This is a genomic window from Corynebacterium sp. 32222D000AT (genome assembly GCF_053546955.1).
Map to the genome: position 1 here is coordinate 112,448 of NZ_JBPPVW010000005.1, position 54,722 is coordinate 167,169.

The window sequence follows — 54,722 nt, forward strand, 5'->3', positions numbered from 1 at the left end:
CGGGCGCTGGTGGCTGTTGGCCGTCATCGCGGGCTACCTCGCGGCCTATGTCTTTTTGTCCCTGGCCCTGCTGGAGGGAATGGCCCTAGGCGTGGCCTACGGGATCTGGTCCGCGGTAGGCGTGGCGTTGACGGCGGTGCTGTCCTTCCTCTTTTTCAAAGAGCCTTTCACCTGGCTGAAATCCCTGGGCGTGGCGCTGATTATCGGCGGGGTGCTGCTCGTGGAGATGGGTTCTTAAGCAACCCTGTATTTCCCGCCGGCCGCGTATTAATATCAGGGCATGCGCTATTCCGTCCCCTGCGCTGCGGTGATTATCGCAGCGATCGCCAGCCCCGCCGTCGCCCACGCCGCGCCGTCTTTGACAGGTGTGCCGGAGCGCACCCAGGTCACGGTCCGGCACGCCAGCGGCTGGAGCATCGCCACGCCGAACGCCAACGAGTCCCGGCCGGCGCTGTCGCTGGCCAAGCTGTACCTGGGCTACTGGGTGCTCAAGCACGGCGCCGCGGCGGACAAGGCGCAGGTGGAAGAGATGATCCGGGTCAGCCACGACGGCATCGCCACGGACCTAGACGCCCGCTACCCGCAGGCCATCGACGGCGTGGCCCGCCAGTTCCGCCTGCATGCCACGCACCGCAACGGCTACTGGGGCAACTCCGTGACGTCGACGGAAAACATGGCCAGGTTCATCGACGCCATCCACGGCGACCCGGCGGCGGCGCCGCTGTTTCGGGGCATGAACACTGCTGCGCCGGTGGCGGCCGACGGCTACCGCCAGGACTTCGGCACCGCCACGTTGCCGGGCATGGAAGGCACGAAATTCGGCTGGTCCGACAGCCGACACATCCACGCTAGCGTTTCCCACGGGCACGGTTTCACCGTCGCAGCGCACACCTTCGGCACGGCCGGCGAGCACACCGCCGACGTGCGCCGCGTGGAACCGGCCGCGCAGGCGTGCGGGGCCGTCAACCGGGCGGTAGCGCAGATGGGGTCGTCGCGAGTCTGCTAACTCGCCTAAGCTGGGTGGGTATGAAAGACCTTTACCAGTTTGTCAATGGACCTTGGCTCGACGCACACGTCATCCCGGACGATCGCGGCGTGGACGGTACGTTCCACGGCCTGCGCGATGAGGCCGAGGAGATGGTGCACGAGATCGTGCAAAGCGATGACTCCCGCCCGGGCGCGCTTTACGCCTCCTTCATGGACGTCGACGGCGTCAACGGCGCCGGCCTCGCCCCGTTGGATAAGGACCTAGACCGCCTGGCCGTCGAGGACATGGACGCCCTGGCGGAAGTCCTGGGCCAGCTCGAGCGCGAGGGCGTGGGCGCCCCGGTGACCTTCTGGGTGGAAAAGGATTCCGGCTCCGAGGACGCCGTCCCTTACCTCATCCAGTCGGGCCTGGGCCTGCCGGACGAGGCCTACTACCGCGAGGAGGCGCACGCGGACACCCTGCGCGCCTACACCGAGCACGTGGCGCAGATGCTGGGCTTTTTGGATCCGGCCCGCCTCTTCGGTCTGGGCGCGGAGGTCGCCGCGCAGCGCGTGGTGCAGTTGGAGACCGACATCGCCGCCGGCCACTGGGACGTGGTCGCCACCCGCAACGCGGTGGAGACCTACAACCCGGTTGAGCTAAAGGACGTGCCCCGCGTGGCGCAGACCATCGTGCGCGCCGGGGGAATCAAGGACGGCCGCGTGGTCTCCATGATGCCGTCCTACTTCGACCACCTGGCCGGCCTGTTTACCGAGGACCGGATCGCCGACTGGCAGCTGTGGGCCACCTGGCACATCCTGCTCTCCCGCGCCGCCCTGCTGCCGGAGAAGGTGGGGGCGAAGAACTTCGAGTTCTACGGCACCCGCCTGTCCGGGGCCACCCAGCAGCGCGACCGCTGGAAGCGCGCGGTGGGCCTGGCGGAGAGCTTCGTGGGGCAGGAGATCGGCCGCGCCTTCGTGGACAAGCACTTCCCGGCCTCCTCCAAGCGGGAGATGGACGAGCTGGTGGACTACCTGATTGCCGCCTACCGCGAGCGGATTAGCACCCTGGAGTGGATGACCCCGGCCACCCGCGAGCGGGCGCTGGAGAAGCTGGGCCAGTTCAAGGCGAAGATCGGCTACCCGGATACCTGGCGCGACTACGGGGACTTAAGCTTTAGCCCCGCGGGCGCCGACCTGGTGGACAACGCGCGGCGCGGCGCGGCCTTCTCCCACGACTACGAGCTGTCCAAGGTGGGCAAGCCGGCCGACCGCGACGAGTGGGTCACCACCCCGCAGACCGTGAACGCTTTCTACAACCCGGTGGTCAACGACATCACCTTCCCGGCGGCCATCCTGCGCCCGCCGTTCTACAACCCGGAGGCGGACGCCGCGGAGAACTTCGGCGCTATCGGCGCGGTCATCGGCCACGAGATCGGCCACGGCTTCGACGACCAGGGCTCGCAGTACGACGGCCTGGGCAACCTGAACTCCTGGTGGACGGATGAGGACCGCGCCGCGTTTGAGAAGCTCACCGCCCAGCTGGTGGAGCAGTTCGACGGCCAGGTGCCCACGGTGCTCAAGGACAACGGGATCGAGTCCTCCGGCGTCAACGGCAAGTTCACCCTGGGGGAGAACATCGGCGACCTGGGCGGCCTGGGCATCGCCGTGGTGGCCTACCAAAACTACTGCCGCGACAAGGGCATCGATCCGCACGAGAAACTCGCCCCCTTCGAGGTCGATGGCGCCGAGCCGGAGCTCTACGAGCAGAACTACTCCGGCCTGCAGCGCCTGTTCCTGGCCTGGGCGCGAGTCTGGCGTACCGCCATCCGCCCGGAGATGGCCACCCAGTACCTGGCCATTGATCCGCACTCCCCGGCGGAGTTCCGCTGTAACCTGATCGCCGCCAACGTCGCGGAGCTCTACGAAGCCTTCGACGTGCCGGCCGATTCCCTGATGTACGTCGCCCCCGAGCAGCGCGTGACCATCTGGTAGTTATGAGCACTCCGGATAACGCGCGCCCCCTGGACGAGGGCCAAGAATGGTTCATCGGCGGCCAGGACCGGCAGCTGGACGACGACGCCCAGCTCGAACAGCTGGCCTCCTATATCGACGCCCACTACGAGCTGCCGGACTTCACCCCGCCGTGGAAGGGCGGGGCGGGGGATCCGGCCCCGGCGGACAACTACTGCGCTCAGCTGCCCGACCGCGTCACCCACGCGGCCATGATGGTCCTGGGCACCGGGGTGGACCACAGCCTGCCGGGCGTGGCTTTTACCCGCGACGTGGAGCAGACCGACCTGCCCGAGCTCCCCGCCTGCCAGTTCTCCTCCACCCAGGAGACCGCGCATTCGGGCACCTGGGTGGTCAGCCTGCACTCGGGCGGCTGGTGGCGCGGTTCCGGTAGCGCCCTGGACATGCAGTGGCGCCCGGAGGTCGCCGCCGCGGTCGGGCTGAGCGGGGCTCACGCGGTGGACCTGGACTACCCGCTGGTGCCGCAACACTCGGTCGGGCAGATGCTCGAGGCGGTAGCCAAGGCGGTCGAGTACTGCCGCGACCAGGGCGCGGACAAGGTCGTGGTCTGGGGTTATTCCTCCGGCGCCGCACTGGCCGCACTCGCCGCCCCGCTTGCCGATGCCCTCGTGCTCACCTTCCCGGACTTCGGCGCCCTGGCGGCCCTGCCGGACGAGCTGCGCGCAGGGCACGAGCTCCCCGACCCGGAGAGCTGGCCGTCAACCTTCCTCCAGCTCGCCCGCCAGGACGAGGTCGCCGCCCACCCGGACGTTAAAGGCAGCCACATCACCACCCGGGACTACGCCGGGCGGCACCGCTTCCAGACCCCGACTGTCATGCGTCAGCGCATCCGTGACGTTGCGGAGTTTCTCCGCGGGGTGAGCTAACGCAATTAGCTTTCCTGGGTAGCAGGTGCGACATCCATGGTCCGACCATAGAGTTTCACCTGCTTCGCGTTGTTCGGGATGACGAAGGCCCCGTAGATGCGGGACTTCTCGCCCCCGTGCCGGATGACGAACCAATCTTCCGCGCCGTCCGTGGCCATCTGGCAGTCGACGGCGAAGTCGGCTTCCTGGGTGAAGCCCTCGTCGTCGATGATTTCCGGCCCCTTGAGCATCGCGCCATTAGCGCTCATGGGGTTGTCCAGCTTCTGGACGTCGAATTCTCCCCACACCTGCAGGTATTGCTTGCCCGAGGCGAGATCGTCCTGCTCGGGAACCCCGTAGGTGCCGTAGTGGCACTCCTCGCCCACGGTGGCGTCGGTGATGGTGAGATAGGCCTCGTTGTCGGGCAGCGAGGAGGTCTCGAAGGGAGTGCCAAACTCGATTGTCTGGGACTCGTTGGCCGGGGCATTTGTGGTACTGGGCGCTGCGGCGGAGATCGTCTCCCCAGCGTTGTCTGTTTGCTCCTCGCTCGAGCAGGCAGCAGCGCTAAGGGCCGTGGCGGACAGTAGAACAAGGGTGAAGACTCTCTTCATGGGTCCTCCCTAGATGAGACAGTAAAGATGAAAAGAGTGTAGAAAAAGCGCTGGACACCCGGGCGTTTTACTTCGAAATAGTTTTCGATAGCAAATTCATGCCTCTGCTACGCTGGCCCTTGTTCATTGACTAAGCCACAGCAGGAGGACAGCACATGACCCCATATTTCAACGCCTTACTCGCCTTCATGCTGGTCTTTTCCATCGGTGGGGTTACCTTCGATGGGTTTGCTTCCGTGGAGCGCTCGGTGGTGCTCGTGGCGGTATCCTACGCTGCGGCCATGGGGGTTTATGTCCTGACTAAGCGTTTCCAGAAATAACCCGCCTCAGCCGGTTTTTAGCTGAGGCGGGTGCGGAGGTCTATTCTTCGCCCTCGGGGCGGACGTTCATCTCGGAGTTCTTCCACCAGCCGGAGCGGGTGATGTCTTCCAGATTGATATCGGCCTTGTCCGGGGCGATGCCCTCGGAGTTGGTGCGCAACTCGTATTTGTAGATGGAGCCCCAGTCGCGGTCCCAATCATTGTTGAGGTAGCTGGGGATTTCGTAGGAGTAGTTCACGGCCTCCGAGGTGGACATGGCGCCGCCGCCGCTGAAGGACTGGAAGTCGGTCAGGGAGGTCTGCGCCGGAGCGTCCGGCAGGATGCGGAATTCCGGAATCTCGGTCACGCCGGCGTAGTGGTCGAAGGTGCGCTGGCAGGGGAACTGCAAGGCGGTGGACCAGTCCAGCAGGGCCGGGCGGGAGCTGTCGAAGCGCGAGGTCATGCTGGTCAGCTCCGGCACGCGGGGCGGGGTCACGGCGACCCAGTCGTCCTCGTTAGTGGAGTCGTCCACGGCGACGATGCGCACGACGTTGGCCTCGTCCGGGATGTCGGCCAGCGGGTAGCGCAGGTTGCGCCACTTCGGGGTGGCGCCGACGTCCATCATCTCAACCTCGCCGGTGTTGGAGACGCGCCCGGTCTCGTCCGCGGTGCCGTATTCGAGGGTGACGTCCATGCCCTCCTGCTCCACGCCGTTGACGTCGTGGTGGTGGATCTTGCCGGCCACGCCGACGGTGATCAGCGGGGAGTTTTCCTTCTCCTCGGGCAGGTTAAACCACTTGGTGGTCAGTTTCGCGGTCGAGTTCTGGCCTTCGTTGTAGGAGCCTAAGACCGGTACCTGGTGGTAGTCGAAGTTGAACGGCAGGTGCTTGACCGAGCCGTTGACGCCCGTGGTGTCGCGGGAACCGCCCTCGGAGGCGCCGGATTCCTCGGCCGCCTTGCTGGCGGAGTCCTTGTGGCTGGAGTCCTCGGAGTCGTCGGAACCGGTAGCGTCCGAGTCGGAGACGTCCCCGCCGGCGGAACGGTTGCCGCCGGAGGCGGCGGAACCGGCCGAGCCGGAGTCACCGATAGCGCCGACCGACGCGGAGTTCTGCGCCTCCGGCTCGATATCCTCCGGGATGCCGTTGGGGTCGAAACCGTAGTTGTCCTTGTCCGGATCGGTTAAGGAGTCACCCAAGTCGCCGTCTATCGGGGCCAGGAAGGCGTCGTTGGTATTGGTCTCGATCATGGCTTCATCCGACAGCGAGCAGGTCTTGCCCGCCAGGGCCTGGGTGTTGCCCTTGCCCACGCTGTAGGCCGGGTACTGGTCGACATAGGCCTTGGCGAAGGAGGCCACGGAGATACCCACGATGAACGCGCAGGCCAGCGCGATAGGCGCCGACATGACCCCGGCCCAGCGGGACACCCGGGCGGCCTCTTGGCGTGCGAATTCGTCGGTGGCGCCGGCGGCCTCGGCCTTCGCCTTGCGCGAGTTGTGGCGGAAGGACTGCCAGATGCCTATGCCTACGAGGATCAGCCCGATGGCCAGCAGCACGGTGTTGGCCTCGATGGCCCGGAACTGGATGGTGCGGTCCCACCACGGCACGCCGAAGGAGGAGACATACCACCAGGCATTCCAGCCGGCGGTGGAGAAGGCCAGCAGGATAACCACAGCGGCCAGGGAGAAGGTCCTCGCCCGCGGCGACTTCAGCGCGATCTGAGACAAGACCACCGCACCGAGCGCGGCGATGACGCCGGCCACCCCGGCGTAGATGCCGAAGTGGTGGGTCCACTTGGTCGGGGTGAACAGCAGGAAGAACATGGACATGGCCACGATGAGCAACAGGCGCCGGGTGATGTCCTGCGGCGCGCCCGCCACGCGGTGGTCCTTGATGTAGGCGTAGATGATGAGCACCAGGCAGAACAGCATGGTGAACATGGCGAAGCGGCGGGTCATGGAGCCGTCCACGGACTGCTGGAACAGCGTGGAGTAGCGCACGTACTCGGAGTACCACGGCAGCGCCGGGCCGACCTCGGAGCGCACGCGGATGGACTCCATCACCGCGGCCAGGGTCTGGTCGCCGAAGACGGCCACGAAGATTGCCGTGCCGGAGGCCAGGAAGGGAGCGATCATGCTCAGCCAGCCGGTGGCCCCGCCGCCCAGCAGCGGCAGGCGCTCGCGCATGATCTTGAACAGCTGCGGCAGGCAGACCAGGAAAACGCCGACGGCGAACAGGCCGGTCGGGCCCGCGCCCAGGGTCAGCGTGGCGGCGATGGTGCCCACGGCCGCGGGCAGCAGACGGCGCGTGGCGATGGCGCGCTCAAAGGAGGCCCAGGTGAAAATCACGCCGAGCGCGATGACCGGTTCCGGGCGGACACCGTTGTTGTACGGCAGCCAGAAAGCCAGGAACATCAACGCCGCGGTCCAGTGGGCCACGCGGCGCGAGTCAATCAGCTCGCCGAAGCGGGGGAGCAGTTCGCGCGAGAGGATGAACCAGATGAGAAACGCGGAGACCAGCGCGGGCAGGCGCATGAAGACCGAGGTCGCGGAAATCTGGGACAGGAAGGCCACCAGGTCGTAGTACGGGGAACCGAACGGTGACTCCGGCACGCCGTACCAGCGGTAGTAGTTGGCCATGTAGTCCGCGTTCTCCGAGACCCGCCCCATGGTCAGGATGAAGCCGTCGTCGGAGGTGTTGGCGCCGAAGATATGCCAGAAGACCAGCACCGCGGCGACCACGCCGTCCAGCGGGCGGATCTTCTTCCAGGACTCCGGCACGAAGCCCGGGCGCTTGCCGTCCAAGCGGTCGATGCGCCACAGCGTGAACAGGCTGACCAGCACCATCGCGAGGCCGCCCCACATGGCCAGCGACTTGATCAGGGTGGGCGAAGAGGTAAACCGCGAGTTGATCTCGACCTGGACGTCGAGCCCGTCCGCGCGCAGCTGGGCGAGGTTTTCCGGGGTGTCTTCGATCTCCGAGTAGGCGCCGGTGACCTGCGGGCGCAGGTCGTCGTCATCGATCGACTGGGAGAACGGGCCCACCTTGACGGTGGTCTCGTCCTCGGTCGAGGAGATGTGGATGACGTCCTTGTCGTCCAGGCGCTCCATCTGATCCGGGGTCAGGGAGAGCACGACCTCGTTCAGGGAGCTGACCGACAGGCCGAAGTCGCCCGCGTTGACGAAGAGGCCGCGGTCGGTGGCCTCCTTGGAGGAGGCCGGCAGCGTGCCGAAGAGCTGGGTCTGCCCCTCGCGCAGTTGGTCGATAGCGGAGACCGGGATATCGGCCTCCAGCTGTTCCGGCGCCAAGGAAATGAGCGGCGCGTTGACCGAGTTCAGCGAGTCGTCGCTGGGCCAGCTGAACGAGGACTGGACCTGGTTGACCGGCAGCAGCGGCGTGGCGATAAACAGCACGAAGCCCACCAGGCCCGCCACGATGGCGCTAAGACGGAGCCACCCGGGGGCGGGGGAGCCGTGGCTGGTGGGTTCGGCTGGCGTATACGGAGTTGCGAGGCTATCTGACACGGCGAATAGTTTACGGCACCGCGGCTAAAACTCCATGTCGCGGCATACCTTCCGCCGGCTAATCCGTGCGGACGGCGACCACGAAGGGGCCGACCTGTTCCATCGCCCAGTGCGCCTCGTCGAAGACCTCGGAGTCGAAGAAGACGGCCCGGTAGCGCACGTTCGGCTGGTTCGGGTAGATGTCCTCGGCCAGGTGGGTCTTGAAGCCGTCGGCGGAGTCTTCCAGGCTGCCGCGGAAGAGCATGGCGTCCGGCCCGCGCCAGGGGGCCGAGTCCAGGGCGTCGAGGAACTCCTCCGGGGTCTGGTCCCAGGAGTCGTTGGCCCAGGTCTCGATCTGCTCGTTGCGGGCGTCGAACTGGCCCAGCGGGTTGGCGTAGTGCGAGGTGAAGGCGTTAAAGCCCCAGTAGGGGTGGTAGGCCATGAACAGCTTTTCGTCGGTGAGCATCACGGATTCGTTGGGCACTACCCCGTGGTCTTCCAGGAAGCGCTGGATCTCCTGGTAGTGGCCGGAGGAGTCGCTGGTGTAGCGGTCGGCGCGCTCGCCGTAGCCGTCGGTGTCCGTGTAGGCGTGATCGATGGCGGACTCGTTTTCCTCGGGAATGCGCTGGGCGTAAAAGACCCCGCCCAGCACTAACACGGCCATGAACGCGGCGGTGATGCGGCGGTTGGTGGCGGGGCTAAAGCCCTGCGGCCAGAGCTTGTCGATGCCGTGCATGCGCACCTCGGCCAGCGCCAGGACGCCGGCGGTGGCCATGATGAGGACCACGAGGATTTCCAGGCGGAAGCCGAGCAGCGTGCTGCCCAGCAGGGTCAGCACCATCGATGCCGCGATCCACAGGTAGGCGCCGCCGAGCGCCCAGCCCAGGGTCCGGATGTCGCGGTTGTTCTGGCGCAGGAACAGGTACACCAGGCCGATGAGGCAGAGCAGCCCGATGATGGTCGGGGCCAGGAAGGGCACCGGGATCTGCGTGCCCTCTTCCGGCAGGTAGTGCTGCGCGGTGGAGTTGATGGGGACATCGGAGCGCAGCACGCCGAGGACGTACGGGCCCCAGCAGATGGCGGCCAGGGCCAGCGAGCCGACTCCGATGCAGATCAGGCGCACGATGGGCTCCCAGCGCCGCTCCAGCACCGCGGTAATGATGGCCACGAAGCTGACGACGGTCAGGGAGATCGCGCCGGTGAACAGGGTGTAGAAGGAGGCCGAAGCGCCCAGGAAGAGCGCCAGGCCTAGCGTGGACAGCCAGGAGCCGTGGAAGGCCCGGGAGCACAGGAAGGCCGCCGCCGGCACGCCCATCGCGATGACGGCGGAATAGGGCTCTTCGGCGGCAATGGTCAGCGTCACGGCCGTGGTGGTCAGCGCGATAGCGGTGGCTACGGGCAGGGAGCCGACCAGGCGCTGCCACAGAGGCACCAGGAGGCACCCGCACATGGCCAGGGAGATTAGCGCCCAGGGCTGGAAGACCTCCCAGCCGGGAATGCCCAGCACGTTGGCCAGGCGCCCGCCCAACCAGAACCAGCCCATCGGGTAGAAGGTGGGCAGATCCAGGTAGTTCATGTCCGCGTGCGTGGCGGTATCCGCCATCCGCGTCAGGAACTGCGTGCGGAAGACCTGGTCGACCTGGATGCCGGCCAGCCACAGGCGGCTGGCCGACAGCGGCAAGCCGATGGAGGACAGCACCAGCAGCGCCGGGGAAAGGTAGGACACGACGGTGGTCAGCCAGGCGCGCCAGCGCGGGCGCGGGCCGGCCGAGTGCTCGTCCCGGATCCAGAAAAACAGCAGGACGCCTACCACCACCAGCGTGGCGACAATACCTACCGTGGCCAACGCGCGCGTGACCATCGAGGTCGAAAACGCCGGCAGGGACACCGAGCGGAAGACTGCCCAGCCGGCCAGGGTGACCAGCCCGCCGCCCAGCGCGGCGAGCAGGATGGCCAGCAGCGCCGGCCCACGGCCGAGCTCATCGCGGTGATCGCCGAACTGGGACAGCGGCCGGGCGGAGGCAGGTGCGGAAGGAGTTGTCACGGTGGACTCAGTGGACATGCTCTCTAGTTTCTCATATAGCGCGGCTCGTTCCTCATAGCGCACGCTGCGAACGGGGATACTGGACGAGGCTGCGTACGTCGCTATACAGCACCAGGGATCTTAGGTACGGTGATACGCGGTTACCGTGATCAGAACTAGAGAGAAACTATGAAGCGAGGATACGCAGTCGCAGCGGCGGGCGCGGTCGCGGCGGTGGCTATCGCCGTCCCCGTGGTCGGCCAGTCCTTTGGCGAAGATGAGTCGGAGTCGGTGCCCGCCCAGAAGGTGGGAGTGACCGTCGAATGCGCGGTGGAAGGCCCGGGAGCGGCCGGTGACACGCGCGTTGTGGGCACGGTGATTGGCAACGGCCAGACAGAAAAAGAGGCCCAGCGCGATGCGGGCCTCTACGTCAGCCGTTTCGGCGATGCCGAGGAACAGGAATGTCGCCAGCTGCCCCGGAACGAAAGCTCCGGGGCCTATGACTCAACCGGCGAACCGATTTAGAACGGCAGCTTCCGGAAAACCGGCTGCGGGATGAACTTGAAGGCCAAGCTCACGTACTTGAACAGCGGGTGGACGAAGATGGACTGCTTGCCGTCGAGGACCGCCTGCACGGTGTCCTTCGCGACGTCGGAGACGTTGACGGTCAGCGGGGCATCGCCAGCTTCGGCGGACATGCGGGTGCGGACCTGGCCGGGGCGGACCACCAGCACGTTGACGCCGTCGCCGCGCAGGGCCTCGCCCAGGTTGACGTAGAAGCCGTCCAGGCCGGCCTTGGAGGCGCCGTAGACGAAGTTGGAGCGGCGCACGCGCATGCCGGCCACCGAGGACAGCGCCACGATGGTGCCGTGGCCCTGCGCCTTGAACCGCTCGCCCAGCAGCACGCCGACGGAGACCGGCGCGGTGTAGTTGACCTGGGCAGAAGCCACGGCCTTGGCCTGGTCCTGCCACAGCTGTTCCTGATCGCCCAGGGTGCCGAAGGAAACGATGGCGACGTCGACGTCGCCGCGGGCGAAGGCGGCATCGATAACCGCCGGGTGGGAGTCGAAGTCGGTGGCGTCGAATTCGATGACCTCCACGTCCGCGCCCTTGTGGGCCAGCTCCGCGCGGGCGGCCTCCAAGTGCTGGGAGCCCGGGCGGGCCGCCAGGGTGACCTTGGCCGGGCCGCGGTCCAGGAATTCTTCGACGATGCCCAGGCCGATTTCGCTGGTGCCGCCGAGCAGGAGAATGTGTTGTGCTTGGCCTACTGCGTTAAGCATGAGTGTCCTTTCTTAGTGCAGCTCGAGGCGCCGCGACATATCGGAGGCAAAGACGCCGGTCGGGTCGATTTCGTTGCGGGTTTTCAGCCAGCCCTCCAGGCCGGGGTACATGCGGTGGAAGTTCTCCGCCGAGGTACGCGACTCCTTGGCCAGGTAGAGGCGGCCGCCGAATTCCATAACGCGGCGGTCCAGGTCGTCCAGGAAGGAGCCCAGGCCCTCGCGGATGGGGAAGTCCACGCAGACGTTCCAGCCCGGCATCGGGTAGGACAGCGGCGCGCGGTTGCCTTCGCCGAAGAGCTTGAAGACGTTCAGCGCGGAGTAGTGGCCGGAACGCTGCATGTCCCGGATGATCTCCTTGAACGGCTCGACCGCGTCCATGGGGACCACGAACTGGTACTGCAAAAAGCCCTTGGAGCCGTAGCCGCGGTTCCATTCGCCGATGAGATCCAGCGGCTGGTAGAACTGCGTGAGGTTCTTGACCTGGTTCCGGGCGGGAGCGCCCATCAGGTAGTAGGCCTCACCGATGGCGGACAGCGTCAGCTTGTTCATGGTCCAGGACGGGAAGATGTCCGGCACGGTCATCAGCTGCGGCGCGTTGAACTTCAGCGGATCCTGCGCCAGCTTCGGCGCGAATTCCTTGAGCTGGTCCAGCGTGGCCAGGCTGCCGCGGGAGATGGTGGAGCGGCCCAGCTTCGGCTCCGGGGAGATGACGTCGAACCAGGCGGAGGAGTAGGTGTAGTTCTTCTCCGAGCCGTCCGAGTGGAAGGCGATGGTCTCTTCCAGGTTCTCGGTGCGGTCCGTGTCCGCGATGAAGTAGGCGGTCTCCGTCTTGGTCATGCGGATCTGCGCGCGCAGGATGATGCCGGTCAGGCCCATGCCGCCGACGGTGGCCCAGAACAGGGTGCCGTCCGGGTCATCGGAGCTGCCCTCCGGCTCCAGGTGGAGCACGCGGCCGTCGGCCACCAGCAGTTCCATGGAGACCACGTGGTCACCGAAGGAGCCGGCGGAGTGGTGGTTCTTGCCGTGGATGTCCGGGCCGATGGCGCCGCCGATGGTCACCTGGCGGGTGCCCGGCAGGACCGGGACCCACAGGCCGAACGGCAGGGCGGCCTTCATCAGCTGGTCCAGGGTGACGCCGCCGTCGACGTCCACGATGGCGCTGTCAGGATCGATGGAATGGATCTGGTTCAGTGCCTGCATGTCGATGACGAGGCCGCCACCGTTTTGGGCCGGGTCGCCGTAGGAGCGGCCCATGCCGCGGGCGATGACGCCGCGGCGCAGGTGCTGCGGGGCGTCGGCGTTGGCGTCCGCAACCTGTGCGACCGCGTTCTTGATGACATCTACATCCGGGGTGGACAGCACGTGCGCGGTGGTCGGCGAGGTGCGGCCCCAGCCGTGGAGAGACTTCTCAGTGGTGTGTAATTCCATCTTTCAACTCTTTGCTTGACGGATAGTTCAATGCCCTAGCCTACCTAGTGCCGATCGGTATAGGTGTGAAAGCCAGCGCGGCGAGTTCGTGATATTCGGAACAAAACGGGCAGTACAACCGTATTATTTGTGCCCGGTTTCTATCTTTTCGGGAAGGAAGCCTAGAGATCCATGAGCTCGCGGATCTCGGCGGGAAGCTCCTCCTGGGCGCAGATGACCGGGCCGTCGTAGGCCTTGATGATCTCCATGACCCGGGTGCGGGAGGCCGAGTCCAACATCGGCAGCTCCTGGGCCATCAGCCGCGTCATGAACCCGTCGAAGGGAAGGTTGGTGTGCTCGGTGGCCAGAAAGTGGCCGTGGCGGTGGTCGTCTTCGTGGGTCTGGTCTTTCGCCGCCTGCTGCGCCGGGGTGAGGTGTTGCGGATCCGAAGAATACATGCGCCCAATTCTAGCCCTGCCTACAGTGGTGTCATGACTTCTACCGACCGCGAACGGACCGAAACCACGGTCAGCGCAGACAATACTGACAACTACGCCCTGGATGACACGCTCGCCGGAAGGATCGCCCAATCGGCGATCATCGGCGTGGTGACTTCCTACCCGGACTGGATCAAAAACCGCACCGTGCTCATCGGCGCCTACGCCCTGTCCGCCGCCGGCTTTTTGGGCCTGGTGGGCTACCTGAACGCCCAGGACGAAGACGACGAGGAGTTCGGCCAGGTCCCGGACGACGCCCCGACCCTGCCCGCGTGGTCCATCGTGGCCGGCGTGGCGGTCTTCGCCCTCGGCGCGGCGCTGGACATCGCGGTCACCCGCCGGGTGGTCGGCTGGCTGCGCAAGCGCGGGGTCAGCAAGCCGTGGACGCTGCTGGGGGCCATCGGGGCGGGGTTGACCTTCGTGGTCAGCGAGGCAGAGGCCCGGGAGATCGCCCGCCGCGCGGATTAAGGTCCGTCTCAACTGGGGCAACGGTTAGCTAGCGGCGAAAGCGCTACGCTGGGGCCTATGTCAGAGATGGCCAGCGTCACCGATATCCGCGCCGCCCGCGGCCGCGGGGATCAGCTGGTGCGCCTTGCGCGCGAGCCGCTGACCGTCATCTGCCAGGTCTCCAACGTGCGCGCCGACGCGGAGGTCCACCGCCAGATCGGGCTGAACGACGCCCTGTCCTTCCACGACCTCCACGACGTCCTCACCGTCTGCTTCGACCTGCCGGACGAGGACTCGCCCTGGCACTTCTTCGAGCACCACGACGCCCGCGGCAAGCGCATCGATCCCACCCACCAGGTCTCGGAGTTCCTGTGGCGCGTGGGCTCGCAGGTGGACTACACCTGGGGGCTGTGGGACTTTTCCCTGGTGGTCGCCGATATTTACCCGCGCGACGCGGGATCGCCCCGGGCGCTGTGCGTGGGCGGATCGGGTTCCTTCCCGGGCTCGAGCTTCAACCTAACCGCGGTCAATGCGGCGCTGACCGGGCAGGACACCATCGACGAGGTCCTGGAGCTGGTCACCGACGAGGTGCGCCAGATAGTCGAGCGCACCCGGCTTTATGATTTCGTGCCGCTGCTGCAGGCGCTCGACTTGGAGCGCGAGGGGGATATCAGCCCCCAGGCGCAGCGGGTGCTGGCGAGCCTGCCGCGGGAGGTGACCTCCCAGGGCAAGGACGCCTTCTGGTCGACGGTGCTGGGGCTGGCCTGCCTGTCCGGGCCCGAGGTCACCGACAGCGTCATCGAGACCACCATGAACGCCCTGGGCTGGGTCGATGACGACGGCTCCGAGCTCGCCGCCGACCAGGCCCGCCACGAGTGCGAGGCCTCGCTGAGCGCCCTGGCGGAGATTGGCGGGCTGGGGGAGAAGAAGGCCTCCCCGGTCGAGCGCCTGGATATCTACCGCGCGCTGCTGCGGCGCTGATCATCAAGGCCGCGGGGCGCAGGCGGTAGGCTAGTGACCCGTGAATGACATGCCGGAGAATACCGAAGTCCAACGCGGATCCCTGAAACAGCAGCTGGGGCGCTTCATCGCGGTGGGCGTTTTCACCGCTGCCTTGGACTACGGGCTGACCATGCTGCTAATCGCGCTCGGCCTGCACCGCTCCGCGGCCAAGGCCATCGGCTGGGTCTTCGGCACCATCGCCGCCTACATGGCGAACGCGCGCTGGACGTTCGGCGCGCAGGTGACCGGTCGCACCGCCGCGACGGTGGCGGTGCTCTACGGCTGCACCTTCGCGGTGCAAAACCTGTTGTTCTGGCTGCTCAACTCGCCGCTGATGGCGCTGGGCCTGGACGGCGCGGTCAAAAACACCGTGGCCTTCGTCATCGCCCAGGGCGTGGCGACGGTGACCAACTTCGTCGTCCAGCGAGTATTCGTGTTCAAGTAGGCAAGTAGCGGAGAAACTAGTGGCGGAGCAAGCAGACCTATCGAAGATGGCGGGGCGGTTGTCCCAGTCGAACTCGCTGCGCGCCCAATCCACCAAGTTTATTATCACCGGCGCCATCTCCGCGGTCGTGGACTTGGGTCTGACCTGGCTGCTGCAGATCGCCCTCGGCGTGCTGGGGGAGACCGGGGCGCGCTCCGTCGGCTTCGTCGTGGGCACGCTCACGGCCTACCTGCTCAACCGCAAGTGGACGTTCAACGCGCGCCCCAGCCTGCGGCGCCTGCTGGCGGTGGCCGCCACCTACGCGCTGACCTTCCTGGTCAACATCACGCTCTACCGCTGGGGCTTTGGCTTCCTCGACCACGACCTCGACTGGCCGTCCACCCCGGCGCTGGTGGTGGCCTACGCCGTCTCCCAGGGCCTGGCCACCTTCGTGAACTTCTGGGTCCAGCGCTGGATCATCTTCCGCTCCACGCGCAAGAGCTTTGAGGTGGACTAGGCGCTAGCTACTAGGGCTTTAACGCTAATTCTTAGGCCGGCGGAAGTCCTCGGTGCGGCCGCGGTTGTGCAGCTTTAACCACTCGATGAAGCCGGCCGGGTCGCGGCGCTGGATGAGGAAGAACCAGCCGAAGCGGGCGAATTCCTGCGGCAGCAGCTTGCGCATGCCGCGCTGCCACAGCAGGTAGCCGCGGTTGCGGTAGGTGAAAAAGCGCTTGAACTCGCCTTCCGGGTACTGGGTGTGCATCCGCCCGCCCAAAATCGGCTTGAACTCGTCCGAGCCGTCCGGGTGCAGGTAGGCGCAGTTCAGTGCGGTGCCGAAGGGCAGGCCCGAGCCGACCAGCCGGCGGTGGTACTCGACCTCGTCGCCGCGGATGAACAGGCGGTAGTCCGGCACGCCGATGACCTCCATCGCCTTGGCGGAGATCAACGCGCCGTTGAACAGGCTGGCGATGCCGGGCAAAAAGTCGCCCTCCAGCTCGTCCAGGCGGCGGCGCCAGACCAGGCCCTGGCGCAGCGGGAAGGCCAGGCGCTGCGGGTCGTCGATGTTGCAGACCGCCGGGGAGACCTCCGCCAGGTGGTGGGCCTCGGCCACGCGGTAGAGGGTTTCCAGCACGGAGTGGTCGGCCGGCCGGCCGTCGTCGTCGGCGCACCAGATGGCGTCCGCGCCCAGGGATAGCGCGGTCAAAAAGCCCAGCGCGAAGCCGCCGGCCCCGCCCAGGTTGGTCTCCGAGGGCACGTAGACCGCGCGCTCGCCCGCCAGTTCCTCGAGGGAGTCGCGCACGGCGTCCTCCGCGCCGTTGTCCACCACGATCACCCAGTCGACCGGGTGGGTCTGGTTGACCACCTGATCCAGCGAAAGGCGCAGCAGTTTGGCGCGCTGGTGGGTGACGATGACGGCGGCGGTGGTGCCGGAGGAATGCAAGGTGGCAGTCATGCGCTCTATTGTGCCACCGGCGGGGCGCCGGCCCGGCTACTGACACCCAGCGGAACTAGGATTGCGCGTCCTCGTTTTCGAAGCGCTTGCGCAGGTCGCGGACGTATTCGCCCACTTCGGGGCCTTCGTAGTCGGCCACCACGTCGGCGACCTCGCCGGCCGAGCGGATCTCGCCGTGGTCGATCCACAGGGCGGTGTTGCACAGCTGCGCCAAGAAGTCGTTGGAGTGGGACGCGAAGACCAGGATGCCGGAGCGCTTGACCAGCTCCTCCAAGCGGACGCGGGCCTTGGCCATGAAGGCGGCATCGACGGCGCCGATGCCCTCGTCCAGCAGGAGGATCTCCGGCTCGATGGAGGTGACCACGCCCAGGGCCAGGCGCACGCGCATGCCGGTGGAGTAGGTGCGCAGCGGCATGGACAGGTAGTCGCCCAGCTCGGAGAACTCCGCGATCTCGTCCATCTTCTTTTTCATCTGCTTGATGGTCTGGCCCAGGAACAGGCCGCGGATGATGATGTTGTCGTAGCCGGAGACCTCCGGGTCCATGCCCACGCCCAGATCGAAGACGGGCGCGACGAGGCCGCGCACGTCGGAAGAGCCGCGGGTGGGCTCGTAGATGCCGGACAGGAGGCGCAGCAGCGTGGACTTGCCGGCGCCGTTGTGGCCGACCAGGCCGACGCGGTCGCCCTCCCGCAGGTGCAGGTTGATGTCCTTGAGGGCCTCGACCACCACGGTGTTGTCCGAGTTCTTGCCGATGGCGCCGCCGGCGGAGGAGAGCACTGCCTTCTTTAGGGAGCGGGACTTCGCGTCGAAGATGGGGAAGTCCACGCAGGCGTTGTAAGTATCGATAGAAACCATAGTTGGTGCTCCTTCTAGACCCAGTAGCTCACGCGGAAGCGCCACTTGCGCATGGCCAGACCGGCGATGAACAGGCCGGCGATAGTGCAGCCGATGACGATCCACCAGTGGTAGGCGGCCACCGGCTCACCGATCATCGGGGCGCGCACGACCTCCAGGTAGTGGTACAGCGGGTTGATCTCCGCGATGCGGGCGCGGTCCGCCACGGCGCCGCCCTGGTCCTTCAGGGTGTTGGTCATCCAGACGATCGGCGTGACGTAGAACAGCAGCTGGGTCAGCGCCTCCAGCAGCGGGGCCACGTCGCGGAAGCGGGTGGCAATAATGCCGAAGAACATCGCTACCCACACGCCGTTGACCAGCAGCAAGAACAGGCCCGGGATGAACAGGAAGAACTCCCAGCCCAGGTGGCGGGGGAAGATGAGGATGAGCAGCAGCCAGATGATCATGTTGTGGCCCAGAAACAGCGTCTGCCGCCAGACCAGGCGGTAGACGTGCACCGACAGCGGGGCGGGCAGCTGCTTGATGAGCCCCTCGTTGTCGATGAAGATGGTGGAGCCTTCCTTGATGGCCCCGGAGATGAAGTTCCACATAATCAGGCCCACGGTGACGTGGGGGAGGAACTCCGCGACCGGGATCTGGAACAGCATGGAGTACAAAAGGCCGAGCGCCGCGGCCATCACGCCCGTGGCGATGGTGATCCACAGCGGGCCCAGCACCGAGCGGCGGTAGCGCTGCTTGATGTCCTGCAGGCCCAACATGAACCACAGTTCGCGCTGCTTGGCGCCTTGGATGAGATCGCCGAAAGCGGCGCTGAACGTCATGGACTTCGACTCCGGGGCGCCGCCGTCCGGAGTAGCCGTCATGCGCGCTACGTCTTCCTGCAGTTTATTTTCGTCTTGCACGTGAAATACCCTATCGCGCTGAAGGGCAAAAGTGGGTCTTGCCGCCCGAGAGTTAACGCACAACTGGCCAAATTACCGGCCGGCTCCGCACGCCTCCAGCGCAGCTAATGGCGGCATAAAGATGGTGAATATATACCTAATAACAGAGCGGAATAGCCGATCCTGGGCATTTCAGTATTGTGGTGAAGTGGCGTATAAAGTGGGGTGGCATAAGGCGCGAAGCCGCGCCCGCAACAACCACCCAAGGAGGGTTCGAACCGCATGGTCACACGGTACGATGTCGCCAGTGTGCGCGGCCTATATACCGGCTTGTCGGGCGGTTGGACGTATCTGAATGCACACGACGTGCCGCAAATCCCGGAAAAGGTGATCGCGGGCGTATCCCGTGCTTTCCGCACCTCCGCCTCGGTGGCGGATCAGGACATCCCCTCCGGCACGCACTCCGCAGCGCCGCAGCCCGGCCGCCTGGAGGGGCAGTACTATATCGACTCCGCGCGCACCGCCGTGGCCGACCTGGTGGGCGCTACCGCCGACCGCGTGGTGCTCGGCGCCAACCTGCCGGTGCTCTACCAGGCGCTGGCGCGGGCGATCGCGCCGCTGCTGCGCGCTAATTCCTCCGTGGTGCTGTCCAAGCTGGACCCGCCGGAGCTCTACTCCGCCTTCACGGAGGTCGACGCGCAGGTGCGCTGGGCGCAGCCGGACCTGGGGACCGGGGAGATGCCGGCCTTCCAGTTTGCCGATCTCGTCGACGGCTCGACCCGCCTGGTCTCCCTGGCCGCCGGCCACGAGCTGCTGGGCACGGTGGCGCCGGTGGCAGAAATCATCGAGAAGGTCAACACCCGCTCCCGGGCCTGGACCCTGGTGGACATCTCCGCCACGGCGGGCTACCGGCCGGTGGATATCGACGCGCTCGGCGCCGACATCCTGGGCGTCGACCTGGGCAAGCTCGGCGGTCCGCAGGTCGCCGCCCTGGTCTTCCGGGACACCCGCATGTTCAAGCGGATCGACGCGCTCAGCCCCGGCCGCCACGGCGCGGCGAAGCTGGAGACCCCCGTGTCCACGGGCCTGGCTGGCGGGGTCAGCCCGCTCATCGATCACTTCGCCGCCCTGGGCGGCGAAGCCGTCGGCCGCGGATCCCGGCGGCGCCGCCTGACGGCCTCGATGGAGCTACTCGAGCCCTACCTGAACGGGCTGCGCGACGATCTCTACCAGTTCCTCGGCACCCTGCCCGCCGTCCACATCCTGGGCGTGACCGGGGAAGCCGCCGCGGGCGCGAAGGAGGATCGCCTGCCGCGCCTGAGCTTCGCCGTCAACGGCGTGCCCGCGGAGACCGTCCACCAGCGGCTCTTTGATAACCGCCTGGTGACCACGCTGGCCCCGGCGACCCCGCTGCTGAGCGAGATGGGCGCCGACGAAATTGGCGGCGCCGTCACCGTCGCCCTGGGGCCGTTCAACACGGCCTGCGACGTGGAGCACCTCACGCGCGTGGTGGCCTCGCTGGCTTAATTAGTCCGCGACCTGCAGCACCAGCGTGCCGGTGACCTCGCCGGAATCCAGGGCCGCGTGGGCCTCGGCGGCCTCGGCCAGCGGGTAGGTGGCGTGCCAGTGGTGGCGCACCGTGCCGTCTGCCAGCCACGGCCAGACGTTGTCCACGGTATCCCGCACGATGGCCGCCTTGTCCTCCAGGGAACGCGCGCGCAGCGTCGTGCCCTGCAGGGTCAGGCGCTTGGCTACCAGGATGCCCATGTTCAGCTCTTCCTTGGTCCCGCCCTGCAAGCCGATGGTGACCATGTGGCCGTCCTTGGCCAGGGCCTTCATGTTCTGCTTCAGGTACTTCGCGCCGATGATGTCCAGGATGACGTCGCAGGAATTCTTGAGCTCTTCGGCGAAGTCCTGCTCGTGGTAGTTGATGAGGATATCCGCGCCGAGCTTCCGGCAGGCCTCCAGCTTCTCCGCCGAACCGGCGGTGACCGCCACCTGGGCGCCGAGCGCCTTGGCGACCTGGATGGCGAAGGTGCCGATGCCGCCCCCGCCGCCGTGGATCAGGATGGTCTGGCCCTCGTGCAGGCCGGCCTCCATGGCGATGTTCGACCACACCGTGCAGGCGACCTCGACGACCGAGGCCGCGTGCTCCAGGCTGTAGCCCTCCGGGATGGGCAGCAGCTGACCGGCCGGCACCGCGACGTATTCCGCGTAGGCGCCGCCGGCGAGCAGCGCGGCGAACTCCTGGCCGACCTCGAGATCGGTGTCGCCCGCGTCCGCGATGGTGCCGGCGCACTCCAAGCCGAGCAGCTCCGAGGCACCCGGCGGCGGCGGGTAGTTGCCCTGCGTCTGCAGGATATCGGCGCGGTTCACGCCGGCGTAGTGGACCTTGAGCAGCACCTCGCCGGGCTGCAGCTCGGGCCGGTCCACCTCGGCGAGCTCGAGCGAGCGTGGGGTATCAGGATCTTTTTGAATGATTGCCTTCATGCCCTTCCACGGTACCGAAACTTCCCCAGCTTCCGCAGGTAGAGAATCCGCAGCAAAGGCCCCGCTTTACCGGAGCGGAGACCCGCTCGGGTAAGGTGAGCATGTCGCCTGCGGGCGGCAGATGGAGACGTGGCAGAGCGGCCGAATGCACTGGTCTTGAAAACCAGCGTGGGGAAACTCACCGCGGGTTCAAATCCCGCCGTCTCCGCCGAAGGCTTCGGAAAATATCGCCTTCTGTCCTTTTCGCCGAACCCCGACCTGGGGAAACGTGCGCGCGGGGCGGCAAAGGTCGATATTTTCCTTAGCCCTTCGAATCCAACCAGGCATCAATCCCGCCGCGCAGCGAGTAGAGCGGGCCGGTAAGCCCGCGCTCGTGGAAAAGGTGCACGGCCTCGGCCGAGCGGACGCCGCCGGCGCAGTGGACCACCACGGTCCGATCATTATCCAAGGCGGCGGTCACCTCGGGCGGGGTATAGCCCTCGCGCAGGCGGGGCAGGGGACAATTCACCGAACCGTCGAGGGCGAAGGTGGCGACCTCGTCCGGGTTGCGCACGTCGAGCACGAGCGCGCCGGCGGGGATGGTCTCGGTTTCTTCTACGTCCGGGTAGGCCGCCGGCGAGGAGGCGGTGGGCTCCTCCGTGGCTGGGGCGTCGGTGACCGGCCCGTGCGCGCAGACCCGCTCGGCGACGGAAGGATCGCCGTTTACCGGGATGTATTCCCAGATCCCGTCGAGGGCGGAGAAGTATCCGAGCCGGCCGATGAGCGGGGCCCCGACGCCGGTCAGCAGCTTGAGGGCCTCGAGCGCCATGGCGGAGCCGACGGTGCCGACCACCGGGCCCAGCACGCCGGCCTGCGAACAGCTGGGCACCGAACCGGCCGGCGGAGGGGTGGGGAAGAGATCCTCGTAGATGGGCCCGCGGCCGGCCCAGAAGACGGTCATCTGCGCGTCGAAGCCGAGGATGGAGGCCCACACGTGCGGGATGCCGCGCCGCGCGCAGGCGTAGGAGGCCAGGTAGCGGGTGGCGAAGTTGTCGGATCCGTCCAGGACCACGTCGGCATCCGCCAGCAGCTTCTCGGCGTTGTCCGCTGTCAGGCGCGCGGAGACGGCGTTGACCTCGACAGTCGGGTTGAGGGCGAGCATGGCCCGCCGGGCCGACTCCGCCTTGGGCTCGTTCGCGCGGGCCGCGGCGTCGGTGTGGATGACCTGGCGGTGCAGGTTGGATACCCCGACGGTGTCGTCGTCGAAGACGGTAATATGCCCGACCCCGGCCCCGGCCAGGTACAACAAGGCGGGCGAGCCCAACCCGCCGGCGCCGATGACGGCCACGTGCCCCGCGCGCAGCCGCGCCTGGGCCTCACGGCCGAAGCCGGCCAGGCTGAGCTGGCGGCGGTAGCGCGCGACTTCCGCAGGGCTGAACTGCGGATCCGCGCCGGGCTGCCCTGTGCTCATTCGATTCCCACCCACTGCACCGAGTCGTCGTCCAGCAGCTGTTCCTTCCAGATCGGAACCTCGGCCTTCACGCGGTCGGCGAGCTCCGCGGCCGCGACGAAGGAGTCCTTGCGGTGGGCCGAGGCCGCGATGACCACGAAGGCCAGCTCGCCGATCGTGAGGGGCCCGGTGCGGTGGGCGGTCCACAGGCGCACCGCCGGGTGCGCGGCGGCGACCTCGCCAGCGATGCGGGCGATCTCCGCATCGGCGCTGGGGTGGGAGGAATAGGTCAGCAGTTTTACCCGCTGGCCGCCGTCGTGATCGCGGACGATGCCATCGAAGGTCACCGCCGCGCCCATCGCCGGGGTCAGGACCTCCTCGCGGGCGGGGCCGACCAGTTCTTCGAGGGGCTGTTGCGTCAGGAAAGCGCCCAGGACCTTGCCGGTCTGGGCGTGGACGTAATCCGGATCCCCGTTAGTGCTCATGTGTCCCTTCTAGCATGTCAACCAGGGGAACCACTAATTCTTCCAGGACTGAACAACCGTCCTTCACCCCTCCCGTAGAACCGGGCAGGGTCATGGCGAAAGTCGTGCCGGTCACCCCGGCCACCGCGCGGGAGGCCAGGGCTGTGGGCACGGATTCCAGGCCCTTCTGCCAGAAGGCCATGGGGATGCCGGGCAGCTCGCGCTCCAGGTGCTTGGCGACGGCCTCGACGGTGCGGTCGTCCGCGCTCAGGCCGGTACCGCCGGAGGTCAGGATGACGGAGTGCCCGGCGGCGAAGGCGGTCTCGACGGCCTGCTCGATCTCGGCGTCGGGGACGACCACCGGGTCGGGAGTATCAAAGCCCTTGCGGCGCAGGAACTCCACGGCGATGGGGCCGGAGCGGTCCTCGTAAATCCCGGCGGCCGCGCGGGTCGAGGCGACGATGACGAGTCCAGTGCGGGTCATGGCAGCTCCTTCAATTCCTTCACATTCGGGGAAAATTACAAAGAATTACAGCGGGTAGATGGTCACTTGGGCGCCGGCGTCCAGCTCCGCGGCGATGGGGATGCGGATGAGGCAGTCGGCGCCGATGGCCTGCGCGACCAGGTGGGAACCCGGCCCGCCGACCTGGCTGGCGGTGATGGCGTCGGCCCCGATGGTCATGTGGCCGCGCAGGAAGCGCTCGCGGTCGTCCAGCCCGGTCACCGGGTGCGCGAGCTGGGCGGGCAGGGCCGGCAGGGTGGTCCCCAGCAGGTCGGCTACGTAGAGGTGGAAGCTGACCAGCGAGGAGATCGGGTTGCCCGGCAGGCAGATGACCGGCGTCCCGGAAAGCTTGGCCAGCCCCTGCGGGCCGCCCGGCTGCTGGTCGACGTGGCCAAACCAGCCGTGCGGTTCCAGCACCTGGCGCACGACCTCGAACTTGCCGGCGCTGATGCCGCCGGAGGTCACGATGGCGTCCGGCTGCAGCTCCGCGATGGCGGTGTCCAGGTCGCGGCGCAGCTTGTCCGGATCGTCGTCGGTGCGCACGTGGCCGGCCACGACGATGCCGGCTTCCGCGGCCAGGGCCGTGAGCATGGGCCCGTTCGAGTCCGGGATGGCGGCCGAGCGATCCGCCAGGTCCGCGCTGCTGCTACCGATCTCCGCCCCGCCGGTGCAGATCACGATCCGCGCCGGGGCGACCACGTTGAGGGTCGGGATGTCCTGGCCCGCCAGGGTGGCGATGACCGCCGCGTTGATGCGCGTGCCGCCGGTGACCAGCGTGGAGCCGCGGGAGATATCGCTGCCGGCGGCGCGCACGAACTGGCCCTCCGGCACGGCCGGGGCCGTGACGGTCTCACCTTTAGCCAGAAAGTCCGCCGGCTCGGTGCGCTCTACTGGCACGATGGCGGCGGTGCCGCGCGGGACCTTCGCGCCGGTCATGATGGGCGCGGCCTGGCCGTCCAGGCCGTCCGCGTAGAAGCGATCCGGATCCGTGCCGGCCGGGATGGTCTCACCGACCGTAAAGGTCCCTCCCGCCGCGGTGGGCAGGGCATAGCCATCCATCTGCGAATTATCGAAGCGGGGGGAGTCATAGGCGGCGACCACGTCCGTCGCCAGCGTGGCGCCCAAGGATTCGCTCAGTGCTACCTCGTGGTGCCGGCTGCGGTGGAGCGCGCCGCAGTCATCCAGCAATTGCTTGACTTCCGCATGGTGCTGTTCCGGAGTACGCATGGGCCCCATCTTAGCCGCCCCGGCGCGGCGGCCGCGGAAAAGAGTTGGCCGCGGACTGAACGAGCGTTCTAGTCGCGCTGGGGTGGCGGGTTCGACAAGGAACGCCCTAGCCCGGCATAGTAGAGGCCATGTTGGAGGTGCACTATTTCGCGGCCGCCCGCGCCGCCGCCGGGACGGCCCAGGAGCAGATCCCGGACGCGCAGGTGCCCGCCCGCCTAGGCGAGCTGCTGGACCAGCTGGCCGCCGCGCACCCGGGGACCACGGAGGCGGGGATGGGCCTGGAGGAAATCCTTCCTCGCTGCACCTTCCTCGTCGACGGTTCGGCCGCCGGGGACAGCTACCGCGAGGTAGCCCTGGCAGGGGTCGCCCGCGTGGACGTCCTGCCGCCTTTCGCGGGCGGCTAGGAGCGGCCGCCGCTGGCCAGGCGCCGGACCGGGCTGGTGAAGAAGTTGACCACGCCGGAGACCAGTGAGAGCACCACCGCGCCCAGGATGGCCGGCCACCAACCGTCGATGGCCAGGTTGCCCACGCCCAGATCCAGCTGGTTGAGCAGCCATTCGACCAGCAGCAGGACGGCGCCGTTGATGACCAGGATGAACAGCCCCAGCGTCAGGCAGGTAATCGGCGCGCCGAGGATCCGCAGCACCGGGGTAACCACCGCGTTGACCACGATGAAGGCGATGGCCACGGCGATGAACGTGCCAGACGAGCCGGGCTCGTTGGTCGATCCGATTTCGTTGAAGCCGTTGGCCGCCGGCGGGACGATGTCCACGCCCGGCACGAAGGTGACCACGACCCACAGGGCGATCGCGATGGCCACCACGTTCAGGGCCAGGTTGACGAGGGTACGCATGGCGGGGCACTCCTAGCGGTTGACGTTTCGCCCCATTCTAGCGGTCAGTCCGCCTGTGCCGTGGCGGCGCGGAAGGCGGCCACCAGCGCGTCGGTTTCCTCCGCGGTGGTCACGGTGATGCGGATGCCCTCGTCGAAGGCGCGCACCAGCACGCCCTCGGCCGCGATCTGGGCGGCCAGCTCCTGCGGGGTGCCAAAAGCGGCGATGGCCGGCGCCGGCAGCCACACGAAGTTGGCCTCAGAGTGCGGGCTGCCGAAATCGGCCAGCTCGGCGGCGACGCGCTCGCGCTGCTCGACCGCCTCGTCGGTGCGGGACTGGAGCGTGGCAGCATCCGCCAGCGACGCCAGGGCGCCGGCCTGGCCCACGGCGTTGACGGAAAACGGCACGGCCACCTTATTGAGCGCGGCGATGATATTCGCGGCGCCGAAGGCGTAGCCCACGCGCACCCCGGCCAGGCCGTAGGCCTTGGAAAAGGTGCGCATGCCCACCAGGTTCGGGTACTGGCGCAGGTACTGGGTGGCGTCCGGGGTATCCGCGGCGCGGTTGTACTCGAAGTAGGCCTCGTCGAGGGCGACGATGACGTCGCCGGGCACTTGGTCCATGAAGTCGGTGAACTCCTGGTTGGTGATGGTGGTGCCCGTCGGGTTATTCGGGTTGCACAGGAAGATCAGGCTGGTGCGCTCCGTGATGGCGCCGGCCATAGCGGCCAGATCCATGCCGTGGTCCGCGCCCAGCGGGATGGCCACCGGCTGCGCGCCGACCACCTGGACGAAGATCGGGTAGGCCTCGAAGGAGCGCCACGGGAAGATGACCTCGCTCTCGGCGGTGGAGGTCACCTGCACCAGCTGCTGGCAGATGGCCGAGGAGCCGGTACCTACCGCCACCTCGTCGAAGTCCACGCCCAGGTGCTGGGCCAGGGCCTCGCGCAGGGTCACGGCGCCCATGTCCGGGTAGCGGTTGGCCCCGGCGGCGGCACGGTTCATCGCCTCCTGCGCGGCCGGCAACGGTGGGTGGCTGGCCTCGTTGGAGGACAGCTTCACGGCGTCATCGTTGCGCGCGCCGGGCCGGTAGGCGGGTAGGGAGGAAAGGTCAGGGCGAATCATGGAATTAACCTTAGGGGTTGCGGGGCCCGCGTGGGCCGAAATCGAAATCAGCGGTGGTCGGGCCGAAGGCCTTGAGGTCTTGCGGCGCGTCGAAGGGATCGAGGCGGACCTCGAGGAAGGCGCCGGTCCCGCTGGCGGCAATCTGCTCCAGCGCGGCGTCGAGCTCGCCCTCGGTGGCGGCGCTGTAGGAGGCCATCGTGGTATCGGCCTTGAAGACCTTGGGCAGGGCGCCATAATCCCAGTTCTGGATGTCGTTGTACTCCTGCTCCATGCCCAGAATGTAACGCTCGATGGTGTAGCCGCGGTTGTTGACCAGCACGATGATGGGGTCCAATTCCTGGCGCAGGATGGTCGATAGCTCCTGGGCGGTCAGCTGGAAGGAGCCGTCGCCGATGAAGAGCACGTGCCGGCGGCCCGGCGCGGCCAGCTGGGAGCCGAGCAGGGCGGGTAGGGTGAAGCCGATCGAGCCCCAGATGGGGGAGTTGATGTACTTGGTCGCCGTGGGCATCGGCAGCGGCCCGAGCCCGATGTTGGAGGTGCCGGCCTCCGTGATGACCACGTCGCCCTCCCGCAGGAACCGCGCCATCCGCGGCCAGATGCGCGCCTGGGTGAGCGGGGTGGAAGGATCCGCGCCGAAATCGTCGGTGGCGGAACTGTCGGCGGCGAGGGCGGGGGAGGCGGGCGTGCGGGCCGGGACCTTCTCGACGAGGGCGTCTAGGAGCTCGCGGGTGTTGATGCCCACGAAGTATTCGCCGCCGACGTTGACGTGCTGGTCGCCGAAGTTGATGATGGCGCTCTCGTCCAGCTGGTGGGTGTAAGAGCCGGAGTTGACCTCGATGAAGCGCGGGTTGGTGGTGACCAGGAAGTCGGCGGACTCGACGCGGTCCTGCACGCCCGGCGCGGAGGAGGCGCCGTTGTAGGTGCCGAGGAAGAGCGGATCGTTCTCGTCCAGGATGGCCTTGCCGGAAGACAGCTGGGAGTACGGGATCTGGGCCCGGTGCACCAGCGCGTCCAGGGCCGCGGTGAAACCGTGGCGATCGGTGTCCTGGTCGATGAGCACGAGCGGCTGGTCTGCTTTCTCCAGCCGCGCGAGGACGGCCTCGGTGGCGGCCTTCAGCCGCTCCGGGTCGGAGGGGGCCAGGGCGGTGCTGAACGGGGCATCGTCGACCTCGATCTCCAGGTGCGTGATGTCCGAGGGGATCTGGATGTGCACCGGGCGCTTTTCCCGCAGGCACGTATGCAGCGCGCGGTCGAATTCCTCCACGACGTTCATCGGGGAAACCCGGGTGGAGACCTCCGTGAAGGGGGCGAGGGCCTCCAGCATGTTCGCGTAGTCGCCGTCGGCCAGGGAGTGGTGCATATTCCACCGGAACTCCGTGGCGTACTGCGGCGGGGCACCGGCCAGGGAGACGACGGGCACGTGCTCGGCGCGGGAACCGGCAATCCCGTTGAGGGCGGACAGTTCCCCCACCCCGTAGGTGGTCAGCAAGGCCCCGACGCCGCGCTGCCGGGCGTAGCCGTCGGCCGCGTACGCGGCGTTGAGCTCGTTGCAGGCGCCGACGAAGCGGATGCCGCTGGCGGCGTCGATCTGCTCCAGGAAGCTTAAGTTGAAATCGCCGGGCACGCCGATGATCTCCGTGATGCCGATGGCCTTGAGCCGGTCCAGCAGGAACTCGCCGATGGTGGTGCGCATGAAAAATCCTTTCCGGTTAAGGTGCGCCAGCACGGCGCGGGGTGGTGGCTCGTGCTGTGGACGTCCTGCCTTCCGATTATGCCGCGAAAAGTGCGCTGGGTCACTATTTCTAGCGGAATTGTCCTGGCTTGTGGGTCTGGCGGGCGCTGCCGGGATGGTAGGGAGGGGCGAGTTTGTTTCTGTTTTGGTTAACAGGTACCCTAAATCTTCGTAACTCATGGTGCGATGGCTGGTTCGCGCTAGCTAGTAGCACCACGTTTTACGTTGGAGACGTGCCAGAGCGGCCGAATGGGGCTCACTGCTAATGAGTTGCCCTCTTAACGGAGGGCCGGAGGTTCAAATCCTCTCGTCTCCGCCGCATTTATAGCCCGCGCTCCGAGGTAGTTTATTCCTCGGAACGCGGGCGTTTTTGGCTTTGTGCAGGCCTTGTCCCGGCGGATTGCGAATCTGCGCGAGCAGAGTATAAGTAGTGTAATGACAAAATCCGGGCGCTTAGACAACGACGCATCTACAGTATCGGAGGCGAATGCCTCGGAGTACCCGGCCGGGCAGGATCCCGCCCGGTGGCGCGTGCTCATCGTCCTGCTTGTCGCGATCTTCATGTCGCTGATTAGCGTGTCCATCGTCAACGTGGCCCTGCCGTCCATCCAGGCCGGCCTGGACGCCAGCGACTCCGACGTGCAGTGGGTGCTGTCCGGTTACGCGCTCACCTTCGGCGTGGTGCTGGTGGCCGCCGGGCGCGCCGGGGACCTGGTGGGCCGCGGCGGCATCTTCCTCGGCGGCATTGCGATCTACACCCTGGCCAGCGCCTCGGCGGGGTTTGCGCCGAACGCCGAGTCGCTCAACCTCTCCCGCTTCATCCAGGGGGTGGGCGCGGGCCTGCTCAACCCGCAGGGCGTGGGCATGATCCAGCAGTACTTCCGCGGCGCGGAGCGCGGCAGGGCCTTCGGCTACTTCGGCTCCACCGTGGGTGTGGCGGTGGCCATCGGGCCGGTGCTGGGCGGCTTCCTCATCCGCATCGGCGGCGCGGACCTGGGCTGGCGCCTGACCATGCTGGTCAATTTCCCCATCGGGCTTCTGGCCATCGTCTTAGGGCTCATGTGGTTCCCGCGGCCGCTGTTTTCTAGGGTGCGCGACAGCGCCGGGGAGAAGGTCGGCGCGTGGCAGGCGTTTAAGTCCCTTGACCCGGTCGGCGCGCTGCTGCTGGGGCTGGCGGTGCTGTGCGTGCTCTTCCCGTTCGTGGAATCCTCCGGCTCGCGGTGGGTCTGGGCCCTCCTGCCGGCCGGGGCGGTCTGCGTGGCCATCTGGGTGGCCTGGGAGCGCCACCACAAGTCCACCGGCCACGAGCCGATGGTGGACCTGGGTATCTTCCAGACCTTTACCTTCCGCAACGGCACCATCATCGCGACGCTGTGGTTCATGGGCATTACCAGCATCTGGGTGCTGGTCGCGCTGTACTTCCAGAACGGGCTGGGCTACTCCGCGCTGGTGGCCGGCTGCGTGGGCCTACCCTCGGCGCTGCTGAACTCCGTGACCGCCACCCTGGCCGGCAAGAGCGTCTCGGTCTACGGGCGGCGCGTGGTGATTATCGGCATGCTGACCACGCTCTTCGGTCTGGTGACGACCATCGCGGTGATTTGGGGGACCACGCACTGGTCCGTCAGCGAGTGGTGGCTGGTGCTCACCCTGTGCTTCGTTGGCGCCGGCCAGGGCGCGGTGGTTTCCCCGAACCAGACGCTGACGCTGGCCGAAGTGCCCGCCAACTACGCCGGCTCCTCCGGCGCGGTCATGCAGACCGGGCAGCGAATCGGCACCGCGGTTGGCCTGGCGGTGACCACCGCCATCGTCTTCGCCACCCTGGGCAACACCGACGCCGATTGGCCCGGGGCCATCATCATGGGCTTCGCCATGATTACCGCGGTCTGCCTGGCGGCCCTGGGCTTCGGCGTGGCCGACCGGGTGGGGCGCCGGCGCTAGGCGCGGGCGGCTGATTAGGACCACTTGGGCCGGGGCGCGACCCAGCGGTCCAGCTGGGCGAAGAGCTCCTCGGCGGTGTCCGCCACGATGAGGCTGTCTCGGTCGGCAGCGCGCACCAGGCCCTGCTCCACCAGGTGGTCCAGCAGGTCCACCAGTGGGGCCCAGAAGGCCGCGCCGAACAGGGCCAGGGGCGTGGCGTGCAGGCCCAGCTGCTGGCGGGTCCAGACGTCGAAGAACTCGTCCAAGGTCCCGGCGCCGCCCGGCAGAGCCACGCAGGCCTCGGCCAGATCGCTCATGCGCTGCTTGCGCTCGTGCATGGTCTCTACTACCTACAGCCGGTCGAGGCCCGGGTGGGCGATTTCGCCGTCGACCAGGTGCTGGGGGATGACCCCGGTGATGGGCGCGCCGGCGGCGTGGGCGGCGTCCGCCACCGCGCCCATCAGCCCGACCTTGCCGCCGCCGTAGATAAGGCGCACCCCGTGGGTGCCCAGCGCGGTGCCCAGCTCCCGCGCCAGCTCCAGGTTGTGCGGGTCCGTGCCGGTGCTCGCGCCGGTGTACACCGCGACTGAGTGCGGCGCGGATCTTGCCGCCAGCGCCGGGAAAACCTCCTCGGCCAGCAGCGGGGCGAGCGGCTTGTCCGGCGCGTGCGGGTTGACCCAGGCCAGCTCGGCGATCTCGTGGCTGGCCTGGGCGGAAACCTCGTAGGGGTAGCTAAAGACCGCGGCGGACACGGCGTACCCGGCCTCGTGGGCCGCCGGGGCGTTAAACGTGCCGAGCTCCTTCAACGCCGCGCCGGCAAGTTCCACGCCCAGCTCCTCGGCCACCTCGCGCACCGCGGCCTGACGGGCGTTTTCGCCCGGCTCCGGCTTCCCACCGGGGAACTGGAAGAGCTCGGTGCCGGCCTTGCGGACGGTGAGCACCTGGCCGGTGCGGTTGCGGAAAATGACGGCGCTGACGTTAATGGTCGGAGTGGGCATGGGCCATAGACTACACCGGGACCGCCGGCGCTTTGGCCGGTTGATGCGGTGCATCGAAAGGCGCAAAAGGCTGGCAGTCGCGTCCGTTGCCCAAATTCCGCACTTTGGGTTTATTCTTAGCAAGGCACGCCGGGAATCCCGGCACCAAACCAACGCCAATCAGTGTGGATATCAAGGGAGGTGGCGGGTATGAGCAACTCGGTAGACGAGGCCATCGATCGGCTAGAGGAATTGCTGCGGACCGAAGGGGAAATCGATCCGAAAGCGGCGCCGGACATGCAAAGGCTCCTAGACACGCCTCCCATCCAGGACATCGTGGCGCTGGTCGAGCGCCAGAACAACGTCCGCGCGGCCGTGGTGCTGCGCCTGTTGCCGCGGGAGAAGTCCATCGAGGTCTTTGACGCGCTGGACTCCGCGCACCAGGCCGATATCATCGACGAGCTGGGCAACGCCGACGTCTACGCCTTCTTCGACGAGCTCGACCCGGACGACCGAGTCTCCCTGCTGGACGAGCTGCCCGCAGAGATCGCAGATCGCCTGCTGCGCTCGCTGGACAAGACCGAGCGGGACGTTACCGGCGTCGTGCTGGGCTACCCGAAGGGCTCGGTCGGCCGCCGCATGTCCCCGGAGGTCCCGGAGATCTACCGGGAGATGACCGTGGACGAGGCCCTGGCCAAGCTGCGCGCTACTGCCGATGCCGTCGAGACCATCTACACCCTGCCGGTCACCCGCAAGGACCGCCGCTTGGTCGGCGTGGTCAGCTTCCGCGAGCTCTTCATGGCCCGCGGCAACCGCATGGTCGAGGACCTGATGCGCGAGCCGGTCTTCGCCTATGCCTACGACGACGCGGAGGAAACCGCCCGTTGGTTTTTGCCCCTGGACTTGCTGGCGATGCCGATCGTCGACGAATCCAAGCGCCTGGTCGGCCTGCTGACGTGGGACGACGCCACGGACATCGTGGAGGAAGAGGACTCCGAGGATAGCGCCCGCGCCGGTGGTACTGAGGCCCTGCAGCAGCCGTATATGTCCACGCCGCTGCTGAAGCTGGTGCGCTCGCGTATCGTCTGGCTGTTGGTGCTGGCGGTCTCCGCCCTGCTGACCGTCCAGGTGCTCGACGCCTTCGAGGAGACCCTCGCGGCCGCCGTGGTGCTCAGCCTATTCATCCCGCTGCTGACCGGTACTGGCGGCAATACCGGCAACCAGGCCGCCACCACCGTCACCCGCGCGCTGGCGCTGGGCGACGTGCGAAAACAGGACATCCTGGCGGTAATGTGGCGCGAGCTGCGCGTGGGCATGCTGCTGGGCGCGGTGCTCGGCCTGCTCGGCGTCGGCTTGGCCACGCTGGCCTACGGCTTCGACATCGGCCTGGTCATCGGGATCACGCTGTTCTTGGTCTGTTCCATGTCCGCCACGGTGGGCGGCATGATGCCCATCCTGGCCAAGGCCGTGGGCGCGGACCCGGCGGTCTTTTCCAACCCGTTCATCTCCACCTTCTGCGACGCCACCGGCCTCATCATCTACTTCTTCATCGCCAAGGCTGTCCTGGGCATTTAGGGGCCGGGGGAGTTACCGGGCTTAAGCGGGTGTCGAGGCGGCCCCGCGCGGGCCGTTTTCGGGGGTGGCTAGGCGGCCAGGTTGTGGCATATGTGACACAAGTTTTGTAAAGTTCCCCACATTAGGCAACAAAGTGTTGTTTGTTTCCTTACCCCATATGCGCACACCTAGGCGCTATATCACCTAGTCGCGATATCTCAGTCTTACAGATTGGTGTTTCCCCATGACAACTCCACAGACTCACGAGTCCACCGCCCACCCAGAAGGCGAAGAGGACAAAGGCGTCAAGAAGGGTGAACTGCGCCGCCAGCTCATCGGGATCGTCGGCGGCCTCGCGCTCGCCATCATCGTCTTCTTCATCTTTCCGGCCAGCTCGGTGGAGACCGTGATGAACTCCAGCGGCGCGGATCCGGACGCGGACTACAGCCACATGGCCCTGCGCACCGTCGCGGCGGTGACCATCCTGATGGGTGCCTGGTGGATGACCGAGGCCCTGCCGCTGGCGGCGACCGCGCTCATCCCGCTGGCTATCTTCCCGCTGGCCGGGGTCGGTGAGATTTCCGACGTGTCCTCGCCGTACGCCTCGTCCACCATCTTCCTGTTCTTGGGCGGCTTCCTCGTCGCGCTGTCGCTGCAGCGCTGGAACGTCCACCGGCGCATGGCGCTGATGGTGGTCAAGCTGGTGGGCACCTCGCCCAAGCGCCTCATCCTGGGCTTCATGATCTCCACCGGCTTTTTGTCCATGTGGGTCTCCAACACCGCGACCGCGGTGGTCATGCTGCCCATCGGCATGTCCGTGCTGCAGCTGACCGCCGACACGGTGGGCGGCATGAAGAACCAGAAGCGGTTCGCCACCGTCCTGATGTTGGCGATTGCCTACTCGGCCTCCATCGGCTCCCTGGGTACCCTCATCGGTACCCCGCCGAACCTGCTGCTGGCCGGCTACATGAAGGAAACCCACGGCATTGAGATCGGCTTCGCCCAGTGGATGCTGGTCGGCATGCCGGTGGCCATCATCTTCACCTTCCTGGCCTGGGTCGTGCTGATTACCGTCTTCCCGCCGGAGATGAAACAGATCCCGGGCGGTAAGGAGCTCATCGACCAGGAGATCAAGGACATGGGCCCGTGGACCGCCCCGCAGATCCGCGTCGCCATCATCTTCGCGCTGGCCGCCATCTCGTGGGTCTTCGTCCCGCTGCTCATCGACTGGCAGGGCTGGGAGGTCGGCTACGACGACGCGATCGTCGGAATCATCGCCGGCCTGCTGCTCTTCCTGCTGCCCGCCGATAGCAAGAACGGTGTGCGCCTGCTGGACTGGAAGACCGCCAACGAGCTGCCCTGGGACGTGCTCCTGCTCTTCGGTGGCGGCCTGTCGCTGTCCGCCATGTTCACCAAGTCCGGGCTGTCCCTGTGGGTCGGTGAGATGGCCAAGGGCCTGCAGGTCCTGCCGCTCTTCCTCCTCGTGGCCGCTGTCGCCGCGCTGGTGCTGGTGCTCACCGAGTTCACCTCGAACACCGCCACCGCCGCGACCTTCCTGCCGATTATGGGCGGCGTGGCCGTCGGTATCGGCCTGACCGACGCGGCCGCCATCAACGTGATGATCCTGACCGTCCCGGTCGCGCTCGTGGCCACCTGTGCCTTCATGATGCCGGTGGCTACCCCGCCGAACGCCATCGCCTACGGCTCCGGCTACGTCACCATCGGCGAGATGCTCAAGGGCGGCCTCTGGCTCAACGTCATCGCCCTGGTCCTGGTGACCCTGGCGACCTATTTCATTGCCGTCCCCGTCTTCGGGATGGTCTTGTAAAAACCCGCCTCCGAAACGCCGGTTTATGTGCAATAAGCTGGCGTTTTGGTACTCGCCACAAGGACGGGTATAGTAATTCTTCGTTGCCGAGAGAACAGCAGTTCTTCGAGTTAGGCAACATGCGCCCGTGGCTCAACGGATAGAGCATCTGACTACGGATCAGAAGGTTGGGGGTTCGAATCCCTCCGGGCGCACCAATTGTCATGAGTCGCGACATGGTTGACAAACCGGCATCTCAGTTTCTTTTTGTTCTGGGGCTAAGTGTGGGTCTGTTTGTTTCCAGTAGGGCTTTTGATAGTTGCGGCTGGTATCGATGTAGTGCTCGGTGATGACTTCGCCAGTTTCGGCTAGTGATGTGATGACGTGGTTGTCGGCGATGACCATGAGGATTTTCTGTCTTTTCCATTGGCGGCCGATGCCTAGGTGGAAGAGTTTGCCGGCGTAGCGCACGGTGGTTTTGCCGTTGTCCCAGACGACGTCGTTTCTGGTGCGCCATTCTTGTGTTGGGTTGTGGGCTGGGCTGGCTTTGGCGCCGGTGGTGTAGGCTTGGTGTGGGGTGCGTCGGCCTAGGGCTTTGTGGGGGCGTGTGGTGTTGTAGTAATCGCGGAATTCGTCAAGGCGTTTCTGCAGTTCAGCAACGGTTTTAGCGAGTGGGCGGGCAGTGATCCATTTTTTGAGTGTTTGGTGGAAGCGCTCGATTTTTCCTTGGGTTTGGGGATGTCCTGGCCGGCCGTTTTTCTGTTGGATTTTGTTGGTGGTGAGGACTTTTTCAAAGGCGTTTCGTCCACCTTTGCGCCCTGCTAGGCGGGCGGTAAAGACGAGGCCGTTGTCGGTGAGGGTGGATGCTGGCGGTCCGTATTCAGTTATCAGGCGTGATAGTTCCTCGGCGACTTGTGTGCCGCTAAAGGCTGGGGCTGCGGTGATTGATAGGAGGTAACGGGAGTGGTCGTCGAGGAAGTCAAGGACTTCGATGCGGGTGGTGTCTGCTAGGTACAGGTGGGTGATGTCAGCCTGCCAGCATTCGTTGGGCATGGCCGCTTCAAAGCGGATGAAAGAGCTTTTGGGCGTCTTCTTGGGTGCTGGGGTGAATAAGTCCTGCTGTGGTGAGGATGCGGCGGATTGTCGAGGTTGAAGGGACTCGTTTGCCGTCTTGTTGCAGGTGGTAGGCAATGGTTTCTGGGCCTGCGTCGAGTCCGTGGCGTGTGAGTTGTTTTCGGATGGCGATGATGTCTTTGCGCACGGTGTCTGGCACGGCTTGGGGTGAGTGCGTGGGGCGCGGGATTTTGGCGCGATGGCGTCGGTGCCGCCGGTGTCGAAGGCGTTGAGGATTTGGTAGACGCGTTGGCGAGAGATGCCGAATTGCTTGGTTACTTGTGATGGGCTTCGCTTTTGCTCACGGACTGCTTTGACGATGGCGAGGTTACGGTTGGGACTGTTCATGGTGTCAAACATGTCCCGACTCACCTGTCAAGTATCAGGACTGCCGTCGCAGGAACAGGGTGTCAAATATGTCGTGAACTCAGACACTCTCGTCTCCGCAAATTGTAGAACCCGAATCATCGATTTACCGGTGGCTCGGGTTTTTCTGTTTTCTTCGTCGGGAATGAGTGCTTAATTCAGTACTAACGTTAGGGCGAGCACTGCGGTCGAGAATGCGAGCATTCCCACACAGTTGAGCCAGAACGCGCTGCCGAGAAAGTGGGCGCGGATATGGGCTGCTGCGGCCGCGCAGAAATAAGCGATGACGCCAACCATGGCTGCAATTCCTACGCCGGGGAACCAGAGGCCGGCGATGAGGCCTGTGGCTGCAAGGCACTTGATGACAATGAGCGCCCACCACCAGTCTTGAGGAAGTTTGACGCCGCTAAGGCAGGCCTCGATGAAGGGGACTGGTTTGAGGGAGAGTGCGGCGTCGCCAAGCAGAATCGTCGCTAGCAGCAGGGATGGCCAGGCGGGGGAGGATTCTAGAATCATTGGTTGACTCCAAATGCGGTGTTGAGACGTTCGATCGATGAAGCGGCTTGGGATGTGAGGTGTTCGGTGTCGTAGAGACCGGCGGCCCAGCCGATGAGTAAGCCGAGGTAGACGTTGTACAGCAGGTTGGAGTATTCGGTTGCATCTTCGTTGCTGAACCCGGAGCCGAGGCGCAAGGTGATTTCATCTGTCAGGAGCGTTTTGAGCGCAGTGAGCGCTTCGCCTTGGTTGCCTTGTTGGATGAGCGCCGCGCCAAAGGCGCGGGAGAGCTCTTCGTGGCCAGTAAACATCTGGAGGAAAGGTCTCAGGACATCGAGGAGACTATCGGATTGCCCCCGAATTTCGTCGTGCAGATCTGAAATATGCTGGCCAATAGTGCGGATGAGCAGCGTCTGTTTGTCGCCGACTCCCATGACGGTGCCCACGCTAACGCCTGCCTCGGATGCGATGGTCCGGATGCTGGTGGTGGCGTAGCCCTGAGTGAGGAAGAGGTCGTAGGCGGTGGCTAGGACCTTGCTGACGGTGTCGGCTTTGGCGGCTGCACGTGGTGAGTGAACGTGTTCAGTGAACATGTTCAAAAGGGTAGTTCCTGGCGCCTTGAGGGTCAATGGGGTCGCAGTATGGGCAGCTTCTGCTAGTTCAGCGCGGGGAAGACGCGGTCGCGCAACAGGTGTGCGAGGTCGCGGTCGGGTGCTGCTGGGTTGACCCAGGCAATATCGCCGATTTCGGCGGCGGCGTGGGGTTCGTCGTTTGTGACGGTGTGGGTGCAGGTGAAGATGGTGCCGACGACTGTCTCGCCCGGCTCGTTGGCGGCGGGGGCGTCGAAGGTTCCTAGTTTGTCGAGGTTTTCCGCATCGAGGTGGAGGCCTACTTCTTCGGAGACTTCGCGGAGGGCGGCGTCGACAAGCGCCTCGCCCTCCTCGAGCTTGCCGCCGGGCAGCTGGTATTTCGTGGAGGACTTCTTGCGCACGGTGAGCACGTGGCCTTGCGGGTTGCGGATGACGATGGCGGCGACTTCAATCATGGCCGTCGATTTTAGCGCCTATGTATGCCGGTTTTCTGCCTAGCGGAAATGTTGACGGCGTTTAGTTGTTAAGACAAGTTCATGTTTCATAACCAAGGGGTTTGATTCGGTAAACTATATTAATCTTTAATTGTTAATCATCGAAATTACTTTATGTGTTTTGGCAGGTTAGAGACTCGAACCAGCAACGAGTACACTGTCTTCAGTGCGCCAAAGTTGGAAGATTTTTATCAGAGATGTAGCCAGGCTTGGCCGCGTCCCCAGGGCGTGGATCATCCTCATCGGGCTTATCATCACCCCCGCGTTGTATTCATGGGTGAACATCGCGGCCTTTCGAGACCCCTATGGCCATACCAACAACATCAAGGTGGCCGTGGTCAACGAGGACAAGGGTGCAAACAACGAGCTCACGGGGGACATTGATGTCGGCAGCGAAGTTATAGAGAAGCTGAAAAAGAATGATCAGCTCGGCTGGCAATTCCTCGACGGTGAGAAGGCAGAGAAGGCCCTGTTAGAGGGAGACGTGTATGCCTCGGTGACGATCCCGGAGGACTTCAGCAAGAACCTCGTGAGCATGCTCGACGGGAAGTTCACGCAGCCACAGCTGATCTACCGCGTTAATGAGAAGAACAACGCCATTGCCGTGAAGATTACGGACACCGGTGCTAAAGGTCTGGACAAACAGATCACCTCGGCGTTCAAGGAGCAGGTGGCCACCGTCGCTGCGGAGAACGTCAAGGACACCGGTACGGATTTTGAGCGAAAAGTTACGCGCGCGATGAACAACACCAGTTCCGCGTTCGGGGAGACCGCGCAGGAGATCGACAGCAACCGCGAGAATCTTGCACGCATTCAGGACAAGCTTGACGCCGCTGCCGACTCCACGTCTGGAGCCAAGTCCACCGTGGCGGATGTGAGTACTGCGCTGGGCGACGCCCAAGCGGCCCTCGCTGAGATCTCTTCCTTGGTTGAGCAGGCCCAAGGGGGCATCGGTGACTTCACCGACCAGACCACGGCGGCCTTCGTCAACGGCGCTACTGCGGTGGCTGACGGCACCGCCCAGGCCCAGGATTCCATTGCGGATGTCACTGCGGGCTTGAACCAGGCCGGTGACCGTTTCGACTACGCCACGCAGCGAGCAAACACCGCTATCGATGCTAGTGCTGACTCGATTGCCCAGCTTAAGGCATTGCGCGATTCCGCGACGCTATCACCCCAGGCGGCCAAGGAAATTGATGATGCGATCCAGCGCCTCGATGAGGGAAATGAATCCAACCGCCAGCTTGTTGGGAACCTTAATGCGCTGAGCAAGGATACCCAGGCCGCGGCGACAAACGTGCAGGCTAGTGCAGACGCCATCAACCAGGCGGCGGCGGATACCAAGGCCACCTCGCAGACGCTGCGCGATACCGTGACGTCCGCCGTCCCAGAGATCAACCGAGCGATGAGCAGCCTGAGTACCACCGCGAGTGCTTTGAGCTCCACGCTGGAGGCGCAGAAGGGTACCATGCAGGAGGCCGATGGTCTTTTGGATGGCGTGGCCAAACAGCTTCGGGCTACGAAGGACACTCTCTCGGACTTCGACACCAACCTCGTTGCGCTCCAGGGCAGCCTGCGCGCCATGCAGGGTGATGTGCGCTCGCTGCAAGCCGCGATGAACTCCAAGGTGGCCCAAGATGTCACCGGGCTACAGGCTGAAGAGATCGGAAAGTTCTTCGCAGAACCCATCGAGTTGAAGTCCGAGACCGTGTACCCGGTGAATAGCTACGGCTCCGCGATGGCGGCGCTGTTTACAAACCTTTCGCTGTGGATCGGCGCCTTCGTCCTCATGGTGATCTTCCGTGTCGAGGTGGATAAGGAAGGGTTCCACCGCATCACGGTGGGGCAGGCCTACCTGGGTCGCTTCCTTCTCATGGCCTTGATGGTCATTGTCCAGGCCGTCACGGTGACCGTGGGTGACCTGCTCATCGGTGTGCAGACCGTGAATGCGCCGGCCTTCGTCTTTACGGGCGTGCTCGTGGGATTAGCCTACTTGAGCATCATCTACGCGCTGTCGACCTCGCTGGGTCACCTCGGCCGCGGTCTGTGTGTGGTCTTTGCCATCATCCAGATTCCGGGTGCTTCGGGCCTGTATCCAATCGAGTTGCTGCCCAACTTCTTCCACGCCATCTACCCGTTGCTGCCGTTTACGTATGGCATCGACGCGATGCGCGAAACTATTGGTGGGTTCTATGGCGGCCATTACTTCAAGTTTATGGTCGTGCTGGCCTTCATGTTCATCCTGTTTTTCGTCTTCGGCCTGCTGCTGCGTAAGGCCTTGGCGCACTTCAACGTCATCTTTAACCGCGAGCTGCGGGATACCGAGCTCTTTGACTATGAAAACGTGCAGGTGGTGGGCTCTGGCTACCGCATCGCAGACGTTATCCAGGCGCTCGATAGCCGCAGTGGTCTCAAGAAAGACTTGGACCGCCGCGCACACGACTGGGGCTATTGGCTCAAGCTGGTGGCCATTGCCGGCGTCATCGGAGTGGTGATCCTCATCGTGGTCTCAGGGCTGCTGCCTGCCCAGAAGCCACTGATCCTGGGCATTTGGACCGCATGGTGCTTCCTCATCATCGTCGCCGCGGTGACCCTGGAATACCTGCGCATCAGCCTCAAGCAGTCGGCAAAGCTCGTGACGATGGATGAGGACGAAATTAAGCATCCGGCCCGCATCGGCGCAGATTCCACGGAGGGGGAGAGCTAATGCGTGGAACACTCGATCTTTTCCTCAATGACATGCGCACCGCATGCCGCAACGTGATGAGCGCGGTGATGCTGGTGGGCCTCGTCGTGATTCCAATGCTGTTCACGTGGTTCAACGTGCTCGCTAGTTGGGATCCCTTCGACAACACGAGCCAGCTCAAGGTGGCGGTGGCTAGCAAGGACACCGGCTATGAAAGTGATCTACTACCGGTGCCCATCAACGTCGGCAACCAGGTGCTCAATGAATTGCGTGCAAATGAGCAGCTAGATTGGGTTGTGACCACATCCGACGAGGCGATTGAAGGTACGAAGTCCGGTGAGTATTACGCAGCCATCGTGCTTCCGGAAAACTTCAGTACCGACATGATGAACTTCTACACGGATGGTTCCAAACCCGCGGAATTGTCTTTCTACATGAACGAGAAGAAGAACGCACTGGCGCCGAAGATTACCGGCCAAGGTGCAGAAGGCGTGTCGGCCCAGGTTGCTGAGGCCTTCACCACGACGGTCGGTGACGTATCCTTCGACCTGGTGACCTCGCTGTCGGATTTCTTGAACAAGGGCGATACCAGGGCTGTCCTGGACCGGATGCAGGCGCGCGCGGATGGCGTGCAGACACAGCTGGATATGGCGGCGCGTACCGCGCGCTCCTTTGCCGGCCTGGTCGATACTGCGGTTCCACTCATGGAGAGCGCTCAGCGCATTGCGGACTCGGCGGATCTGGATCTGCCGGAAGTCCAGTCCTCCTCACTCAACATTTCCACGGACGCCCTGCAACAATCTCTTGATGCCACCAGTGCTAGTTATGACGTGGTGCGTCAACGCGTTGATGCGCTTTTCGACGACGCCTCCACCTCCCGCGCCGACCGCGTAGCTGCGCTGAACACCTGGGCCGGCCAGGTAGAGGGCACCATTGCCCAGTACCAGAACCTACACGGCCGCATTGAAGCCCTGCCACTTCCTGCCGGAGATAAGGAGAAGGTGCTGGGCCGTATCGAGGAGGCGATTGAGGCTCAACGTACTCTCCACGCGCGCCTCACCGCAGCGGCCAACGCGCCTGAACCCACGAAGCCCGACCTGTCTAGCTTCGACGATGCGAAGAAGGCAGTGGAAGGAATTTCTACCTCTGGCCTGCGTGAATCCCTGCGTGCGCTGCAGGATTCCTTGGGGCAGGTGAGCGCGGACCTGGATATCGCGAAGACCCCCGTCACTATCGATTCCTCCTCGCTGACGGACGCGCAGGACGCAGTGCAGAAGCTTGCCTCTGGCCTGCAGGATAAGGCCAACAAATTCGCCGATCTGAAGAAGGATATTGATTCCGCTGCGGCGTCCGGTGACCTCAAGAAGCTGGCGGACCTCATTGGTTCTGATCCCGATGCTTTGGCGCGTGCGATTGCTGCGCCAGTGGACGTCGACAGGCAAGCGGTCTACCCAGTCAAGAGCTTCGGCGCTGGTATGACGCCCATGTATACGGCGCTCGCGCTGTGGGTCGGTGCACTGCTGACTGCAGTGAGCGTGCGCACGGATGTGGTTGACAAGGATAAGTACTCGCCGATGCAGCGTTTCTTCGGCCGCTTCGGAATGTTTGCCACGGTTGGCCTCGTGCAGTCGACGATGCTCATTCTGGGCCTCATCTTCTTCGTGGGCATCGAGCCCGCGCACCCGATCCTCATGCTGTTGGCCGGCTGGGTTAGCTCGCTTATCTTTATGCTGATTTGCTACACCTTCGTGGTTTCCTTTGCCAACGCGGGCAAGGCGCTGGCGGTGCTCATGTTGGTGATTCAGGTGTCTTCGTCGGGAGGCGCCTACCCCTTGCAGGTGCTTCCTGAGTGGTTCCAAAACATTAGTCCCTGGCTGCCAGCCACCTACACCATCCGTGCCTTCCGCGCGGCCATCGCTGGTACCTATCACGGTGATTTCTGGCTGTCTTTGCTGTGCTTGCTGCTCTTTGCGGTGCCGATGCTGGTGTTGGGCGTTGTCTTCCATAAGCCGTTGGAGAAATTCACCAACGGCTGGGTAGAGACCTTGGAGAAGACCAAGTTGATGTAGCGCATAAGATTGTCGGAATATTCACAGGCCAATGGGTTTCCTCAGATTGGTGCTAAGCGTTAGTGTGAATCGCTGTGAAACGCGGTCATTTCTTGGGCCCAGCTCGGCTCACTGCCGCGGGCTTTATCCTGCTCATTCTTGCGGGAACGGTGCTTTTGATGCTGCCGATTTCCGCCAACGTTCGGCAGTGGACTCCGTTTCTTCCTGCGCTTTTTACGGCGACCTTAGCAGTTTCTCTGACGGGGCTTGTGTTGGAGGACACCGGTACGTATTGGACGCCCTTTGGCCAAGCAGTCATCATTGTGCTCATCCAGCTGGGTGGTCTCGGCATCATGAGTTTGGTGTCGTTATCGGGCATGCTTCTGACCGGCCGGATCAGCTTAACAACGTGTCCACGATTTGCGGGTAACCCCAGACACGGTAAGGGTGGGCTAAGTGTCAAGTTTGTCGCGACTCACCTGTCAAGTATCAGGACTGCCTTCGCAGGAACAGGGGGTCAAATATGTGGTGAACTCAGACACCTCCGGGCGCACAACACAAAGCCCCTAGCTGTGAAAACAGCTAGGGGCTTTAGCTATGCACGGGTTGGTTTAGCGGTAGACCATGCCACCGTCGGTCAGGATGGCCTGGCCGGTGATGTAGTCCGCGCCGGGGCTAGCCAGGAAGGAGACCAAGTCGGCGACGTCCTCCGGGGTCTGGGCGCGGCCCAGGGCGATTCCCTCGACGTTCTTCTGGTAGGTCTCGCCCAGCGGGGCGCCGGTGAGCTCGTGGAAACGCTCGTCGATTTCGACCCACATGTCGGTGCCAACAATGCCCGGGCAGTAGGCGTTGACGGTGATGCCGTCTGCGGCGTATTCCTGCGCCGCAGTCTGGGTTAGGCCACGTACGGCGAACTTGGTGGCGGAGTAGGCGCCTAAGACTGGGAAGCCGTCGTGGCCGGCGATGGAGGAGGCGTTAATGATCTTGCCGCCGTGGCCCAGCTCCTTGAACTTAGCGGCGGCCGCCTGGATGCCCCACAGAACGCCCTTGACGTTGATGTCGAAGATGGAGTCGACCTCCCCGTCGGCGATTTCCGCGATGGGCTGGACTTGGGCGATACCGGCGTTGTTGACCATGATGTCGAAGCCGCCGAGCTCCTCAGTGGCCTTGTCGATGGCGGCGTAGATCTGGTCGCGGGAGGAGACGTCGGCGCCAATGGCGATCGCCTTGCGGCCGGTGCCTTCGATCTTCGCGACGGTGTCCGCGCACTTATCGGCGTCCAAGTCCAAGACTGCCACGTTGGCGCCGTCCTCGGCCAGTCGCAGGGCGATGGCCTGACCGATGCCGCGAGCGGCGCCGGTAACGAGTGCGACCTTGTCATCAATGCGTTGGTTTGTCATGAAACTCCCTCCGGTAGGCGGGCGGGAACCCGCGTTTATTGGTTCACCATTCGAGTATCCGGGAGAATATAACTTCAGTCAATGATGTGGATCACGTGTCGGGTTTGGTGTGGCGTGGGGAATTTTTTGGGCGTGCGGAGAATATCGACTTGTGCCCGTATCCGACCATTCCACTTGGGAAAACGGCGAAGAAATCTGTCAGAGGTCGATAATTTTCCGATGGGAAACCCTAACCCAGCGCCCGCAGGTACCGCCGCGAGGTGAGGGCCCGCCGGGCGAGGTCGATGACGGGTCGGGTAAGCCGCAGCCACCGGGTGGCGGGTTCGGAGCGGGCGAGGATGTCCAGGCGGGCGCGGTTTCCGGGCAGGCGGGTTAGGGTGAAGGTTTCGGCGCCGCGCTCGAGGTGGCCGGAAAGCGTTCCGTAGGTGAAACCGCAGCGGTCGGGCTCGTCGATGACGTCGGTGACGCGGCAATAGAACTTCTTCACCAGTGGGCCCAGGCCGAAGCCCAGCTCAACTACTGCGCCGTGCAGGGCCGGGCCGGTGGCGCGGATGCGGAAGACGCTGGCCTGGACCCGCCAGCCGCGCAGGCCGGCCGCGGCGGTGTCGAAGTCGGCGTCCAGGACGCGGCTGGCGCGCAGCTGCGGGAGGCGGTAAAGCTCCGCGGGCTGGTAGGTCAGCGGCTGGGCGCGCCGGCGGGCGGCGAGGTGTTGGGGGAGCGGGCTAAAAGATTTCAATCCGTCCGCCCAGGGACTGGGACTGGCGCAGCAGCGCGACCCAGCCGTGGCCGCCGGGGTGCAGGCGCAGGACCGGGCGGGAGGAGATCTTGATGGGGGAGACCGACTCCTTGCGCGCGCCGGAGCGGGCCTCAATGCGGGTGCGGGCGCGGTAGCCGGCATCGGCGAGGTCCGCGATGGACGGCTCCGCGGAGGACAGCGAGTCGCGGGCGGCCTGGAGGAGCTCGAGGGACTCGTCCAGGGCGTCGACCAGGGCCGGGGCGTTGGTCTCACACATCTGCTGGACGAGCTCGGGGCGGGTGCCCGCCACGCGGGTGCCGTCCTTGAAGGAGCCCGAGGCCAGCGACTGGGCGAGGATGCCGCCGTTGTCGCCCACCACGGCGAGCAGCTCGGCCAGAATGTGGGGCAGGTGGGAAATCCGGGCCACGGCCGCGTCGTGGTTGTCCACGGTCACCGGGACGGCTTCCGCGCCGACCATCTGGGTCATCCGGGTCACGTCGGCGAAGAGATCGATCCAGAATTGGCCGATCCGCTCGCCGCGGGCCTCGCATTCCTGGGCGTGGTCGAAGGTGATAGCCCAGGCGGCGCGCTTGAACATGCCGGTCTGGGAGTTGTTCCAGCCCGAGTTGGAGGTGCCGGCCATCGGGTGGCCGCCCACGTAGCGGGTCTCCATCTGGCGCTGCTTAATCAGGTCGTAGACGGCGGTCTTGACGGAGACGACGTCGGTGACGCCGCAGGTCGGGGCGTGTTCAGCGATGGCGTCGAGGACCTCTCCTACGGCCTCCATGGGCACGGCCACGACGATGAGGGCCCCCTCGGCCTCGGCGCGGCGGAGGATGCCCGGCAGATCGTCCGTGACGTCGTAGCCCTGCTTGATTGCGGTGCGGGCGCCGGACGTGGAGTGGTTGTAACCGAAAACGGAGTGTTTACATTCGGTCAAATCGCGCAGCAGAGAGCCGCCGATAAGGCCGAGACCGATAATGCAAATGGGACGTTGGACATCTGAAGAACTCACAGTGACAATCTTCCCACATTGCGACTACTCTCACGAGGTATGAGCGACGCAAATTTTTCCGGGTACTCCTTCGCGGTCACGGTTCACCAAGATAACGGCCGCTGGGTGGTGCGCGAATTCGACGACGACTTCGACGACGCCGAGCGCACCGTGCGGGCCGTGCGGAGCCTGCGAGCCGAGGGTGCCGCTTTCGGTTTGGTCTGCGTCGACGACGACTATTTCGTCATCATCCGCCCCGTGCCCGGCGGGGTCTACATGCTGCTCTCGGACGCCACGATGGCGGTCGATGATGATTACGCGGCGGACTTTCTGGACATGCGGGGCCTGGACGTGCCGGATATCGACCCGGATGATTTGGACGACGTGGACGGCTTTGCCGACGGCGACTTCGATATCCTGGCGGATCTCGGCTTGGGCGAGGACCAGCTCGGCTTCATCGTGGACAACGACGAGGACTGGCCCTCGGACATGCTGCTGCGCATCGCGGGCGATATCGGCTTCGGCGACGAGCTGGAGGAGGCCATCGACAACCTCGACAGCGACACCGACGACGAGCTCGACTGATGCCCGCGCCCACCCACGGCCTGCCGGCCAGCGAGGGGTCGCGCCGGGCAGTACGCCGCATGCGCCGCGCGCTCGAGGTGGCGGCCGGCACCCCGGCCGGGGACGTGCCGGTCGGTGCCGTGCTTTTCGATGCCGCCGGGCGCGAGCTGTCCACCGGAGTCAACCGCCGCGAGCAGCGCCAGGACCCGACCGCCCACGCGGAGGTGGAGGCCATCCGGGCCGCGGTCAAAGAACACGGGGACGGGTGGCGGCTATCCGGCTGCGAGCTGGTGGTCACCCTGGAGCCGTGCGCCATGTGCGCCGGGGCGCTGCTGGGGGCGCGAATCGCCTCGGTGGTCTTCGGCGCCTTCGAACCGAAGACGGGGGCCTGCGGATCGTGGGTCGATCTGCTGCGCGCGCCGGGCGGGCTGCACGTCCCGCAGGTGCGGGCGGGGATCCTCGAGGAAGAATGCGCCCAGCTTATGGCAGGATTTTTTGAATCACTACGCTAAAGTGTGAGCCACGACACCTTCGTGGCGGCGCGGTCGAGTAATCACGGGTATGCTGGTTCCTGCGAAACAATTCCGCGTGAAACAAGGAGGAAAATCATGGCTGATTTCGAGAACGCCAAGGACAAGGTCGTCGGTCAGGCTAAGGAAGCTTACGGCGAGGCCACCGACAACGATCAGGTTGCCAACGAGGGCAAGGGCGAGCAGACCGCTGCTGACGCCAAGGACAAGCTGTCCGACGCTGCTAACAACATCAAGGACAAGGCCTCCGAGGCCCTGGGCAAGCTGACCGGCGACGACAAGTAAGTCTAAGACCCGGTGCGGCGGGCGCTACCCGGCGATTTTGTTAACGCGGGGCGCCTGCCGTAACCTGTTACGCGGTGGCGTGTCCGAGCGGCCGAAGGTGATCGCCTCGAAAGCGATTGTTGGGTAACCCCCAACCGCGGGTTCAAATCCCGCCGCCACCGCCAACTCAATTCCCTATCTGACCGGCGCATTCCGGTGGGATAGGGAATTTTTTGATCCATAACTTAGACTAGGGCAATACGGCTATGCAGTCCTTAACCTAGAATTTTTTTAAACTTCCTTCCCGTTTCTTTCCCGCGCAGCGGTGGGAATATTGATGCAGAAAAGGTGTTCACCTCGTGGCTAAACTCCTGTACCGGCTGGGGCATTGGTCCTACCTGAACAAGTGGAAAGTCATCGTCACCTGGCTTGTGCTCCTGGCCGCGACCGCGGGCGCGGCCGTGGCGCTGATGAAGCCAATGACGAGCGAATTCTCCATCGCGGGCACGCCGTCCATCGACGCGACCTACCGGACCATGGAGCTCTTCCCCGAGGGTGGCAACCCGGCGAACGCGCCCACGGTGAACCTGGTCTTCCACGCCCCGGAGGGCGAGAAGCTCAGCGACCCAGACAACGCGCAGGCCATCGACCAGGTGGTGGACTACCTCCGGGACAACCTGGAGATGGGCGACACCATGCGCTTTGGCAACCCGCTGGAGGTCTCGCCCCAGCTGCAGGACCAGGTCGTTGATCAGTTCACCTCGATGGGACTGCCGGAGGAGTCTGCCCGCCAGGACGCGGACAACCTGGCGATGGTCAGCGAGGACGAGACCATCGCCTACACGACCTTTGACTTCGACGCCGAGAGCCCCTATTCGGTGGACTCGGAAGACAAGGAGATTGTCAACGACGCGATGGACTTAGGCCGCGCGGCGGGCCTGCAGGTCGAGGCCGGCGGCGCCGGCTTCGGCGACGATATCCGGGTCAACTCGACCTCCGAGGTCATCGGCCTGGGCGTGGCCTTCCTGGTGTTGATCTTCACCTTCGGCTCGCTGGTCTCGGCGGGCATGCCGCTCATCTCCGCGGTGGTTGGCGTGGGGCTCGGCTCGCTGGGCCTGATGATCGCCACCCACTGGGTGGAGCTGAACAACATGACCCCGGTGCTGGCCGTGATGATCGGCCTGGCCGTGGGCATCGACTACGCCCTGTTCATCCTGTCGCGCTACCGCGCCGAGCGTGAGCGCATGTCCGGGCCGGAGGCCGCGGGCATGGCCGCCGGCACCGCCGGCTCCTCGGTGGTCTTCGCCGGCACCACGGTCTTCGTGGCCCTGTTCGCGCTGGTGATCGCCCGCATCGGCTTCCTGTCCGCCATGGGCCTGGCCGCCGCCGGCACCGTGGCCATCTCAGTGCTGGTCGCCCTGACCCTGATTCCGGCCCTGCTGGGGCTGCTGGGCGACAAGGCCTTCGCCGGCCGCATCCCGGGCGTGGCCGGCAACCCGAACCGCAAGGGCAAGCGCTCCCGCCGCCGCACGATGGGCAACCGCTGGGTCCGCGCGGTCCAGAAGGTGCCGGGCCTGACCATGGCCGGCGTGGTCCTTTCCCTCGGCCTGCTCTCGGCGCCGGTGCTGAACATGGAACTGGCGCTGCCGGCGGATACCACCTCGAACCCGGACACCACCCAGCGCAAGGCCGCGGACCTGCTCGCGGAGGGTTTCGGCCCCGGCGTGAACGGGCCGTTTTTGGTCATCGTGGACGCGGCCGACGTCAACGAGGACTCCGCCGCGCTCCAGCCGCTGATGTCCGCGCAGGAGGGCGACGACGAACATTCCAAGGCCGCGTTCTCCTCCTTCATGTACGCCACGGATCAGCTCAAGGGCGTGGGCGGGGTCAAGCACGCCCAGCTGGTGGGGCTCAGCCAAGACCAGAACGCCGCGCAGATCATGGTCACCCCGGAGACCTCGCCCACGGAGGAGGCCACCGTGGGCGTGGCCAACGCCCTGCGGGATACCAACTCCCGGATCGAGGACGCGACCGGCACCGAGGTCGGCATGACGGGCTTGACCGCCGTGCAGCTGGACATCACGGAACGCCTCGAGCAGGCCATGCCGCTCTACCTGGGCATCGTGGTGGGCCTGGCCATCCTGCTGCTGCTCGTGGTCTTCCGCTCGGTCTTGGTCCCGCTGGTGGCCGGCCTCGGCTTCCTGCTCTCGGTGGGCGCGGCGTTCGGTGTGACCGTGCTGTTCTGGCAGGAGGGCCTGTGGGGCCTGGTGCCGGCGCCGGGCCCGCTGATTTCCTTTATGCCGATCTTCCTCATCGGCGTGACCTTCGGCCTGGCCATGGACTACCAGGTCTTCCTGGTCACTCGCATGCGCGAGCACTACACGCGGACGGGCGGCACCTCCCGGCCGGGCTCGCCCTACAACGGGGTCGAAGAGGCCACCATCGTCGGCTTCACCCAGGGCGCGCGCGTGGTCACCGCGGCGGCCATCATCATGATTTCGGTCTTCGTGGCCTTCATCAACCAGCCGCTGCCGTTCATCCAGATCTTCGGCTTCGCCCTGGGCGCGGGCGTGCTTTTCGATGCCTTCTTCGTGCGCATGGCACTCGTGCCCGCCACGATGTTCCTGATGGGCCGCGGCACCTGGTGGATGCCGCGCTGGCTGGACAAGATCCTGCCCACCATCGACATCGAGGGCAACGAGCTGGAAAAGGAATGGGAAGCCCAGGCCACTAAGCAGAGGGAATATACTGACCAGCATGACGCACGCAGGTGACTTGAGCTTTAAGGTCCGTACCCGCCTGGAACAGGAAGGGGCGGGAAAGCACGGCCGCACCGGGGTGATTAGCACCCCGCACGGGGACATCCAGACCCCGGCTTTCATCCCGGTGGCCACCAAGGCCACTGTCAAGACCCTGACCCCGGAGCAGATCCGGGCCACCGGCGCGCAGGCAATCCTGTCGAACGCGTACCACCTCTACCTGCAGCCCGGCCACGACATCGTGGACGCCGCCGGCGGGGTCGCCGCCTTCGAGAACTGGCACGGCCCGACGTACACCGACTCCGGCGGGTTCCAGGTGATGAGCCTCGGCGTGGGCTTCAAGAAGGTGCTGGCCATGGACCTGGCCGACCTGACGGAGCAGGACATCCGCGCGGCCAAGAAGGAGCGCATGGCGCAGGTGGATGAAGACGGGGTGGACTTCAAGTCCGTCATCGACGGGTCCAAGCACCGTTTTACCCCGGAAAAATCCATGCAGATCCAGCACGGGCTGGGCGCGGATATCATGTTCGCCTTCGACGAGCTGACCACGCTCATCGACACCCGCGCCTACCAGGAGGAGTCGGTGGCGCGCACGCACCGCTGGGCGCAGCGCTGCATCGATGAGCACACGCGGCTGACCCAGGAGCGCACCCACCGGCCCAAGCAGTCCCTGTGGGGCGTGGTGCAGGGCGCCCAGTACGAGGACCTGCGGCGCCAGGCCGCCCGCGGCCTGGTGGAGATCTCCGATAAGGCCTGGGAGTCCGGCAGCCGCGGCTTCGGCGGCTTCGGCATCGGCGGCGCGCTGGAGAAGGAAAACCTGGGCACCATCGTCGGCTGGGTCTGCGACGAGCTGCCGGAGGACAAGCCGCGCCACCTGCTGGGCATTTCTGAGCCGGACGACCTGTTTACCGCGGTGGAGGCCGGCGCGGATACCTTCGACTGCGTCGCGCCGACGCGCCTGGCCCGCCGCGGCGGGGTCTACACCCTGGAGGGGCGGCTGAACCTGTCGAACGCGCGCTTCAAGCGCGACTTCGCGGGCGTGGACGAGGAATTCGGCGGCTACGTCTCCGAGAACTACTCGCGGGCCTACCTCCACCACCTGCTCAAGGCGAAGGAGTACCTGGCCGGGACGCTGTGCACCATCCACAACCTGGAGTTCATGGTCCGCCTGGTGGACAATATCCGCGCCGCCATCGACGGCGGCTACTACGCGGCCTACCGCGACGAATTCCTGGGCCGCTACTACGCCGGCCGCTAACGCGAAGGGCCCGCGCTGTGCCGCCTAGGCGGGTGTTACGGTGGCGGGTATGTCTGGAAAGAATTTTCGCGGTGACCGCCGCTCAGGCGGTACTTTAGAGGACCTCGCTAAGGCCTGCCACGGTATCGACGGCGCCGGTTACGGCGCGTACAAGAAGCTGGCCGGCACCTATACCGAGCCCGGCGCGGACGGGCTGACGGTGGCGATCGACAAGGTGCAAAGCGATCCCTTCGCCGCCCCGTCCAAGGTGCGGGTGCGCGTGCCCCGCGCGGTGGCCGACCTGCCGGCCGAGGTGGTCACCGATGAGCTCGACAAGGTCGCGGTGGCCGACTTTCTCGCCCGCCGGATTGCGCGCACCGTCGCCGCCATCGGCGGCGGCAAGGCAGGCAAAGGCCGCAAGGGCAGCGGCAAGTCCAACAGCGTGAGCGTCGGCTTCATCGGCCAAGAGGTACTCGAGCGCAGCGCCGTCGTGGTCACCGACGAGGTGATCGAGGTGCGCCTGCTGGTCGGCCTGCCGGCCCAGGGCCGCCGCGTCTTAGGCCACCGCGCCGCCGGCCTGCTGGCCGAGGACCTGCCGGACGCGGTGGAAGAGGCCGTTGTGGCCGAGGAATTCAACCCGGATGACCTGGCTGGTCACGTGTGGCTCCTGCGCGACCAGGAGGCCCTGCGCGCGCAGCTGGCTACCCGCGACCTGGTCGGCTTCGTGGGCAACGGCGCGATCCTGCCGCGCCGGGCCGGTGATAGCGACAAGCCGATGGACGCGGATACCGCCGCGGCCTTCATCGCCCCGGAGGAGCTCACGCACAGCTTCGAGCTGCCCAGCGGCCGCACCGTGACCGGCATGGGGGTGCCCGCCGGCCTGACCGTCATCGTGGGCGGCGGCTACCACGGCAAGTCCACGCTGCTGCGCGCCCTGGAGCGCGGCGTCTACCCGCACGTGGCCGGCGACGGCCGCGAATGGGTCATCACCCGCGCGGATGCCGTCAGCGTGCGCGCCGAGGACGGCCGCCCAGTCACGGACCTGGATATCTCCCCGTTCATTACCAACCTGCCGACCGGGGCGGATACCCGCCGCTTTTCCACCACCAACGCCAGCGGCTCGACCTCCCAGGCCGCCAACGTCGTCGAGGCCGCTGAGGCCGGCGCCACCGCCCTGCTGATCGACGAGGACACCTCGGCGACGAATTTCATGATCCGGGACCGCCTCATGCAGGAGCTCGTCCCCGGCGACCAGGAGCCCATCACCCCGTACGTGGCGCGGGTGAAGGCGCTCTACCAGGACAAGGGCATTTCCACCGTCCTGATTGCGGGCGGCTCCGGCGCCTACCTCAGCCTGGCCGACACGGTCATCGCCATGGACCGCTACCAGCCGCACGACATCACCTCCCGCGCCCATGAGATTGCCGCCGGCTCCCGCCCGCACGAGCTGGCGCTGGGGCCCGGCATGTTCGATCCCAGCTTCCGCGCCCTGGCCCCGGGCTGCCTCAAACCCACCGCCGGGCACAAGGGCAAGCCCCAGGGCGCGAAGCCGCGCGGGCTAGACACCATCAGCTTTGCCAAGAGCGACATCGACCTAAGCGCGGTCTCGCAGCTGGCCGATGCCCCGCAGACCGCCGCCATCGCGCTGTGCCTGGAGTGGCTGGGCAAGCACAACGACTCCCGCCCCGTCACCGAACTGGTCGACGAGCTGCTGGCGACCATCACCGCCGAGTCCCTGACCGCGCTGACCCCGGGGCGCTCCCACCCCGGGCACCTGTCCCGCCCCCGCAAGCACGAGATCCTGGCCGCGGTGAACCGTTACCGGAGGTTAGATATTAAGCGCTAAGGGGAAAGCCCGCGAATTTAGGCCGCCGCCCCGCCGGCGACGTAGTTCTCCTTCTTCTTGACCCACTTGATGACCTGGGTGGTCACCGGCAGGAGGACGACCTCGATGAGGGTCTTCCACAGGAAGCCGACGATGACGTAGTTGATGAAGTCGCCGGCGGTGGAGATGCCGATGACGGGCGCCGCGATGGCGCAGAACAGGAGGGTGTCGCCGAACTCGCCCACGACGGTCGAGGCGATGAGGCGGACCGGCAGCTTCTTCTCACCGTTGCGGCGCTTGAGCACCGACATGACCCAGGCGTTGAGCAGCTGGCCGACGAGGTAGCCGCAGAGGGAGGCCAGAACGATCTGGGGGACCAGGCCCAGGGTGGCGGCGAAGGCCTCCTGGCCCTCGTAGAACTCGGCTTCCGGCAGCCAGATGCCGATGTAGAAGGACAGCACGGCCAGCAGGGCCATGGCGAAGCCGATGTAGATGGCGCGCCGGGTGGACTTGAAGCCGTAGCACTCGGCCAGCACGTCGCCGGTGATATAGGCCAGGGGGAAGAGGAAGAAGGCGCCGTCGGTGACTAGGGGGCCAAGCTCGACGCCCTTCGTGGCGTTGATATTCGAGATCAGGAAGGTGACGACGAACAGCGTGACCAGCCACGGGTACAGGCTGGCCTGCACCGGGATGAATCGGATGCTCTCGCCACCGGGGTTGGTGGTTGCGGTTGCCGATTGTTTTGTCATGCACCTTATCGTGCCAGAACGCGGGCGGTACGCTGTAATTTATGAGTTCTGAGACCCTTCCTGCGGCCGGGCGTTACGCGCCCAGCCCGAGCGGCGACCTGCACTTTGGAAACCTGCGTACTGCGCTGCTGGCCTGGCTGTTTGCGCGCTGGTCCGGCCGGAAATTCTACCTGCGGGTCGAGGACGTGGACACCCAGCGTTCCTCGCTGGAATCCGCCGCGCGGCAGCAAGAGGACTTGCAGGCCATCGGCCTGGACTGGGACGGTGAGGTGCTGCGCCAGCAGGATCGGTTTGCGGCGTACGAGGCGGCGCTGGCGCGCCTGCCGCACTACGAGTGCTATTGCTCCCGCAAGGACATCCAGGAAGCCGCCCGCGCCCCGCACGCCATTCCGGGCCAGTACCCGGGCACGTGCCGGGACTTGAGTGATAAAGAGCGGGAGGCCAAGCGGGCGGAGCTGGCCGCGGCCGGCCGCGTGCCGGCGTTGCGCCTGCGCGCCGACCGCGACGAGTACACCGTGCACGACTACCACCGCGGTGACTACACCGGCGAGGTTGATGACTTCATTCTGCGCCGCGGCGGGAACGCGAACCAGCACCAGGACTTCGCCTACAACCTGGCCGTGGTGGTTGATGACGCCTACCAGGGCGTGGACCAGGTGGTGCGCGGCGACGACCTGCTTACCTCCGCCCCGCGCCAGGCGTACCTGGCGCACCTGTTGGGGAAGGCGGCCCCGGAGTACGTCCACGTGCCGTTGGTGCTCAACAGCGACGGCCGGCGCCTGTCCAAGCGCGACGGGGCGGTGACCCTGCGCCAGCTGCTGGAGACCGCCAGTGTCCAGCAGGTGGTGGGGCAACTGGCGGCATCGTTGGGGCTGGCCGGGGCCCGCACTGCGGAGGAGATCTTAGAGCGCTTCGACCCGGCCCGGATGGGCTGGGATCCGGTTTTCTGGGAGCCGGCAGGAAACTGACTGGTGGCTGCCAGCCCCGCGTCCTACACTTAAAACGTAAAGAGAAAAGGCGCGGGGAGAAGGCGTTGTGGAAATAGTTCTAGGGGTAGTGGCGTTGCTGCTGCTCAGCATCATTTCAGTCGCAGTGGGGGAAAAGATCGGGCTGCCGTGGCCTGCTCTGCTATCGGTCGTGGCGATGGTCATCGTCTTCATCCCGGGCATCCCGGCGCTTAACGTGCCGGCCGATCTCATCCTGCCCATCTTCCTGCCGCCGCTGCTGTGGGCGCTGGCGCGCCGGACCTCCTGGGGAGTTATCCGGCAGCAGTGGCTGACCATCGTGAGCTTG

General features: G+C 65.6%; 51 protein-coding genes, 4 tRNA genes and 2 pseudogenes (2 of these 57 running past the window's edge). 30 read left to right on the plus strand and 27 right to left on the minus strand.

What is annotated here, in order from left to right:
• The 4 genes in view from ACEE23_RS04625 to ACEE23_RS04640 are tightly spaced (at most 42 nt apart) and all read left to right on the plus strand, a layout consistent with a single transcriptional unit that may run on beyond the window.
• Positions 1 to 238, plus strand: partial view of a DMT family transporter gene (locus tag ACEE23_RS04625; RefSeq protein ID WP_368520553.1) — the 3' portion only. Its footprint begins 80 nt before the window's first position; only the last 238 of its 318 coding nucleotides appear in the window; its start codon lies beyond the left edge, outside the window; its stop codon occupies positions 236 to 238.
• 42 nt (positions 239 to 280) lie between these two features.
• Complete coding sequence (locus ACEE23_RS04630; RefSeq protein ID WP_368520552.1) at positions 281 to 1,006, plus strand: hypothetical protein; 726 nt, start codon at positions 281 to 283, stop codon at positions 1,004 to 1,006.
• Between the two features lie 20 nt (positions 1,007 to 1,026).
• On the plus strand, positions 1,027 to 2,961 hold the full coding sequence (locus tag ACEE23_RS04635; protein WP_448871285.1) for a M13 family metallopeptidase: 1,935 nt from the start codon (positions 1,027 to 1,029) through the stop codon (positions 2,959 to 2,961).
• Positions 2,962 to 2,963: 2 nt separating this feature from the next.
• On the plus strand, positions 2,964 to 3,866 hold the full coding sequence (locus tag ACEE23_RS04640) for an alpha/beta hydrolase (protein ID WP_448871283.1): 903 nt from the start codon (positions 2,964 to 2,966) through the stop codon (positions 3,864 to 3,866).
• Between the two features lie 5 nt (positions 3,867 to 3,871).
• On the opposite strand, the gene ACEE23_RS04645 is transcribed toward ACEE23_RS04640, so the two are convergent.
• Positions 3,872 to 4,456, minus strand: a complete 585-nt coding sequence (locus ACEE23_RS04645; RefSeq protein WP_448871281.1) for a hypothetical protein — start codon at positions 4,454 to 4,456, stop codon at positions 3,872 to 3,874.
• Positions 4,457 to 4,611: 155 nt separating this feature from the next.
• Between ACEE23_RS04645 and ACEE23_RS04650 the strand changes: the two genes are divergently transcribed.
• On the plus strand, positions 4,612 to 4,776 hold the full coding sequence (locus tag ACEE23_RS04650) for a hypothetical protein (RefSeq protein WP_448871279.1): 165 nt from the start codon (positions 4,612 to 4,614) through the stop codon (positions 4,774 to 4,776).
• Between the two features lie 40 nt (positions 4,777 to 4,816).
• Here the strand turns inward: ACEE23_RS04650 and ACEE23_RS04655 are convergent, their stop codons facing one another.
• Together ACEE23_RS04655 and ACEE23_RS04660 are read right to left on the minus strand one after the other, a co-directional pair.
• Positions 4,817 to 8,275: an arabinosyltransferase domain-containing protein gene (locus tag ACEE23_RS04655; RefSeq protein ID WP_448871277.1), complete on the minus strand. Its 3,459-nt coding sequence runs from the start codon at positions 8,273 to 8,275 to the stop codon at positions 4,817 to 4,819.
• 58 nt (positions 8,276 to 8,333) lie between these two features.
• Entirely contained in the window at positions 8,334 to 10,316 is a 1,983-nt protein-coding gene (locus ACEE23_RS04660; RefSeq protein WP_368520546.1) for a galactan 5-O-arabinofuranosyltransferase, read from the minus strand.
• Positions 10,317 to 10,466: 150 nt separating this feature from the next.
• Here ACEE23_RS04660 and ACEE23_RS04665 point away from each other — a divergent pair, with 150 nt between their 5' ends.
• Entirely contained in the window at positions 10,467 to 10,802 is a 336-nt protein-coding gene (locus ACEE23_RS04665; RefSeq protein WP_368520545.1) for a hypothetical protein, read from the plus strand.
• On the opposite strand, the gene ACEE23_RS04670 is transcribed toward ACEE23_RS04665, so the two are convergent.
• The 3 genes from ACEE23_RS04670 to ACEE23_RS04680 all read right to left on the minus strand — a co-directional run bounded on the left by ACEE23_RS04670 (position 10,799) and on the right by ACEE23_RS04680 (position 13,422).
• Entirely contained in the window at positions 10,799 to 11,557 is a 759-nt protein-coding gene (locus ACEE23_RS04670; RefSeq protein WP_368520544.1) for a decaprenylphospho-beta-D-erythro-pentofuranosid-2-ulose 2-reductase, read from the minus strand. The genes ACEE23_RS04665 and ACEE23_RS04670 overlap by 4 nt on opposite strands.
• Before the next feature lie 12 nt (positions 11,558 to 11,569).
• On the minus strand, positions 11,570 to 12,985 hold the full coding sequence (locus ACEE23_RS04675; protein ID WP_368520543.1) for an FAD-binding oxidoreductase: 1,416 nt from the start codon (positions 12,983 to 12,985) through the stop codon (positions 11,570 to 11,572).
• Between the two features lie 161 nt (positions 12,986 to 13,146).
• Positions 13,147 to 13,422, minus strand: a complete 276-nt coding sequence (locus ACEE23_RS04680) for a hypothetical protein (protein WP_368520542.1) — start codon at positions 13,420 to 13,422, stop codon at positions 13,147 to 13,149.
• A gap of 33 nt (positions 13,423 to 13,455) precedes the next feature.
• On the opposite strand from ACEE23_RS04680, the gene ACEE23_RS04685 reads away from it, so the two are divergent.
• The 4 genes from ACEE23_RS04685 to ACEE23_RS04700 are packed head-to-tail and all read left to right on the plus strand — an operon-like array spanning position 13,456 to position 15,851.
• On the plus strand, positions 13,456 to 13,929 hold the full coding sequence (locus ACEE23_RS04685; RefSeq protein WP_368520541.1) for a hypothetical protein: 474 nt from the start codon (positions 13,456 to 13,458) through the stop codon (positions 13,927 to 13,929).
• A 57-nt stretch (positions 13,930 to 13,986) separates the two neighbouring features.
• Positions 13,987 to 14,889, plus strand: coding sequence for a hypothetical protein (locus tag ACEE23_RS04690; protein ID WP_409338200.1), 903 nt, complete (start codon positions 13,987 to 13,989; stop codon positions 14,887 to 14,889).
• A gap of 49 nt (positions 14,890 to 14,938) precedes the next feature.
• Positions 14,939 to 15,355: a GtrA family protein gene (locus tag ACEE23_RS04695; RefSeq protein WP_368520597.1), complete on the plus strand. Its 417-nt coding sequence runs from the start codon at positions 14,939 to 14,941 to the stop codon at positions 15,353 to 15,355.
• A gap of 19 nt (positions 15,356 to 15,374) precedes the next feature.
• Positions 15,375 to 15,851 carry a GtrA family protein gene (locus ACEE23_RS04700; RefSeq protein ID WP_409338199.1) on the plus strand — a complete coding sequence of 159 codons (477 nt, stop codon included), beginning with the start codon at positions 15,375 to 15,377 and terminating at the stop codon, positions 15,849 to 15,851.
• A 24-nt stretch (positions 15,852 to 15,875) separates the two neighbouring features.
• On the opposite strand, the gene glfT1 is transcribed toward ACEE23_RS04700, so the two are convergent.
• From glfT1 to wzm, 3 genes are read right to left on the minus strand one after another with little or no spacing between them, the layout of a single operon-like run.
• A complete protein-coding gene (gene glfT1, locus ACEE23_RS04705) occupies positions 15,876 to 16,787 on the minus strand; it encodes a galactofuranosyltransferase GlfT1 (RefSeq protein ID WP_368520540.1) in 912 nt (303 codons plus the stop codon).
• A gap of 55 nt (positions 16,788 to 16,842) precedes the next feature.
• Positions 16,843 to 17,643: a galactan export ABC transporter ATP-binding subunit Wzt/RfbE gene (gene wzt, locus ACEE23_RS04710; protein WP_290224192.1), complete on the minus strand. Its 801-nt coding sequence runs from the start codon at positions 17,641 to 17,643 to the stop codon at positions 16,843 to 16,845.
• 14 nt (positions 17,644 to 17,657) lie between these two features.
• Positions 17,658 to 18,506 carry a galactan export ABC transporter permease subunit Wzm/RfbD gene (wzm, locus tag ACEE23_RS04715; protein WP_409338202.1) on the minus strand — a complete coding sequence of 283 codons (849 nt, stop codon included), beginning with the start codon at positions 18,504 to 18,506 and terminating at the stop codon, positions 17,658 to 17,660.
• Positions 18,507 to 18,806: 300 nt separating this feature from the next.
• Between wzm and ACEE23_RS04720 the strand changes: the two genes are divergently transcribed.
• Positions 18,807 to 20,051, plus strand: a complete 1,245-nt coding sequence (locus ACEE23_RS04720; protein ID WP_368520538.1) for an aminotransferase class V-fold PLP-dependent enzyme — start codon at positions 18,807 to 18,809, stop codon at positions 20,049 to 20,051.
• Here the strand turns inward: ACEE23_RS04720 and ACEE23_RS04725 are convergent, their stop codons facing one another.
• Complete coding sequence (locus tag ACEE23_RS04725; RefSeq protein ID WP_368520537.1) at positions 20,052 to 21,014, minus strand: NAD(P)H-quinone oxidoreductase; 963 nt, start codon at positions 21,012 to 21,014, stop codon at positions 20,052 to 20,054.
• Between the two features lie 123 nt (positions 21,015 to 21,137).
• On the opposite strand from ACEE23_RS04725, the gene ACEE23_RS04730 reads away from it, so the two are divergent.
• Positions 21,138 to 21,222 (plus strand) — tRNA-Ser (locus ACEE23_RS04730).
• 93 nt (positions 21,223 to 21,315) lie between these two features.
• Here ACEE23_RS04730 and ACEE23_RS04735 read toward each other — a convergent pair.
• Genes ACEE23_RS04735 through ACEE23_RS04750 form a run of 4 tightly spaced genes read right to left on the minus strand, consistent with a single transcriptional unit; the run spans position 21,316 to position 24,636 of the window.
• Complete coding sequence (locus ACEE23_RS04735; RefSeq protein ID WP_368520536.1) at positions 21,316 to 22,464, minus strand: ThiF family adenylyltransferase; 1,149 nt, start codon at positions 22,462 to 22,464, stop codon at positions 21,316 to 21,318.
• A complete protein-coding gene (locus tag ACEE23_RS04740) occupies positions 22,461 to 22,928 on the minus strand; it encodes a molybdenum cofactor biosynthesis protein MoaE (protein ID WP_368521456.1) in 468 nt (155 codons plus the stop codon). Before ACEE23_RS04740 ends, ACEE23_RS04735 begins: the two co-directional genes overlap by 4 nt.
• Positions 22,918 to 23,391, minus strand: coding sequence for a MogA/MoaB family molybdenum cofactor biosynthesis protein (locus ACEE23_RS04745; protein ID WP_368521457.1), 474 nt, complete (start codon positions 23,389 to 23,391; stop codon positions 22,918 to 22,920). The genes ACEE23_RS04740 and ACEE23_RS04745 overlap by 11 nt, the downstream gene beginning before the upstream one ends.
• A 45-nt stretch (positions 23,392 to 23,436) precedes the next feature.
• Positions 23,437 to 24,636 carry a molybdopterin molybdotransferase MoeA gene (locus ACEE23_RS04750; RefSeq protein WP_368520533.1) on the minus strand — a complete coding sequence of 400 codons (1,200 nt, stop codon included), beginning with the start codon at positions 24,634 to 24,636 and terminating at the stop codon, positions 23,437 to 23,439.
• Positions 24,637 to 24,764: 128 nt separating this feature from the next.
• On the opposite strand from ACEE23_RS04750, the gene ACEE23_RS04755 reads away from it, so the two are divergent.
• Positions 24,765 to 25,040 carry a MoaD/ThiS family protein gene (locus tag ACEE23_RS04755; protein ID WP_368520532.1) on the plus strand — a complete coding sequence of 92 codons (276 nt, stop codon included), beginning with the start codon at positions 24,765 to 24,767 and terminating at the stop codon, positions 25,038 to 25,040.
• Here ACEE23_RS04755 and ACEE23_RS04760 read toward each other — a convergent pair.
• From ACEE23_RS04760 to ACEE23_RS04770, 3 genes are read right to left on the minus strand one after another with little or no spacing between them, the layout of a single operon-like run.
• Complete coding sequence (locus ACEE23_RS04760; RefSeq protein WP_368520531.1) at positions 25,037 to 25,489, minus strand: phage holin family protein; 453 nt, start codon at positions 25,487 to 25,489, stop codon at positions 25,037 to 25,039. The two genes, ACEE23_RS04755 and ACEE23_RS04760, sit on opposite strands and share 4 nt — an antisense overlap.
• Before the next feature lie 44 nt (positions 25,490 to 25,533).
• On the minus strand, positions 25,534 to 26,592 hold the full coding sequence (gene hisC, locus ACEE23_RS04765) for a histidinol-phosphate transaminase (RefSeq protein WP_368521458.1): 1,059 nt from the start codon (positions 26,590 to 26,592) through the stop codon (positions 25,534 to 25,536).
• Positions 26,593 to 26,602: 10 nt separating this feature from the next.
• Positions 26,603 to 28,285, minus strand: a complete 1,683-nt coding sequence (locus ACEE23_RS04770) for an alpha-keto acid decarboxylase family protein (protein ID WP_368521459.1) — start codon at positions 28,283 to 28,285, stop codon at positions 26,603 to 26,605.
• Positions 28,286 to 28,551: 266 nt separating this feature from the next.
• Here ACEE23_RS04770 and ACEE23_RS04775 point away from each other — a divergent pair.
• Both ACEE23_RS04775 and ACEE23_RS04780 read left to right on the plus strand, forming a co-directional pair.
• A tRNA-Ser gene (locus tag ACEE23_RS04775) sits at positions 28,552 to 28,640 on the plus strand.
• Between the two features lie 119 nt (positions 28,641 to 28,759).
• Positions 28,760 to 30,262, plus strand: a complete 1,503-nt coding sequence (locus ACEE23_RS04780; RefSeq protein WP_368520528.1) for an MFS transporter — start codon at positions 28,760 to 28,762, stop codon at positions 30,260 to 30,262.
• A 14-nt stretch (positions 30,263 to 30,276) separates the two neighbouring features.
• On the opposite strand, the gene ACEE23_RS04785 is transcribed toward ACEE23_RS04780, so the two are convergent.
• Complete coding sequence (locus ACEE23_RS04785; protein WP_448871269.1) at positions 30,277 to 30,579, minus strand: LOG family protein; 303 nt, start codon at positions 30,577 to 30,579, stop codon at positions 30,277 to 30,279.
• A 12-nt stretch (positions 30,580 to 30,591) separates the two neighbouring features.
• On the minus strand, positions 30,592 to 31,239 hold the full coding sequence (locus ACEE23_RS04790; protein ID WP_448871267.1) for an NUDIX domain-containing protein: 648 nt from the start codon (positions 31,237 to 31,239) through the stop codon (positions 30,592 to 30,594).
• A gap of 189 nt (positions 31,240 to 31,428) precedes the next feature.
• Between ACEE23_RS04790 and mgtE the strand changes: the two genes are divergently transcribed.
• From mgtE to ACEE23_RS04805, 3 genes are all read left to right on the plus strand, one after another.
• Positions 31,429 to 32,793 carry a magnesium transporter gene (gene mgtE, locus ACEE23_RS04795; protein WP_448871265.1) on the plus strand — a complete coding sequence of 455 codons (1,365 nt, stop codon included), beginning with the start codon at positions 31,429 to 31,431 and terminating at the stop codon, positions 32,791 to 32,793.
• A 223-nt stretch (positions 32,794 to 33,016) separates the two neighbouring features.
• Positions 33,017 to 34,600, plus strand: coding sequence for an SLC13 family permease (locus ACEE23_RS04800; RefSeq protein WP_368520525.1), 1,584 nt, complete (start codon positions 33,017 to 33,019; stop codon positions 34,598 to 34,600).
• A 121-nt stretch (positions 34,601 to 34,721) separates the two neighbouring features.
• Positions 34,722 to 34,797 (plus strand) — tRNA-Arg (locus tag ACEE23_RS04805).
• Positions 34,798 to 34,801: 4 nt separating this feature from the next.
• Here ACEE23_RS04805 and ACEE23_RS04810 read toward each other — a convergent pair.
• The 4 genes and pseudogenes from ACEE23_RS04810 to ACEE23_RS04825 form a co-directional block, all read right to left on the minus strand.
• Positions 34,802 to 36,040 (minus strand): annotated as a pseudogene (locus tag ACEE23_RS04810) (IS481 family transposase).
• 171 nt (positions 36,041 to 36,211) lie between these two features.
• Entirely contained in the window at positions 36,212 to 36,574 is a 363-nt protein-coding gene (locus ACEE23_RS04815) for a DoxX family protein (RefSeq protein WP_368521546.1), read from the minus strand.
• Positions 36,571 to 37,146: a TetR/AcrR family transcriptional regulator gene (locus ACEE23_RS04820; RefSeq protein WP_368520523.1), complete on the minus strand. Its 576-nt coding sequence runs from the start codon at positions 37,144 to 37,146 to the stop codon at positions 36,571 to 36,573. The genes ACEE23_RS04815 and ACEE23_RS04820 overlap by 4 nt, the downstream gene beginning before the upstream one ends.
• Before the next feature lie 62 nt (positions 37,147 to 37,208).
• On the minus strand, positions 37,209 to 37,598 hold the full coding sequence (locus ACEE23_RS04825; RefSeq protein WP_368520522.1) for an NUDIX hydrolase: 390 nt from the start codon (positions 37,596 to 37,598) through the stop codon (positions 37,209 to 37,211).
• A 205-nt stretch (positions 37,599 to 37,803) separates the two neighbouring features.
• Between ACEE23_RS04825 and ACEE23_RS04830 the strand changes: the two genes are divergently transcribed.
• From ACEE23_RS04830 to ACEE23_RS04840, 3 genes and pseudogenes are all read left to right on the plus strand, one after another.
• Positions 37,804 to 40,344 carry a YhgE/Pip family protein gene (locus ACEE23_RS04830; protein ID WP_448871261.1) on the plus strand — a complete coding sequence of 847 codons (2,541 nt, stop codon included), beginning with the start codon at positions 37,804 to 37,806 and terminating at the stop codon, positions 40,342 to 40,344.
• The gene (locus ACEE23_RS04835) at positions 40,344 to 42,392 is read left to right on the plus strand and encodes a YhgE/Pip domain-containing protein (protein ID WP_368534477.1); all 2,049 of its coding nucleotides are present in this window, start codon (positions 40,344 to 40,346) and stop codon (positions 42,390 to 42,392) included. Before ACEE23_RS04830 ends, ACEE23_RS04835 begins: the two co-directional genes overlap by 1 nt.
• 74 nt (positions 42,393 to 42,466) lie before the next feature.
• A pseudogene (locus ACEE23_RS04840) lies at positions 42,467 to 42,772 on the plus strand (TrkH family potassium uptake protein); the annotation flags it as partial.
• A 210-nt stretch (positions 42,773 to 42,982) separates the two neighbouring features.
• Here the strand turns inward: ACEE23_RS04840 and ACEE23_RS04845 are convergent.
• The 3 genes from ACEE23_RS04845 to ACEE23_RS04855 form a co-directional block, all read right to left on the minus strand.
• Positions 42,983 to 43,771 (minus strand): acetoin reductase, encoded by a 789-nt coding sequence (locus ACEE23_RS04845; RefSeq protein ID WP_368520519.1) that lies wholly within the window; start codon positions 43,769 to 43,771, stop codon positions 42,983 to 42,985.
• Positions 43,772 to 44,000: 229 nt separating this feature from the next.
• Positions 44,001 to 44,507 (minus strand): DUF1990 family protein, encoded by a 507-nt coding sequence (locus ACEE23_RS04850; protein ID WP_368521542.1) that lies wholly within the window; start codon positions 44,505 to 44,507, stop codon positions 44,001 to 44,003.
• Entirely contained in the window at positions 44,494 to 45,522 is a 1,029-nt protein-coding gene (locus ACEE23_RS04855; RefSeq protein WP_368520517.1) for a prephenate dehydrogenase, read from the minus strand. The genes ACEE23_RS04850 and ACEE23_RS04855 overlap by 14 nt, the downstream gene beginning before the upstream one ends.
• A 39-nt stretch (positions 45,523 to 45,561) precedes the next feature.
• Here ACEE23_RS04855 and ACEE23_RS04860 point away from each other — a divergent pair, with 39 nt between their 5' ends.
• The 7 genes from ACEE23_RS04860 to ACEE23_RS04890 all read left to right on the plus strand — a co-directional run bounded on the left by ACEE23_RS04860 (position 45,562) and on the right by ACEE23_RS04890 (position 52,701).
• Positions 45,562 to 46,086 (plus strand): tRNA adenosine deaminase-associated protein, encoded by a 525-nt coding sequence (locus ACEE23_RS04860; protein WP_368520516.1) that lies wholly within the window; start codon positions 45,562 to 45,564, stop codon positions 46,084 to 46,086.
• Positions 46,087 to 46,145: 59 nt separating this feature from the next.
• Positions 46,146 to 46,577, plus strand: coding sequence for a nucleoside deaminase (locus ACEE23_RS04865; protein WP_368520595.1), 432 nt, complete (start codon positions 46,146 to 46,148; stop codon positions 46,575 to 46,577).
• 96 nt (positions 46,578 to 46,673) lie between these two features.
• Positions 46,674 to 46,880 carry a CsbD family protein gene (locus ACEE23_RS04870; protein WP_070768522.1) on the plus strand — a complete coding sequence of 69 codons (207 nt, stop codon included), beginning with the start codon at positions 46,674 to 46,676 and terminating at the stop codon, positions 46,878 to 46,880.
• Between the two features lie 73 nt (positions 46,881 to 46,953).
• Positions 46,954 to 47,044, plus strand: a tRNA-Ser gene (locus tag ACEE23_RS04875).
• Between the two features lie 174 nt (positions 47,045 to 47,218).
• Entirely contained in the window at positions 47,219 to 49,633 is a 2,415-nt protein-coding gene (locus ACEE23_RS04880) for an MMPL family transporter (RefSeq protein ID WP_368520515.1), read from the plus strand.
• Entirely contained in the window at positions 49,617 to 50,876 is a 1,260-nt protein-coding gene (tgt, locus tag ACEE23_RS04885; protein ID WP_368521540.1) for a tRNA guanosine(34) transglycosylase Tgt, read from the plus strand. The genes ACEE23_RS04880 and tgt overlap by 17 nt, the downstream gene beginning before the upstream one ends.
• A gap of 49 nt (positions 50,877 to 50,925) precedes the next feature.
• Positions 50,926 to 52,701 carry an ABC-ATPase domain-containing protein gene (locus ACEE23_RS04890; protein ID WP_368521539.1) on the plus strand — a complete coding sequence of 592 codons (1,776 nt, stop codon included), beginning with the start codon at positions 50,926 to 50,928 and terminating at the stop codon, positions 52,699 to 52,701.
• Positions 52,702 to 52,718: 17 nt separating this feature from the next.
• Here the strand turns inward: ACEE23_RS04890 and ACEE23_RS04895 are convergent, their stop codons facing one another.
• Positions 52,719 to 53,429, minus strand: coding sequence for a queuosine precursor transporter (locus ACEE23_RS04895; protein WP_368520512.1), 711 nt, complete (start codon positions 53,427 to 53,429; stop codon positions 52,719 to 52,721).
• Between the two features lie 41 nt (positions 53,430 to 53,470).
• Between ACEE23_RS04895 and gluQRS the strand changes: the two genes are divergently transcribed.
• Together gluQRS and ACEE23_RS04905 are read left to right on the plus strand one after the other, a co-directional pair.
• Positions 53,471 to 54,397: a tRNA glutamyl-Q(34) synthetase GluQRS gene (gluQRS, locus tag ACEE23_RS04900; RefSeq protein ID WP_368521538.1), complete on the plus strand. Its 927-nt coding sequence runs from the start codon at positions 53,471 to 53,473 to the stop codon at positions 54,395 to 54,397.
• Between the two features lie 67 nt (positions 54,398 to 54,464).
• Positions 54,465 to 54,722, plus strand: the 5' end (the start) of a protein-coding gene (locus ACEE23_RS04905; protein WP_368521537.1) for a cation:proton antiporter. The gene runs 1,299 nt beyond the window's last position; only the first 258 of its 1,557 coding nucleotides appear in the window; its start codon is at positions 54,465 to 54,467; its stop codon lies beyond the right edge, outside the window.

Bases quoted from the DNA above. Each gene is read 5' to 3' on its own strand.
- tgt (WP_368521540.1), top strand. From the start codon at position 49,617: ATGACGCACGCAGGTGACTTGAGCTTTAAGGTCCGTACCCGCCTGGAA.
- ACEE23_RS04845 (WP_368520519.1), bottom strand. From the start codon at position 43,771: ATGACAAACCAACGCATTGATGACAAGGTCGCACTCGTTACCGGCGCC.
- ACEE23_RS04735 (WP_368520536.1), bottom strand. From the start codon at position 22,464: ATGAGCACAGGGCAGCCCGGCGCGGATCCGCAGTTCAGCCCTGCGGAA.
- ACEE23_RS04770 (WP_368521459.1), bottom strand. From the start codon at position 28,285: ATGCGCACCACCATCGGCGAGTTCCTGCTGGACCGGCTCAAGGCCATC.
- mgtE (WP_448871265.1), top strand. From the start codon at position 31,429: ATGAGCAACTCGGTAGACGAGGCCATCGATCGGCTAGAGGAATTGCTG.
- ACEE23_RS04675 (WP_368520543.1), bottom strand. From the start codon at position 12,985: ATGGAATTACACACCACTGAGAAGTCTCTCCACGGCTGGGGCCGCACC.
- ACEE23_RS04645 (WP_448871281.1), bottom strand. From the start codon at position 4,456: ATGAAGAGAGTCTTCACCCTTGTTCTACTGTCCGCCACGGCCCTTAGC.
- ACEE23_RS04865 (WP_368520595.1), top strand. From the start codon at position 46,146: ATGCGCCGCGCGCTCGAGGTGGCGGCCGGCACCCCGGCCGGGGACGTG.
- ACEE23_RS04670 (WP_368520544.1), bottom strand. From the start codon at position 11,557: ATGCTTAACGCAGTAGGCCAAGCACAACACATTCTCCTGCTCGGCGGC.
- wzm (WP_409338202.1), bottom strand. From the start codon at position 18,506: ATGACGGCTACTCCGGACGGCGGCGCCCCGGAGTCGAAGTCCATGACG.
- ACEE23_RS04635 (WP_448871285.1), top strand. From the start codon at position 1,027: ATGAAAGACCTTTACCAGTTTGTCAATGGACCTTGGCTCGACGCACAC.
- ACEE23_RS04640 (WP_448871283.1), top strand. From the start codon at position 2,964: ATGAGCACTCCGGATAACGCGCGCCCCCTGGACGAGGGCCAAGAATGG.
- ACEE23_RS04755 (WP_368520532.1), top strand. From the start codon at position 24,765: ATGTTGGAGGTGCACTATTTCGCGGCCGCCCGCGCCGCCGCCGGGACG.
- ACEE23_RS04870 (WP_070768522.1), top strand. From the start codon at position 46,674: ATGGCTGATTTCGAGAACGCCAAGGACAAGGTCGTCGGTCAGGCTAAG.
- ACEE23_RS04815 (WP_368521546.1), bottom strand. From the start codon at position 36,574: ATGATTCTAGAATCCTCCCCCGCCTGGCCATCCCTGCTGCTAGCGACG.
- ACEE23_RS04660 (WP_368520546.1), bottom strand. From the start codon at position 10,316: ATGTCCACTGAGTCCACCGTGACAACTCCTTCCGCACCTGCCTCCGCC.
- ACEE23_RS04685 (WP_368520541.1), top strand. From the start codon at position 13,456: ATGACTTCTACCGACCGCGAACGGACCGAAACCACGGTCAGCGCAGAC.
- ACEE23_RS04740 (WP_368521456.1), bottom strand. From the start codon at position 22,928: ATGAGCACTAACGGGGATCCGGATTACGTCCACGCCCAGACCGGCAAG.
- ACEE23_RS04780 (WP_368520528.1), top strand. From the start codon at position 28,760: ATGACAAAATCCGGGCGCTTAGACAACGACGCATCTACAGTATCGGAG.
- ACEE23_RS04665 (WP_368520545.1), top strand. From the start codon at position 10,467: ATGAAGCGAGGATACGCAGTCGCAGCGGCGGGCGCGGTCGCGGCGGTG.
- glfT1 (WP_368520540.1), bottom strand. From the start codon at position 16,787: ATGACTGCCACCTTGCATTCCTCCGGCACCACCGCCGCCGTCATCGTC.
- ACEE23_RS04825 (WP_368520522.1), bottom strand. From the start codon at position 37,598: ATGATTGAAGTCGCCGCCATCGTCATCCGCAACCCGCAAGGCCACGTG.
- ACEE23_RS04650 (WP_448871279.1), top strand. From the start codon at position 4,612: ATGACCCCATATTTCAACGCCTTACTCGCCTTCATGCTGGTCTTTTCC.
- gluQRS (WP_368521538.1), top strand. From the start codon at position 53,471: ATGAGTTCTGAGACCCTTCCTGCGGCCGGGCGTTACGCGCCCAGCCCG.
- wzt (WP_290224192.1), bottom strand. From the start codon at position 17,643: ATGGTTTCTATCGATACTTACAACGCCTGCGTGGACTTCCCCATCTTC.
- ACEE23_RS04630 (WP_368520552.1), top strand. From the start codon at position 281: ATGCGCTATTCCGTCCCCTGCGCTGCGGTGATTATCGCAGCGATCGCC.
- ACEE23_RS04890 (WP_368521539.1), top strand. From the start codon at position 50,926: ATGTCTGGAAAGAATTTTCGCGGTGACCGCCGCTCAGGCGGTACTTTA.
- ACEE23_RS04800 (WP_368520525.1), top strand. From the start codon at position 33,017: ATGACAACTCCACAGACTCACGAGTCCACCGCCCACCCAGAAGGCGAA.
- ACEE23_RS04820 (WP_368520523.1), bottom strand. From the start codon at position 37,146: ATGTTCACTGAACACGTTCACTCACCACGTGCAGCCGCCAAAGCCGAC.
- ACEE23_RS04785 (WP_448871269.1), bottom strand. From the start codon at position 30,579: ATGCACGAGCGCAAGCAGCGCATGAGCGATCTGGCCGAGGCCTGCGTG.
- ACEE23_RS04725 (WP_368520537.1), bottom strand. From the start codon at position 21,014: ATGAAGGCAATCATTCAAAAAGATCCTGATACCCCACGCTCGCTCGAG.
- hisC (WP_368521458.1), bottom strand. From the start codon at position 26,592: ATGATTCGCCCTGACCTTTCCTCCCTACCCGCCTACCGGCCCGGCGCG.
- ACEE23_RS04835 (WP_368534477.1), top strand. From the start codon at position 40,344: ATGCGTGGAACACTCGATCTTTTCCTCAATGACATGCGCACCGCATGC.
- ACEE23_RS04895 (WP_368520512.1), bottom strand. From the start codon at position 53,429: ATGACAAAACAATCGGCAACCGCAACCACCAACCCCGGTGGCGAGAGC.
- ACEE23_RS04760 (WP_368520531.1), bottom strand. From the start codon at position 25,489: ATGCGTACCCTCGTCAACCTGGCCCTGAACGTGGTGGCCATCGCGATC.
- ACEE23_RS04720 (WP_368520538.1), top strand. From the start codon at position 18,807: ATGGTCACACGGTACGATGTCGCCAGTGTGCGCGGCCTATATACCGGC.
- ACEE23_RS04695 (WP_368520597.1), top strand. From the start codon at position 14,939: ATGCCGGAGAATACCGAAGTCCAACGCGGATCCCTGAAACAGCAGCTG.
- ACEE23_RS04750 (WP_368520533.1), bottom strand. From the start codon at position 24,636: ATGCGTACTCCGGAACAGCACCATGCGGAAGTCAAGCAATTGCTGGAT.
- ACEE23_RS04860 (WP_368520516.1), top strand. From the start codon at position 45,562: ATGAGCGACGCAAATTTTTCCGGGTACTCCTTCGCGGTCACGGTTCAC.
- ACEE23_RS04680 (WP_368520542.1), bottom strand. From the start codon at position 13,422: ATGTATTCTTCGGATCCGCAACACCTCACCCCGGCGCAGCAGGCGGCG.
- ACEE23_RS04745 (WP_368521457.1), bottom strand. From the start codon at position 23,391: ATGACCCGCACTGGACTCGTCATCGTCGCCTCGACCCGCGCGGCCGCC.
- ACEE23_RS04790 (WP_448871267.1), bottom strand. From the start codon at position 31,239: ATGCCCACTCCGACCATTAACGTCAGCGCCGTCATTTTCCGCAACCGC.
- ACEE23_RS04690 (WP_409338200.1), top strand. From the start codon at position 13,987: ATGTCAGAGATGGCCAGCGTCACCGATATCCGCGCCGCCCGCGGCCGC.